We start from the raw sequence: 50,892 nt of genomic DNA, 5'->3' as shown, positions 1-50,892 counted from the left end.
CCGGTTGGGTGGCCGGATGGCCGTGGAATCAGTGGCCGGATGCGCGTGGAATGGGTGGCCGGATCACCGTGGAATCGGTGGTCAGATGCTCATGGAATGGGTGGCCAGATGACCGTGGAATCCGCAGCTCTAGTGCAGTACCTTCATGTGAAAACATTTTTCGTTCCTCGTCCTGAAGCCGTATGACCTAAAAAACAGTCACACCGAAATTGTTTGTAATAATTCAAACATTTTCAGGGTAGTCGGCAAATCCGCACGTGACAACCCCTGATCGACCCAGGACCCTTGATCTAGACGTGTCACTCGTCGAAAACACGCATAAATCACAGGCAATAAAAAACCCCGTAGACGCTGATCTACGGGGTTTGTGTTCGCTTACTTGCTGCCAGAAGCGTCCTGCTCGACCACCATATCCAACACGTAGACCGTCGAAGGCGCATCCGCTGGCGGATTCTTCCATTCGTACTGTTTGACCCGCAGCACAGTGCGCACGCCGTCATGATGCACAAAGCCTTCGATAGGCTGGTACAGCGGATGCCAGGTGTCTTGGGTCGCCAGTTGCAGGCCCGCGTCGTCATAGCGACGCTCGCGCACTTGCAGGCACTGATAACCTGGGATCAAAGGATGGCTGCACTTGACCGTCTTGGCCGCCACTTCCAGAAACTTGACCTCACCCTCGCTACCGTAGCGGGTCTGCGGGGTGGCCTCGCCTTGCAGCTTGAGCACCGAGCCATCCGCTGTCGTCAGTTGCAGCATCGGCGCCACGTTATCGCCGGTGATCACAGCGCGCAGATCACCCTTGAACAGCCGCCCTACTTGGGCATCAAGGTCCATCAGGCTCTTGTCACAGGCCATCAGCGTAGAGGCCAGTGGCTGAACCTTCAGAACTCCGTCCTGATAGTGAAAGCCGCCGAACTGACGATTGCAGCCACCGCTGATGCTCAGGTTCTTGTCACCGAAGGCAACGCGCAACTTGCGCTCGATGCCTTTGTTCATCGCCACAAGAGGCTTGCCCGACGCATCCGTTGCCGAGACCAGGTTCCAGTCGTAAGCGGATAAGGTTGGCTTGGCTACAGCGGCTGAGGTAGTCGGCATCGAAGGTGATTCTTCATGGCTTTTGGAAGGGGCGGCACAGCCTTGGATGAGTGCAGCACACACGGCTACAAGAAGAATTTTTTGTTTCATGGGTCACTCTGTCAGCTTTGATGAGTGCGGGCGTCCTGCGCTGGCAGGATAAGCGCGCGGCTAAAACGGCGTGAGGAGGTCGCTTGAGACCTTACTGAGCATAGACCCAATGCGTGCTTGGCAGACCTCGTACTTGGCCGATAGCAATCGGACATCATTTGTTTGGTTCAGTTTCACGCAGCGTTAGAGGCGCTGCCAAATCCCAGGCAATAAAAAACCCCGTAGACGTTAATCTACGAGGTTTTTAAGAGTGGAGACCGAGGTCGGAATCGAACCGGCTCAGCATCGCCGTCGTCTTCATCCGCTCCCTAATTTGGCCTTCGACACAACGGAAAGAAAGGCAACTATCGACCCAAAGCATTCCTTCACAGAAAGCGGGCATTGGCTAATTACTGCTGCCTGCAACCGACACAAGAGCGGGCACACAGGGCTAATTTTTGATGCCATAACCGCCCATGTTTCTCTAAGAAAATTACGTCCTTGCGTTTTCATAATTTGGCGGTGGCTTCCGTAGGCCAACCGTGTGGCGGGCCTATTCGATGGCTACCGGGCATCTAGATCGATAGGGGCGAAAGCGACAGGCAGTTGCACCTTCACAGCATCCCGTTGTGCCAGGGGGAGCAACATGGCCATGCTCTGATCGAAAGCGTCCAGTATGCGCGGCATAGCGGTCAACGGTTGGTCCAAGGGCTCAAAAAAATTATCCCAATGGATCGGGATCACGATTTTAGCGCCCGTCTGGACAACCGTCTCTTGCCAATATTGAGCGACAAACTCCGGGGTTTGTTTACCTAAAGTTCCGATGCCAAGAAACACCACATCTGCCCTGACATCCTTGAACTTGCCTGGACTGTAATTACCACTGGCGATCACCAAAAGACGGCGGCTGCCATGAGTGATCAGGTATGAAAAGTTTTCGCCAACTTTGAAATCCCCCTCCGGGACAGGGGGGTGCAGCGGATGATCTATGAAGCCTGGTGAGGTGGGATGTGGTGAATGCGGGGTCTCGAAGGCTTTGATTTGAAATTGACCAAACAAAAAAGAATCTCCGTTTTTGATTACCTTGATACGCTCAGGAGGTAATCCGGCACCCAGAACGGCGTTGGCAGTCGATTTTGTACCCAATACGGTAGCGTCTGTTTTGAGAGCCACCAAGCCACTGTCCAGGACATGGTCATAATGCGAGTGCGCGACGAATATCGCTGCAAGCTTAGAAATGCCAGCGCTGCGCAAACTTGCATCGATGCGCTGCTCATTAGGCTGTATAGGCATCAGTAGCACCGAAAAAATACTGGGCCGTGAGAAAAAACCGTCCTCCATGATTGCTGTCTCCCCATCATCGAAGCTCAATGTGCCAGCCCCGAGAAAACGCACCGTCAAGTCCGGAGATCCTTGACCGCCTTGCGGTCTTAGCGAAGAAAAGGGTTGAACCGAGGGTGATGAACATTTCCATGCCCCCCAGAGCGCCCCTGCCAACACTGCAATAACAAATACACAGCCCAACATTTTTTTGCTACGACTCACGCTTCATCTCCCGATATTGAAATGGATAGGCATCGCTCGCCTGCACAGGCGGAACTAAATTTTTGTATCTAAGCCGCCCGCCTGAATAAAACGGGAGGAATTAGGTTACGCTGTAAGCGTCGGCTAATTACACCTCGCGACCTTGGCTTTTAGCTGGCGCTACTCCTTGGATAAAAATCGTTCGGCATTGCCAAAACGTAGCGTTCGATGGTTGTTAGGAAATAGTACACCCGGCCTCAGCATCGTGGATGCAGCCAAAATATACATCACCAGTTCACACCAAAACCGGCTGTATATCTAGCACTATCCAAGTGGCTATTATCGGACTTACCTGCGATTACCGCGTGTTCGTACTTCAAATTCAAGGAAGCCCATTCTGTGACGCTGTAGCGCAAACCTAGCTCAGAGTCATAAGCATAGTATGCTATATCACTGAGTGGCCTTCCCAGCTCACCCGATGCGAAAAATTCAAACTTTCTTCCGACTAGATATCGTTTGAAGTCCCAGCGAGCAGATGTGAAGTAAAACGTATTACTGCCACCGCCTGAGTACCCGAATCGCATACGATTTAGCAGTGCAACAACGGTAAGGTTGCCTAATTGATCGTCCCAGAATTGGTAGCCGGGACCGGTGCCAATTTTTCGCCTAGTTTGTAGGCTCTCGATCTGGTCTTTTTTGTAACTCAAGCCGCCTTCCCAAAACCATCTATCGGTGAGGAAACGAATCACAGAGTACTCGGCACTCCAGTTTGCCGTACTTGCAACCTCATCGTCGTCTTCGCGGACGTGAGCAATCGCACTATGGCGCCAAGGGCCACTGACAAAACTTGTTTTTACTGCCAGGTTAACACTATCCTTCTCTGTCTTAACCTTTTCAGCATGAAGCGCAAGGTCAATATTCCCCTTCCAGATTGCAACCTTGAGGTTGGGTTGGAGTTTCATGATCTGATCGATACTATTAAGGTCGACGAAATTCAAACCAACGCCTACAACAGGCTGCACATTACCTCGCGGACTGGCCCGAATCGATTCAACCGTTCGTTGCAACTGGCCCACTTGCCTTACCATGAGCGGTTGCTTGCTTTCCAAAGTTTGAATCTGGTCCTTACTGATCGTTATATCGCCTCCATAACTCGTACTTAGAACAAGATTTGCGCCCTCCATCAAAATTATGTCTCCGCTGATACGGTCACCATTTTTTAGCATTACATTGTCCGCAGATGCGCATGGTGAAAGAGCGCTCACGTAGACATAGCACGATAACATCACCGCCGCTAATCGCATGACGAACCTACCGCGCTTGGGATACCTACCATACATTACAATTACCGTGCTTTACGTTACGAAGAATCGCCCTCCGTTCGCTCTGCAGCATGACATCGGCATCGCAATTTCAACGCCGTCGTTAGCCGCGAGATCTTAGTGTCCAAACAAAGTTATTTAGCCAAGAGGATATTTATTAAAAGCGCTCACTCTATGTGTCTCAAAGGCAAGCTTATCGACAAAGCGAACAATGCCTGTGCGTTCTTTGATTGCTGCCAAGTTGGTGCCGGCGATGCACAATGGATAGTCATCATCTTATTAAGGTAATCCATATGGAAGCTGTACAGCGATTGGTGAAAACCCAATCTAGACGGGCGCCGTTAAAGCGCCAAGCTAACGCTGCGATAAAATGACCTTGTTTCACGTGTGATTCCCACCTTCTGCATGAATGCCAGATTTAATTGACAGTTGGCATTCGCACTAACGCTAAAGGAAACAAGCTATTTTCTCCATGGCTTGTTTCGCTTCAGGTATCGGAAAGATTGGCCATACGTGAATCATTCCTCGCCCTATATGCAACTGAACCTCACCTCCGAGTGCCAACGTTTTCTCAAAGAAATTGATTGCATCGTGGTGAGCAATATCGCGCGTGCCAGCGAAAATAAGGATCGGAGGTAGATTTTCTGGATTTCCATTAATCGGGCTTACGTAGTCGTGGTCCGTGCCGAGACCTCCCGCATACATCATGCCGGCCGCTCTTAAACCTCTCGCGCAGAGCATTGGATCTGACTTCTCCGTTTTTGATATCAACTCGTTACTCAAAGTGACATCCATCCATGGGCAGATCAATACTAATTTTGTAGGTTGAATACATCCGATGTCTGTCAACGCGTAGCAGAGGGCAACTGCAAGGCCGCCGCCAGCTGAGTCGCCCATTACGTTCATTGCGTGACATCGAGCGTTAAAGCAAGCAAGCTTATATATAGATAACATGCGAAAAATAACGATTTTACATTTGGTCTCTGGTGCAAGAGGGTAAAGCGGCACTATGATAATATAGCCATATCTTTCGACTAACGTTTGAAGGAAGCGCCAGTGCTGAAATGTGATAGGCCAAACGTAAGCACCACCATGAAGATAGAAAATATGTTTGGCGTTTGCTTGGGCATTTTTAGGAGCTAGCCTATAGACTTCGATACCATCAACTATTTGAAGCTCGATAGAGATTTTTTTGTGCATTTTAATAGTTGGTCTTGCAGGACCCTGCTCTCGTGACTTTCGAAAACTCTTGAGCACTTTATCCAAGGAGCCATAAACGGATTTTCGTCTGATCAGCAAAAGATATGCTATAAGTGCGCAACTTCTAAAACTAGGTTTTTGAGGATTAGTTAGTGAGCCCACAGTATCACCCAGTATAAATATAAAAGTTAAATAAGTAATCGTTCAGACCTGCGCTGGTCAACGAGTCAGCATTGGCGAACGGTACATCGCGGAACACTGCCGCCCACTCTCCAATGCCTGCTATTACCGCTTTTCATCGCACTATAGTGAGTTGGCCATCAGGTGATTGGCCACCGCTCGATAGGCGGGCAAGGTAGTCGGATCGAAGTTCGAACTGTTAGCCAGGGGGTGCGAGGCATAACGCACAATGACGATTTTCGCCTTGGGGTCGATATACACGCTTTGTCCGTTGAGCCCACGCGCCGAGTAGACACCATGAGTGTCGTGGGACACCCACCACATGTCGCGATAACTCCAGTTTGGCAGCAGCTCATAGCCCGCCTTGGCGAAGTCTTGCTGGCTGGCGCCCCCGCGAATATCCGCGATCACGCGCTTGGGCACGATCTGCTGGCCATTAAACGTGCCGTCCAGGCGCATCATCTCGCCGAAACGGGCCAAGTCGCGCAACGAGGTGTTGAAACCGCCACCGGCAAGGGCGGTACCCACCTCATCGACGATCAAGTAGGCGTCCTGCTCGGCGCCCAGCTTGCTCCAGATGCGCTCTTGTAGATTGACCGCGACGGATTTACCCGTCGCGCGCTGGATCACCCAGGACAAAACCTCGGTATTGACCGTCTTGTAAGCAAAGGCCTGGCCGTGCTCGCCCTCTTTGCGCAGTTTCATCAGGTATTCGGTCACCGTGGTAGCGCCGGCGTACCCATCCGGCCGCGGTATCATATGGGCGGCTCGTAAGTACTCCCAGATTTCCGCTTTGGGGTCGACGTATTCTTCCGAGTAGCGAACACCGACTGTCATATCCATTACCTGGCGTACCGTGGCATCGCCAAATGCACTGTCCTTCAACTCCAGAACGTAGTGGCTGACCTTCGCCTGTGGGTCGATACTACCTTCCTCGACCAGCATCGCTCCCAAGGTGCCGATAAAAGATTTGGTGACCGACATCGCAATGTGCTGGCCCTGATCAGTCAACGCGCCGAAGTAGCGTTCATAGACCACTTGCCCACGGTGCAGTACCAAGATCCCATCGGTGTAGTTGGCCTTCAGTGACTGTTCCCATGTCATAGTGCGGTCACTGCCCAGTGGAGTGAAGACCAGGGCGTCGATGTCTTTGCGTTCGGCGCGAGGTAACGGGCTGGCTGCTCCCTTTCCACGCGCGACCTGCACGCTTGGCAACAGCTCGCGCAGATGCGAGAACGACCAGCGCGTCTGCGGAAACTGCAGAATGCTGCTGAACCGCACGACCTTTTCCGGCACCGGAGGTGAACCTTGCATCCAGCCTATGACCTGCGGATCGCTGGCGTCCGCGCTGAGTAACTGCGGCTGGACGTCAGCCTGGGTTAGGGCAGATGACAGGGGCGCGCTGCCCTGCAGGGTTGGCAGAGCGTCTGTTTTCACTTGCATGTTTGTCTCCTTCGCACGCTTGATTACTTGGATTGCGTAACAATCGGGTGGTCGGCAGGCCTTTTGCGTTCAGGGCAACCCATTAGACCTAAGGCCGCAAGATCACCCCGCAGCTCTGTACTCAATTGCAGGTCGTGAATGCCTTTGAAGATCTTCGAAAATGTCTCGCCCTTTTTAAAGTTGAGCCGGCCGTCATCGTTGCGGAACATCGAAACGCAAACGCACAGGCTGCCAGCCAAGCGCAAACTCTGGCGAAGTTTCTGGGAGTGAGGTACAACCGTCCAATGCAAATATGAAGAGTAATTGATGCAATGGGCGACTTAATTGACTTGAAGCGAATTCGTCACCTGGTCTTGCTTGGAGAGGAACTACACTTCTCCCGGGCCGCGGAGCGAGCCCATCTTTCGCAGACGGCGTTCAGCCGTAGCATCCAATCGCTGGAAAAAGACCTAAGGGTACGCCTGTTCGATCGGGACACCCGTTCAGTGACGCTGACATGCGCCGGTCACCAGCTCATTGCTCGGGCGCGCGAGATGCTGGCGTGCGCCGACAAGCTGGTCGCGGAGGCCAGCGACATCGCCGGGGGGCTGGGAGGCGAACTCAACTTCGGCGTCGGCATGATGACCGCCAACACCACTCTTCCCAACGTGCTGCTGGCCTTGCGCAAGAACGCGCCCAAGCTGGTGGTGACGCCTGAGGTCAATTACTGGCATCACCTGGCCAACCAACTGGCACAGGAAGACATCGAGTTTGTCGTAGCGAGCGTACGGGTCGAGCAGGGTGTGGACCCACGCTTTGACGTTCGGAGTTTGCCGCCACAACAGGCCTCTATCTTCTGTCGCCACGAGCACCCACTGGCTCGACAGGCCGAGCCGGTGACGTATCAGCAGCTACTCGCCTACCCGTGGGCTGCCGTGACCACGGACGACGTGCACGCCCGGGCGCTATTCGGAATGCCCTCGACGACGCTACTGCCGTGGACGTTGGTGTGCAATGAGCTGAACTGCCTGCGTCAGGCCACGCTGACTAGCGACGCGCTACTGCTCACTTGGCAATCTTGGCTAGTGCCTGATCTGGAGAGTGGGGTGCTGATCGATCTAATCAATAAAATCCAGCCCCCGATCCCCGTACATCTGCGCTATATCCCCGAAACTATCGTATTTCATGCCGGCCGCACGCTGTCACCCATCGCCAGAAAAACCATCGCACTGATTGTCGACGAGGCAGAAAGACGCCTGCCTGTCGTAACTCAGTCAGCGATCAACAATTGAGTAGGGTTGCGGAACACATCCCAAAAGTTGCGGAACACTTCTCAAATCAAAGGCAATAAAAAACCCCGTAGACGTTAATCTACGGGGTTTCCAAGAGTGGAGGCCGAGGTCGGAATCGAACCGGCGTAGGCGGATTTGCAATCCGCTGCATAACCATTTTGCTACTCGGCCTCAAACGATCAATGCCCTGGTTGCTGACATTCACCGCATACAAACTTGAGTGGGCTACGTGAAGCCTGCCTCTACTCTAACTCATTGAATACATTGAAGTTTTTAATGCTTCATTGCGTTCGATGGGCGCCATTATGTACTCATTTGCCTAGGCCTGCAACCCCTTGATTTCAAAAAATATTCTGCCTTGGCATCAGGGGGTTGCGCCTCTGCCCTACTCCTTCACCGTGTGGATTTGGTAGTGCGGGTCGGCCTTGATCTGGGCCTCGGTGAAGGGCAATGGGCGCAGTTTTTTCTCGGAGAAGGCTTGGGTCTGGTCCTTTGAATAGGCGGACGCCGGGTTGCTGGACTCGGAGAATGCCAGGACGCCGACTGCGTTGGGGCCTTTGTCGTCGAAGCTGACGATTTGCAGGTAGCTGGTGCCGCTGACGACTTCGCGTTTGCCGTCGGCGCGGGGCACGGTTTGCATGGCGTTGTAGATACCGAGTTCTTGCGGGCCGCCGTGGATGGGGGTTTGGCCGGAGACTTGGATATCGCCCCAGCGGGTCTGCCCCAGTTTGCTGACCTCAGCGCTGGAGGCCAGCATGGCTGCGCGCAGGGCCTTGGCGACCGGGGCGCGGTCGATGGCGAGGCCGCTAGGGGTGGTCAGGGGATGGGCCGGGTCGAAGGCCACGCGCCAGGCGTCAGGGATTTGCTGCAGGTGCTGCACCAGGTTGATGAAGTGCACCAGGCCGACGCCGCTGTCGAGGTTGGCGCGCTGGTCCCAGTTTTTCAGGCTGGTGCACAGCGGCTGTAGCGTAGCGGCGTCAGCGCCCAGGTGTTTGGCGCAGAACGTCAGCAGGTCGGGCATGACTTGGCCCGCCAGGTACACCTCGTTGTCCATGACCATGTCTTGCAGATCAGTGACGGTGATCGGCTGCTGCTCGAGGGTTTGCAGGCGCTGGAGCGCGAAGCGCGCACGCGGGCCGAGGCCGATGTTGTCCTGGCTGATCACCGGCGAAAAGCCACTTAGCGGCGCCTTGGGGTTGGCCATCCAGGCGGAATCGTTGGAGTGTTGCACGTAGTCGGTGCGTTGCAACTGGGGCAACTGGTCGGCCGGGAAGATACCCGGCTGGGCCGCGCGCGGGTCGATGTCCCACGCGCAGGCACTATGGGCGCCGTCGAGCATGATCATTTGCAGGCCGGCCCGTGGGTCGCTGCATTTTGCCAGCTTGGCGGCGCTGACGTTGGGCACTACCGACAGGTTCATGTACAGGCTTTGGCCCTGGTCATCGGCGGCCAGGGTGTTGACCCAGGGGATGCCTTGCAGGGTATGCACTGAGGTTTGCAGCTCCTTGAGGCTACCGGCGCGATTCATGGCGTACCACTGTTGCAGCACCCGGTCGTTGCCCAGGTTGGCGTCGCGCAGGCTGAAGGCGTAGTGGTTGTCCCAGTCGAGCTTGCCCGGCCATTGCACCACGGGGCCGAACTGCGAACTGTAGACGGTGTGGGTCACGGCCTTGAGGCTGCCATCAGCTTGCTTGACCTGTACCGTTACGGCGGTTTTATCCAGGGGGATGGACTTGCCGTCCAGCAGGTAACGGGTGGCGTCCTTGGGGTCGAGGGTCAGGCGGTACAGGGTGAAGTGTTTGGACGTGTCCACGGTGTGAGTCCACGCCACATGCTGGTTGAAACCGATGTTCACCACGGGCAGCCCTGGCAGTGCGGCGCCCATCACATCCAACTGGCCCGGGATGGTCAGGTGCATCTCGTAAAAACGCATGCCGCCCACCCACGGGAAATGCGGGTTGGCCAGCAGCATGCCACGGCCATTGAATGAGCGGTCACGGCCCACGGCAACGGCATTGCTGCCTCGATCCAGCGTGAAGCGTTGCTGGTTGGCGGCGGCCATGGCAAAGGCTTTGGCACCGGGCTGCACACTCGCGGTGGCCTGCGGCGGCGCTGCCCCGACCAAGGCTTCGGCAAATTGGCCGATGCCCCCTTCCACCAATAGCCTGCGGGTCAACTTCACCAGGTCTTGCACTACCAAGGGCCGTACCCACGCGGCCTGGCACTGTGCGGGTGCGCCCTTATCCTTGAGATAACGGTTGTAGCCGGCCACGTACCCTTCGATGCGCTGTTGCATCTCGGGCGTCTGGGCTTTCCAGAATGCCGCAACGGCCTCGGGTGTATTCAGCCAGTTGAAGAACACATCGCTGGCAAGGTTGTTGCGCTCCTCCAGGGTCGCCTGGTCCGGCCCGAAAAACCTGGCCCGCTCGCCATTGACCGTGACTATTTCATTGGCCAGCAGGCACAGGTTGTCCTGGGCATAGGCGTAACCCATACCCACCCCCAGGCCCCGCTCATCAGAGGCGCGAATATGCGGCACGCCATAACTGGTACGCCGTATATCCGCCGACGTTTGCGTCACTTGCTCGCGTGCCGATACGGCCAGGCTCATGGCGAGTAACAGCCCTGCCGTGCCCACTCTGGACAACCCCTTGGAAATAATCACGCCGACTCCACAGTCAAATTGAACAGCCTCACGAGGGATGGTTACCCCACCGTAAGAACGCACATCGCCCGGCAAAATTTAACCGCACAAGGTTGCCTATCGACGGCGCAGGGGATGTGACAAACCTGATACCGACAAATTTTCTACATCCATCGTTTCATGATTTGCGTCACTCGTTCGTCTTATTACCCAAGAGCACCATCTTTTTCCTGATCAGGCTCTGAAAAGGAGTTTTTGCATGTATAACCCGCAAGTGCCCACGGATGGACATTCAAAGGCCGCAGATACCCACTATGGCAACGACGCACGGGCGTTCGGTAACGCGCCCGAACAGCAGGGCAACCAGCGCATCCGCCATTTGCTCAAGTGTTTCGGTTTGCGCACCAGCCTGATCCGGCTGAAGGTCATCGACGCCCTCCTCACTGCCGCCGACAACCAGCGCACCCTCGGGGTACGCGGCGTGCACAGCCATTTGCTGGAGCTGGGCATACCGTTGTCGTTTCTCAGCGTGCGCGAGGTACTCAAGCGTCTATGCAGCGAGGGCGTGATCACCCTCAACGCTGACAAGAGCTACAGCCTCCATGAAGAGGCTGCCAAGGTACTCGAAGGTCGTGCCTGACTGACGCCCGTCAGAAGTTAGGCTTGACCTTGCGGCGCATGATGCCGTTGATCACGACGACGACCACGGCAATCGCGATGGCCAGGTACTGGAAGGTTTTTTCACTGATCACGCCTGTGTTCTGCAGATAAGACAGGCCGAACATCGCGCCCAGTACAGCCAGGGCAATCAGAAGCGAGTATTTCAAGCGTTGCTTTTGGGTCATGACGAGTTCCTGAACCTGAAGAATGTATCCACTGTGTATCGCCGTGCATGCCAAGCACATACCCAGTCACGGGGATGGCGCGGTTTCGGCAGGGTCTTATGTTACAGGCGATGAAAAGTTTTGGCTTGCCCTCCGCCTGACAGGCCTTGCGAATACCCCTTGGAGAACTGTGAAATGCTGCGACGACTCATCCTGCTGGTTCCACTGATGATCATGCTGAGCCTGGGCGGTTGTTTCTTCTTCCCGCGCGGCGGGGGCTGGCATGATCACCGCTATGAGGGTGGTGGCGGTTACCAGCGCCGCTGATCTGCATCCGGATAACGCTTCGTGCACAACGCGTGCAGCACGCTTGGGGGCTTCACGCGTTACTGCATCGACATTACCTACTCGTCAGGCGGGTTCGGAGCCTCGACGCCGGTTTCCACCACTTAGCCGCCATGCACCCACCGCCGATGCAACCAACGCGCAAACGCATCCAGCGCGAACCCCAGCACCCCGATCACCACTACCATCGCCATCAACTCCGAATACGCGAGCCGATCACGGGTGTCGAGGATGTAATACCCCAGCCCCGCACTGACCCCGAGCATTTCGCAGGGCACCAGCACGATCCACAGGATGCCGATGGCCAGGCGCACGCCGGTCAGCACATGCCCTACCACGCCAGGAATGACCACCCGGCGCAAGGTTTCCCAACGCGTGGCGCTCAAGCTCTTGCTCAACTGTAACCAGCGCGGGTCGAGCTGACGCACGCCCGCTGCGGTGTTGAGCATGATCGGCCAGACAGCGGCAAAGGCCAGCAGGAAATAGATTGGCTGGTCGCCCACGCCCATCAGCATCACCACGATCGGCATCCAGGACAGCGGCGAAATCATCCGCAGAAACTGGAACGCTGGCGTGGTCGCCGCCTCCAGGTTACGCGAACTGCCCACCAGCAGCCCGAGGGGTACGCCTACCAACAACGCGATAAACAGCCCGACGAAAATACGCTTCAGGCTCACGGCGATATGCAGGTACAACTCACCCCGCCCGAGCAATTCCCACAAGCTGCTGGCGGTGGCCGCCAGGGAAAAGCGCGCCGACAGGCCATCGGCCTCGCCGAACACTTTCACGCCCAACCACCACAGCACCAACAAACCCGCCAAGCCACTCAGCCCCAGCCACCAGCCGGGGATTCTGCTGTTGTTCAAACGCCGATCTCCTCGTGCCGCTCATAACCATCCGGCAAACCGAAGGTCTGCATGCCACCCACGGCTTCGATCGCGTTGCGCACGAAGCGGTCGTCCACCAGGTCCTTGGCCACGAAGGCTGGGTCCAGGTCCGTGAGAAACTTTTTGTCGCCTTCGATCAGGGTGTCCTTCAAGCGCCGCACCAGTTCTTCGGTGTAGCTGGGGAACGGGTACGGTTGGAAGTCGATGCGATGCTCGTCCCAGTTGGCGTGCTGGATCGCGCCGTCGGCCACGTAGGAGGCGCGGTCGCTGGCCGCCGGCGCCAGGACTTTGCTCAACACCGGTTCGGCATGGGGCGTGTAACGGTTCGGGCCATCCTTGGACAGCAGCTTCACCGCCTCTTCACGGTTGTTGCGGGTCCACACCTGGGCCTTGACGATGGCGTTCACCACCTTCTGCGACCACTCCGGACGGTTGGCCAGGTCGTGCTCGTGCATGAACACCACGCAGCACGCGTGGTTGCGCCACACGTCACCCGTGAAGCGCTGCACGCGACCGACCTTGAGGTTTTCTGCCAGGGCATTGAACGGTTCGGCGACGATGTAGCCGTCGATGCGTTTGCTGGCCAGGGCCGGAGGCATGTCCGAGGGCGGCAACACGATCAGGTTGACCTCATTGGCGGCAATCGAACTGCCGGTGGCACGAGTGACCGGCGTGAGGCCGTTATCGCGGAACAGTTGCTGCACCACCACGTTATGGATCGAGTACCAGAACGGAATCGCCACCGACTTGCCACCCAGTTGCTTCACGTCGGTAATACCTGGGGATACGGTCAAGCCCGAACCGCCCACATGGTTCCACGCCACGACTTTGGCCGGCACTTTACTGCCGTAGCGCGCCCATACGGTCATTGGCGACAGCAGGTGTATCACGTTGACCTGGCCGGAGATAAACGCCTCGATCACCTGGGCCCAACTGCGCAACAACACTGGCCGCTCGGCCTTGATGCCTTCGGCTTCGAACAGGCCATTGTTGTGGGCCACCAGCAGTGGCGTGGCGTCAGTGATAGGTAGATAGCCAATACGCACCGGCGCGTCGGGCTCGTTGGCGGCACGCGCCTGCAGGCTGCTCAGCAGAGGCAAGGCGCCGGCGGCACTGAGCACGGCGGAGAGTTTGAGAAAGTCACGGCGCGAGTGGGCCAGGTCATCCAGACACATAAGTAAACTCCTGTCGCTCAAGGGGGTTGGGTTGAGGGCGGCTCGCCTGCCGTAAGGTTTTCAAAATTTCGATACGCAGCGCGCCGATGGCCTCGACCTGTTCTTCCCGTGGATGCGGCAAATCGATAGCCCACTCGCCCAACGTCCGCGCCGGGCGGTTACCCAGTAGCAAGATGCGGTCCGACAGCAGCAGCGCTTCGTCGATGTCATGGGTGATCAATACCGCCGCCGAGCCCTGCTCACGATTGACCTTGAGCAACAGGTGCTGCATGTCGGCGCGGGTCACTTCGTCCAGGGCGCCGAAGGGTTCGTCGAGCAGCAACACTTGTGGCTGACGCGCCAGGCAGCGAGCCAATGCCGTGCGCTGGGCCATGCCACCGGACAATTGCGCCGGGAACTGCTGGCGCGCAGGTTCCAGCCCTACCGCTGCAATGGCGTGGTCGACACGCCGGCGGCGCTCTTCACCACTCAAGTGCGGTTGGCGGGCGAAATCCAGACCAAAGGCGACGTTCTTTTCCAGGGTCAACCAAGGCAGCAGGCTCGGGTCTTGAAAGGCCACCACCACGCGCGGATGCGGGCCGCTCAATGGCTCGCCCAATACCTGCACACGGCCAGATTGAGGTACCTGCAAGCCAGCCAGCACCCGCAGCAGGCTGGATTTGCCCACGCCGCTGGGGCCCAGGATCGACACCACTTCACCCGGTTGCAAGTGCAAGTCGAAGCCTTGCAACACCGGCCCGCTGCCGTACCCCAGGCAAATGCCCTGGGCCGTCAATACCGCCTGGCTCATAGACTGGCCTGGCGGTGTAGCTCGGTACGCAGTTGCACCAGGCTGGGCGTTACGATCGGTACAAAGGCCGACTCGCGCCAGCGCCGGGCAAAGCCGCTGCCGTGGGCGGTCAGGTAGGCCTTGCCACCGCTGGCTTGCAGTTCAAGCTGCACAGCGCTGGCGGCGGTTTCGGCCAAGGCGATACGCAGTTTGAACAGCGGTATGGGCTCGGCGGTAAAGCGCCCGGCCAACAGCCCCTTTTCAAGCTCGTTGACCAGATGATCCAGCGTTGCGCGCAGGGCTTCCAGCTCGTCGCGCAACACGGTACGACTGGCGCCCAAATGGTGGGCTACTTCAGCCAGGGAACGCCGTGCCAAACCAATCGACATACCGCACTGCAAGCCTAGAAACGCCGGGCGTACCGCCGGTAAAAACTTGCGCGCATCCTCGTGCAACAACCACTCGCGACTCAGCTCCACGCCTTCCAGGCCCAGCGCTGCGGTGTTGCTCGATTGCAGCCCGAGCAGCTCCAGGTCACGGGAGCGCTGCAACCCGGCCACCGAATCCGGAATGGCCAGGATAAATGGCGCGCCGCCCCCGGCATGCTCGATGGCCGCCGCAGCGACAAAGCCATTCTTGCGCAAGTTGGTCACCCAGTGCAGGCGACCGTTGAGGATCCAACCGTGGTCGTTGGGCTCGGCGCTGATCTGCAACGTCTCGATACCCGACAGGAACTTCATCGCATTCGACAACCCGGTGGCGCCGGCCAACTTGCCGCTGAGCAGGTCTGGCATCAGCTGCTCGCGCAAGCGCTGATTGGGGCTCTGCAGCAGGTACTCGATAAACGAGCGCTGGCCCCAGCACACAAACGCCGCAGCCAGGGAATGGCTGGCCACATTGGCGATGGCCTCGACCGCACCCGCCACATCGCCGCCCAGGCCGCCCAGGTGGGTGGGCACGCCGATTCTCAGAATATTGGCTTCTGCCAGCCGTGGCAGCACTTCCTGTGGATCGCAACTGCCCACGTCCAGGGCCTGCGCTTGAACATCGAGCCAACGGCTCAAGATTGGGTCAAGCATTCATGTCTCTCCTTTTACAGCAGGTGGGCCAACGCCGAATCAGTTGGCCGGTTTTTCCCAACGGTATTGCGCCAGCTCCGGGTTCAGCGGGGTGCGGGCAAACACGTTGGCGAAGTTGCACAGGGTTGCCAGGCTGACACCCAGGATGACTTCCAGCGCGTGGCCGTCGGTGTAGCCAGCGGCGCGGAACGCCTCAAAGCCCGCGTCACTCACATCCCCACGGGTGGCGATCACTTCACGGGTAAACGCGGCAAGTGTCTCATAGCGCGCGTCAGGCAACTCACCCCGGCGGCGCAAGGCCTCGATCACCTCCTCGGGCAACTTGGCTTTGTTGCGGGCAACCGCCGTGTGGCCGGCGACGCAGAAATCACAACCGTGGGTAGTAGCAGCAATCAGTTGCACCACTTCACGGTCGGCCAGGCTCAGCTCGGCCTTGGCATTCAAGCCGGAGACGGTGATGTAGGTTTCCAGCGCAGCCGGTGCGTTGGCCAGTACGCCCAGTAGGTTAGGGATAAAACCCGAGCCTTTCAGCGCGTTTTCCAGAAAGGGCTTGGCGGCTTCCGGTGCGGTTTCAGGCGTGAGCAACGGTACACGGGACATGAAGTGGACTCCTGTTGGGTTTGAATGCCCCAGTCTGTTGGTTCTAAAAAAAGCGCTCAATAGGCTAAAGTAGCGATTACTTGCTCTTGAGTCTTTCCATTAGATGAATTCGTCCGATGTACTTGTCGATTGGTTATTAGATAGCCTCGAACTCAACACCAGCCTGTTTCACGTCGGCCGTTATTGTGGTGACTGGCACGCGAGCACCCATGGCCTGGCGCAGGCGAGCTTCCACTTGATTGTGCAAGGCGAATGCTGGCTGCATATCGACGGTGATCCAACGCCCCAACACCTGAACAATGGTGACGCGGTGTTCCTGCTGCGTGACTTTGCCTTCAGGCTTTCCGGCCAAGCCACGGCGGCCGGCGCCCAGCAGTGCCCACGCCGCTCGATGCTGCCTCTCGATAGCACGGCCACGGACGGCGTAGGACTAGTCTGCGGTTTCTTTCACTTCCAATCCGGATTGTCGACGCTGATCGTCGACACCCTGCCCAGTTGGATCATCCTGCGCGCCGGCGACCCGTCGCTGATGGCTGCACGCAACCTGTTCGAATTGATCCTGCAAGAATGCGCACGCACCCCAGCGCCCTCTTCCGCGCTGCTTGAGCGCCTGTGCCACCTGCTGTTTCTGTATGTGCTGCGCCAGCAAGTGCTCGACAACACCGAGCTTGGCGGCCTTGCGGCGCTGGGCCGGGCACCGGCGTTCGCACATTTGCTGGAGCAATTGATCGCCCGCCCCGCCGAGCCCTGGAGCCTGGAAAGCATGCCGGCCTGTACCGGGTTGTCGCGCTCGGCGTTTTTCAAGCGCTTCAGCGAACTGTGTGGGCAGTCGCCCGGGCAAGTGCTGCTGATGATCCGCATGCGCCACGCCTGTGGGTTGCTCAAGGCGGACCAGACGGTGGCCGAGGTTTCGCTGGCGGCCGGGTATCAATCGGTGGCGGCGTTTACCCGAGCCTTCCATAAAGTCACCGGGCAACAGCCTGGCGCCTATCGCAGGGCGCAAGCCTAGCCTTGCAAGCCGGTGCCGGGCCGACCGCACAACTGCACCAGCCAATCGACGAACACCCTCACCCGCTGCGACAACTGCCGATGAGGCGGGTACAACGCAGTCAGCGCCATCTTCGGCACTGCCACATCTGGGAGCACCTGCACCAGCGTGCCCTCGGCCAGTTGGCGCAGGGCGTGATAACGAGGTGCCTGGATCAGCCCGTAGCCGGCTTCGCACGCAGCGAAGTAACCGGCAGAGCTGTTCACGGCAACCACTTTCGGCAGGTTGATCGGATGCAACTCGCTGCCCAGCAGAAATTCCAGGCCAAAACGTTTACCGCTGGCGCTGGACACGTACTCGACCATTTGGTGACCCGCCAACTGCTCCAGGCAAGTGGGCGTGCCCATGCGTTCAAGGTACGCGGGGCTGGCCAGGGTCAGTTGTTCCATCATCGCCAAGGGGCGTGCAACCAGCGATTCATCCAGGGCCTGACCACCGCGCAACACGCAATCGACGCCTTCGCGAATCAGATCCACTGGCCGGTCATTGAGGCCGATCTCCAACTCGATCTGTGGGTACAACGCGGTAAACGTTGGCAAAGCCGGAATGACAATCAAGCTCCCAATGCCTGAGGGCATATCGATGCTCAATGTGCCCCGGGGATTCTGGCGCCGCGTGGAGAACACCGCCTCGGTTTCCTCAAGATCGGTCAGCAACTGCACGCAACGTTGGTAGTACGCCGCGCCATCCAGGGTCGGGCTGACGTGGCGCGTGGTGCGCTGCAGCAGTTGCACGCCGAGATGGGCCTCCAGTTGCTTGATCAGGATCGTCACGGAGGCGCGTGGCAATTGCAGGCTGTCGGCGGCCTTGGCAAACCCGCCCAATTCAACAATCCGAGTGAACACGCGCATGGCGTTAAAACGATCCAAGAGAATGCTCCCGTGGGAAATTGTTTAGATATTACGAACAGTGATAGCACTTTTAGCGGGTTTATCTGCATTTTTTCAAGGGTAACAATGGGCCCCTCATCACAAGGAGCTTCCCTATGCACACTCGACAACTCGGTAAAAACGGCCCGCATGTGTCTGCCATCGGCCTTGGCTGCATGGGCATGACCGATTTCTACACGCCCGGCACCGATACCACCGAAGCCACCGCAACCTTGCACCGCGCCCTGGAGTTGGGCGTCAACTTTCTCGATACCGCGGACATGTACGGCCCGCACACCAATGAGCAACTGATCGGCAAGGCTATTGCCGGCAAGCGCGACCAGGTCTTCCTGGCCAGTAAATTCGGGATTGTGCGCGACCCTGCCAACCCCGTAGTGCGCGGGGTGAATGGCCGGCCCGAGTATATCCGCAACGCCATCGACGGCACCTTGCAACGCCTGGGGGTGGATACGCTGGACCTGTACTACCAGCACCGTATCGACCCCGACGTGGCCATCGAAGAAACGGTCGGCGCCATGGCCGACCTGGTGAAACAGGGCAAAGTGCGCTATCTGGGCCTGAGCGAGGCGTCCGCCGCTACTCTGGAACGGGCGCATAAGGTCCATCCCATCAGCGCCCTGCAAAGTGAATATTCGCTGTGGAGCCGCGACCAGCAAGACAATGGTTGCCTCGCCGCCTGCCAGCGCCTGGGCATCGCGTTTGTGCCGTACAGCCCGTTGGGCCGAGGTTTTCTCACCGGCGCCTTGAAGAGCCCGGATGATTTCGGCGCCGATGATTACCGACGCTTCAGCCCGCGCTTTCAGGGGGAGAACTTTGCGAAAAACCTGCTGCTGGTAGAACAGGTCAAGAGCCTGGCGGCAGACAAAGGTGTCACGGCCGGGCAACTGGCGCTGGCCTGGGTATTGGCCCAAGGCGATTACATCATCCCGATTCCCGGCACCAAGCGGCGCACCTATCTGCAAGAGAATGTGGAGGCGCTGTCGATTTCTCTCAGCGCTGACGAACTGGCTGCGCTGGATGCGATCTTCCCTGCCGATGCAACCGCAGGCCTGCGTTACCCCAAAGAAGTGCTGGCCATGCTGGATATCTAGCGTTTGCTGGAAACCCTTGTGGGGGCCGTTCTCAGCGGGATTGATCAACGGTCTGCCGACTCTCGTGCAAAGCATGGGAGTCAGACTATTCTCACAACTCCTAGTGTAAAAACCGCCACACAGGAGGTGTGTCATGCACGCGACTGAGCATTCGGTCCGCTTGGAGCAGATCAGTCAGGAACGCTTCATCCAGGCGCCGATCGAGGCGGTTTATGACTATGTGACCCAGCCCGACCGCTGGCACGAGTGGCACCCCACCTCCCTCAGCGCCGACACCGGCACCACCGGCTCATTACCGGTCGGCACGCGTTTTACCGAAATCATCGACCTGCTGGGCATACGCGTCCCCATGAGTTACCGCGTACAAATCGCCCGCCGCCCCAGCGAGTTCAAGACCGTGTTCACCTCCCTGGCGGTTGACGGTTGCATCCATTACTGCTTGCGCGCTCATCAGGGCGGCACCCTGTTCAAACGGGTGCTGACTTACGAGACTGAACTGCAACTGGCGTCTTTGCATGAGCGCATGGTCGCGTTGTCGGCGATTGCGTTGGACCGGCTCAAGCAGCGGCTGGACAATCCGGGGTTCGTATAATTTAGAAACATTACCACGACATCACATTGCAAACATGCCTGCAAAAGCAGGGAGAATGCCCGGCTTATTGCCGCGCCTTCAGTGAGACCCACGATGAAAACCCCATTGCGACTGGCCCTGCTCAGTGCCCTGTTTACCACCACCCTGGCCCAGGCCGCCGAACTGATCCCCATCGATGTACACCGCGACGCCAACTGCGGCTGCTGCAAGAAGTGGATCAGCCACTTGGAGAGCAACGGTTTCAAGGTCAACGACCACGTTGAAGCCGACATGAGCGCGGTGAAACAACGCTTGGGCGTGGCGCCACGCCTTGGCTCCTGCCACACCGCGGTGATCGACGGCAAGTTCGTCGAAGGCCACGTACCCGCCGAGCAGGTCCTGGCTCTGCGCAAGCGCAACGACCTGCTGGGCCTTGCCGCACCGGGCATGCCATTGGGCTCGCCAGGCATGGAAGTAGACGGACGCAGCGAGGCGTATCAAATCATTGGCCTGACCCGCGACGGCGAAGACGTGGTGGTAGCGGACTACCCGGCTCACTGACCGGTGTTGATGGGGTACCTGGGGCTGTTCGGCGCGGCATTTGGCGCCGCGACGTTATTGCCCCTGCAGTCGGAAGCTGTGCTGGTCGGCCTGCTGCTCAGCGGGCATTACAACCTTTGGCTGCTGCTGGGCATCGCCACCCTGGGTAATGTGCTGGGCTCGCTGGTCAATTGGCTGCTGGGGCGCTCGGTCGAGCGCTTCAAAGAGCGACGCTGGTTCCCGGTGAGCGCCAAACAGCTGGACAAGGCTCGCAGCCATTACGCACGCTGGGGGCACTGGACGTTGTTGCTCAGTTGGGTGCCGATCATTGGTGATCCGCTGACGTTGGTGGCTGGCGTGATGCGTGAGCCGTTGTGGCGTTTTCTACTGCTGGTAACCCTGGCGAAAAGCCTGCGCTATGGCGTAATCGCAGCGCTGACGTTGCAGTGGGCGTTAATCCCCCGTTAATCGCGGGCAAAGAGCATCCGGGCATCTGTCTCGGAGCCAAAACCCATGCCTTTTATCCGTACATTATGCGTAGCCGGTTTGTTTTCGGTCAGCGCGGCGCCCGTGTTAGCTGACACCTACGGCCCTGAGTTGCAGGGCTTTGCATACCCCTACCCTTTGAATCATTTTGCCTTCCAATCCCAGGGCAAATCCCTGCAAATGGGCTACATGGACGTCCCCGCCTCCGGCACTCCAAACGGCCGCAGCGTGGTGCTGATGCACGGCAAGAATTTTTGCGGCGCTACCTGGGAGGGTTCGATCAAGGCGCTCAGTGACGCCGGTTACCGCGTCATCGCCCCGGACCAGATTGGTTTTTGCACCTCCAGCAAGCCCGACCACTACCAGTACAGCTTCCAGCAACTGGCGACCAATACCCATCAACTGTTGGAAAAGCTCGGTATTCAAAAGGCCACGGTGATCGGCCATTCCACCGGCGGCATGCTCGCCACACGCTATGCGCTGATGTACCCCCAGCAAACCGAACAGTTGGGGCTGGTGAACCCCATTGGCCTGGAAGACTGGAAAGCCCTCGGCGTGCCCTACCAGAGCGTCGACCAGTGGTACCAGCGCGAGCTGAAACTGAGCGCCGACGGTGTACGCAACTACGAGCGAAACACCTATTACGTTGGGCGCTGGAAACCCGAGTACGAGCGCTGGGTAGACATGCTCGCCGGCCTGAACCAAGGCCCGGGGCATCTTCAGGTTGCCTGGAACTCGGCGCTGATTTACGACATGATCTTCACCCAACCGGTGTACTACGAGTTCAAAGACTTGCAGGTGCCCACCCTGCTGCTGATCGGCACCAGCGACACTACCGCCATCGGCAAAGATGTGGCGCCGGCGGCGGTCAAGGCCAAAATTGGTCATTACGAGGTACTGGGCAAGCAGGTGGCCAAGCTGATTCCCCGCGCCACGTTGGTGGAGTTCCCCGGCCTGGGCCATGCGCCCCAGATGGAAGAGCCGGAACAGTTTCATAAAGCCCTGTTGCACGGGTTGAACGCCCTTTAATTGCCACTTTTCGAGGCCCGCGTGCATGTCGATACAGATCGCAGTGATGGATGATTGGCAAAACGTGGCCAGCGACGTGGCAGATTGGTCGGCGCTGGACAGCGTGGGCAAGGTGCACTTTCTCCACGACTACCCCGCCGATACCGCCACCATGATCGAGCGCTTGAAAGGATTCGAGGTGATTTGCCTCATGCGCGAACGCTCAACCTTTGACAAAGCCCTGCTGCAAGGGCTGCCCCAGCTCAAATTGCTGGTGACCGGCGGCATGCGCAATGCCGCCATTGACCTTCCCGCAGCCAAGGCCCTGGGCATCCAGGTGTGCGGCACCGACAGCTATAAACACGCAGCTCCGGAGCTGACCTGGGCCTTGATCATGGCCTCTACACGCAACCTGCTCGCCGAAGCCAACTCGCTGCGCGGGGGCGGATGGCAGGTCGGCCTGGGCGGCGACCTGCACGGCAAGACATTGGGCGTCCTGGGGCTGGGCAGTATTGGCCAGAAAGTCGCAAGGTTCGCCCAGGTGTTTGGCATGCGGGTGATTGCCTGGAGTGAAAACCTCACACCGGAGCGCGCGGCTGAATCGGGGGTGACCTGGGTCAGCAAGCGCGAGCTGTTTGAGCAGGCGGATATTCTGACCATCCACCTGGTGCTCAGCGAGCGCAGCCGTGGTCTGGTGGATGCGCAAGCGTTGGGCTGGATGAAGCCCACAGCGCGCCTGGTAAATACCGCACGCGGGCCGATTGTGGATGAGCAGGCAATGCTGCAAGCATTGCGCAGCGGACGCCTGGCCGGGGCGGCGCTGGATGTGTTTGCCGAGGAACCGCTGCCGGCTGACCACCCGTTTCGCCGCTTGCCCAATGTGCTCGCAACGCCACACGTGGGGTATGTGAGCGAGCAGAATTACCGGCAGTTCTATCAGCAGATGATCGAAGATATCCAAGCCTGGGCCAAGGGTGTGCCCATTCGCGGGCTCGCCTGACGCACCATTAAAGTGCACCCCCCCCTGTGGCGAGGGAGCTTGCTCCCGCTGGAGTGCGCAGCGCTCCCAAAATTTTGGGGCCGCTACGCGTCCCAGCGGGAGCAAGCTCCCTCGCCACAGGGGCATATCGATAAAAGTTTTTTGTCCTACAAAATCTGCATGAAAACCCAGCAGGCGCTGGGATCTGTCCTAGACTCATGACCGATGGGTCCGTTCCAAAACAAAAACCCCGCAAAAAATCTAAACTTTCGAAACCTGCCGCTGGTCAAGTTTTAGGTAAGGGCGAGCACGCGCGCTTCAGGCCGAATGCCCGCTCATCCAATCTTTTTAAGCCGACGTTGCAACTGGCATACGCCTTGCCAGCTTGTATAGCGCTTGTGTGCCTGGCCGCAGGATGCGGTCACTCGGAGCCGATGGCAGCGGGCCATTAGCCAACCAACAGATGGGAGTGCATTATGATCAGTGCCGCAGTAGATACTCAGGGAGAGCGTTTTAGTCAGCCGGCAGGAGGGCCAAAGTCTTTGGCCGACCTGCCCAACACTGTGCGGCCGGTCGTGAGTCAGAATCCGAATCGAAAGAAAGTCTTGTTTGTCACTTCCGAGTTCGCGGACCTGGTGAAAACCGGCGGCCTGGGCGACGTCTCCGCGGCCCTGCCCCGCGCCATGGCGCACCTGCATGATGTGCGGGTGCTGATTCCGGGTTACCCGCAAGTGATGGAAAGCGATAACCCGATTCATATCGTCGGTGAACTGGGTGGCCATGCCGCGTTGCCACCGTGCAAGATCGGGCGTATGGACCTCAAGGACGGCCTGGTCATCTATGTGCTGATCTGCCCCGAACTGTATGAGCGCGAAGGCACGCCCTACGGCGCCAACAACGGCCGCGACTGGCCGGACAACCATATTCGCTTCGCCCGCCTGGGCTTGGCTGCCGCGGACATTGCCGCCAACCTTGCACAAATCCACTGGTGCCCAGACCTGGTGCACGCCCACGACTGGCCTGCGGGCCTGGCCCCCGCGTATATGCACTGGCGTGGGTCACGTACGCCAACTCTGTTCACCATTCATAACCTGGCCTACCAGGGCGTGGTCAGCCTGGCCTCGACGCCTGAGTTGGGCATTCCGCCCCACGCCCTGCAACAGGAAGGCATGGAGTTCTACGGCAAGATGTCGTTTCTCAAGGCGGGCATGGCGTATTCCAGCCATATCACCACCGTGAGCGCCACTTACGCCCAGGAGATCACCACCCCGGAATTCGGTTGTGGCCTGGATGGCTTCCTCGCCAGCAAGACCCAGCAAGGCCTGCTCAGCGGCATTCCCAACGGCATCGACGAAAGCTGGGAAACCTCCACCGACACGCACCTCACCCACAACTTCAATATCGGCGATTGGGAAGGCAAAGCCATCAACGCCGCCCACGTGCGCGAGCTGTTTGAGCTGCAGCCATCCAGTGGTCCGCTGTTTGCTGTGGTCTCGCGCCTGGTCTACCAGAAAGGCCTGGACCTCACCGAAGCTGTCGCCGGTTTCATCGTCGAAAACGGCGGCCAGATTGCGATCATCGGCCGTGGCGAGCCGGAAGAAGAGCAGGCCATGCGCGAATTGGCACTGCGCTTCCCGGGCCAGGTGGGCGTACGCATTGGCTTCAACGAGACCGATGCGCGCCGCATGTTCGCCGGCAGCGATTTCCTGCTGATGCCGTCACGCTATGAGCCCTGCGGGCTGAGCCAGATGTACGCGCAACGCTTCGGCTCGTTGCCGGTGGCGCGTAACACCGGCGGGCTGGCGGACACCATTGAGGATGGCGTCACCGGGTTCCTGTTCAATGAATCCACGGTGCAAAGCTACGAAGAGGCGCTGCGCCGCGCCTTCAAGGTGTTCGCCTTCCCCGGTCTGCTCAATGCCATGCGCAGCCGTGCCATGACCCAGCCGTTCAACTGGTGCCAGGCCGTGGAACCCTACGCCGAACTCTACGAACAACTGGTGGCCAAGGCCCTGGGGAAATCGAACAAGTAGCGACTGGAACAACTAAGGGAGGTCTTCATAGATGCCGTCAAGGACTCTGGAAACCTGGCCCCACGGCGCAATCATGCTGGACGCGCACCGCACGCGCTTTGCGTTATGGGCGCCAGACGCATTTTATGTCAGCGTTGAATTGGAACAGGGTAAAACCATCGTCATGCTGCCCCAGGCCGGTGGTTGGTTTGAAGTCGAAATCGCGTGCCCTGCCGGCACGCTTTACCGTTTTAACATCGATGGCGAAAACACGGTGCCCGACCCCGCCTCCAGGGCCCAGGCGCTGGACGTGCATGGGTGGAGCCGAGTAGTCGACCCCCTCGCCTATGAATGGCGCCACAGCCAATGGCAGGGTCGCCCGTGGCACACGGCGGTGATCTACGAGCTCCACGTCGGCGCCATGGGCGGCTACGCTGCTGTCGAGAAACACCTGCCCCGCCTGGCCGAACTAGGCGTCACCGCGATTGAATTGATGCCTTTGGCGCAATTTCCCGGCGAACGCAATTGGGGCTATGACGGCGTGCTGCCCTATGCGCCCCACGCCACCTACGGCACTCCCGAGCAACTCAAGCAGCTGATCGACAGTGCCCACGGCCACGGTTTGGCCGTGATCCTCGATGTGGTCTACAACCACTTCGGCCCCGACGGCAATTACCTGGGCCAGTATGCCCAGGGGTTCTTCCAGGAGGACGTGCACACACCCTGGGGCGCCGGCATTGATTTCGAGCGCCGTGAAGTGCGGGATTTCTTCCTCGATAACGCCTTGATGTGGCTGCTCGAATACCGCTTCGACGGCCTGCGCCTGGATGCCGTGCACGCTATCGACAACCCTGGGTTTCTGCAGGAACTGGCACAAAGGGTACGCCAGCAGGTAGACGGCGGGCGCCACGTGTGGCTGATGCTGGAAAACGAACTGAACCAGGCCAGCCTGTTGCAGCACGATTTCGACGCCCAATGGAATGACGACTTTCATAACGTGCTGCACGTGCTGCTCACCGGTGAAACCGACGCCTACTACAGCGACTTTGCCGAGCAGCCTACCGCCAAGCTGGCGCGCTGCCTGGCCGAGGGGTTCATCTACCAGGGCGAGACGACACGCCATGGCCAAGCTCGCGGCGAACCCAGTGCGGATCTGCCCCCCAGCGCCTTCGTCGCGTTCCTGCAGAATCACGACCAGGTCGGCAACCGCGCCCTCGGCGAACGCCTGCACCAGCTGTGTTCGCCCCAGGCACTGAGCGCCGCGACCACCCTACTGTTGCTGTGCCCCATGATCCCGATGTTGTTCATGGGCGACGAGGTGAATGCCGCCGAGCCGTTCCTGTTTTTCACCGACCATCATGGCGAACTGGCCGAGGCGGTGCGTGAGGGGCGGCGCAATGAATTTGCCGACTTCGCGGCGTTTCACGACCCCGAGCAACGCCAGCGCATCCCCGACCCCAACGCGCTGCAAACCTTTTTACAGTCGGTGCCCTCTTTCGTCGAGAACGACCACACCCAGCTCTACCGCCACCTGCTGAGCCTGCGTCACGTGCACGTGGTGCCGCACTTGCCCGGCACCGTCGCCCTGGGCGCGCAGGTGCTGGCTGACCATGCCGTCACCGCGCGCTGGCGCCTGGGCAACGGCCGTGTGCTGCAGATCGACCTGAACCTGAGTGAACAGCCCCTGGATCATCCGGCACCCCACCCGATTATTTTCCAAACGCCTGCCCCGCAAGGTGCGCACTTACCGCCCTTGAGCGCACGCGTTTGCTTATCCCCTGTTGGAGACATTCTTTGAGCGAAGCGAACCTGGAAATTCTCGCCAGCCGCGCGGGCCTGGCCGTCGATTGGATCGATGCCAACTGTCGCCCGCAACATGTAAAGCCTGATGCCCTGCGCGCCGTCCTCAAAGGGCTGGGGCACCCGGCCGACAGCGATGCCGAAATCGACGCGAGCCTGCTGCAACTTGAGCAGGCGCAGCAGGACCGGCACCTGCCGCCCTTGATGACCACCGACAGCGGTGCGGGCCTGGACCTGGCACGCTACTTCGCCCCGGACACCCCGTGTCGCGTCAGCCTGGAAGGCGGCGAAACCCTGGAGCTGCGCCTGGATGGCGAGGCCGTATTGCCCGGCGTGATTGCCCTTGGCTACCACCAGGTGCATATCGACGGGCAAACCTTCACCCTGGCCGTCGCGCCCAGCCACTGCTACAGCGTGGCCGACGCGGTGGACAGCCAACCCGCTCGCGCCTGGGGCCTGAGCGCCCAACTCTATGCCTTGCGCCGCCTGGGCGATGGCGGTTTTGGCGACACCCTGGCCCTGGAGCACCTGGTGCGTTCCGCCGCCGAGCGCGGCGCCGACGCCGTGGCAATCAGCCCGATGCACGCGATGTTCAGCGCCGACACTGAGCGTTTCAGCCCCTATTCACCCTCCAGCCGCCTGTTTCTCAACAGCCTGTATGCTTCGCCGGCGTGCATCCTCGGTGAACGTGAGGTGCGCAACGCCATCGAAGCTGCCGGGTTGGCTGAGGAGTTGCATGCCCTGGAACAGCTCACGCTGATCGACTGGCCGGCCGCCGCCAAAGCCAAGCAACGCCTGCTGCGCACACTGTATGAAGACTTCCGCCACGGCGCGCATCCCCAGCATGCCGACTTTCAAAGCTTCCGCCAGGCCGGCGGCGAAGCCCTGGAAAACCACTGCCGCTTCGAAGCCATACAGGCCCAGCGTGCGGCCGCGGGTGAGGACCTGGACTGGCGCCAATGGCCCGAAGCCTGGCGTACGCCACAGAGCCCGGCCCTGGCGCAGTTCGCTGAGGACAACCGCGACGAAATCGGCTATTTCGCCTTCACCCAATGGCTGATTGCCCGCAGCCTTGAGCGCGCACAACAGGCCGCCCGTGGCAGCGGCATGGGCATCGGCCTGATCGCCGACCTGGCGGTGGGCGCCGACGGCGGCGGCAGCCAGGCCTGGAGTCGGCAGGATGAACTGCTGGCCGACCTCACTGTGGGCGCGCCACCGGACATTCTCAACCGCGCAGGGCAAGGCTGGGGCATCTCTGCCTTTTCCCCTGAGGGCCTCAAGCGCAATGGCTATCGCGCCTTTATCGAAATGCTGCGGGCCAACTTCGCCCATGCCGGCGGCTTGCGCATCGACCATGTGATGGGCCTGCAACGCCTGTGGGTGATCCCTCTGGGCGCGTCCCCCCGTGAAGGTGCCTACTTGTATTACCCGGTGGACGACCTGCTGCGTTTGCTCGCCCTGGAATCGCACCGCCACCAGGCCATCGTCCTCGGTGAAGACCTGGGCACCGTGCCCGAAGGCCTGCGCGAAAAGCTCAGCGCCCGTTCGATCCTGGGCATGCGTGTGCTGCTGTTCGAACAGAACCATGACGGCCAGTTCAAGCCCATCCTCGATTGGCCCGACAACGCCTTGGCCACCACCAGTACCCACGACTTGCCGACCCTCAATGGCTGGTGGCACAGCCGCGATATCGAATGGAATATCCAGCTGGGCCTGATCGATGCGCCCACCGTAGACCAATGGAGCGAACACCGCCTGCGCGAACGCCAGGCACTGCGCCAAGCCTTGAGTCAGGACCCGCAGAACTTCATCGACGAGATCCGCAACGACACCGACCATATGGTCGACGCCAGCGTGCGCTACCTGGGCCATACCCGTGCGCCACTGGTGTTGTTGCCCTTGGAAGATGCATTGGGCATCGAGGAGCAAGCCAACCTGCCGGGCACCCTCGACACCCACCCCAATTGGCGCCGACGCTTGCCCGGCGAAGCCGCCAGCCTGCTCGACAATGACAGCGCCGCGCGTCGCCTCGAACTGCTGGCCGTGGCGCGCAACCAAGCCTATGAGCGTGACCGATGAACGCACTGCCCCTGCGCGCCACCCAGCGCCTGCAATTTCATAAAGATTTTACCCTTGATGACGCGGTGCCACTGGTGCCGTACTTTGCCCAACTGGGCATCAGCCACCTGTATGCTTCACCACTGTTAAGCGCCCGCGCCGGCTCCATGCACGGCTACGATGTGGTCGACCCGACCCGCGTCAACCCGGAACTGGGGGGCGAAGCGGCGTTGCGTCGCCTGGTCGCCGCGCTGCGTGAGCACGACATGGGTTTGATCCTCGATATCGTCTCCAACCATATGGCCGTGGGCGGCGCGGATAACCCTTGGTGGCTGGACCTGCTGGAATGGGGCCGCCTGAGCCCCTATAGCGAGTTCTTCGACATCCAGTGGCACTCCCCCGACCCGCTGCTCAAGGGCCAGTTGCTGATGCCCTTCCTCGGCAGCGATTACGGCGAAGCCTTGCAGAACGGCACGCTGGCGCTCAAGTTCGATGCCGCCCAGGGGAGTTTCTACGTCGAGCATTACGAACACCGTTTTCCGATTTGCCCCAGGGACTACGGCTTGATTCTGGGTAGCGACGAGTTACTCAAATCGCTGGCCGAACGTTTCGCCGCCCTCGCCTATCAGCACGACGCCTACGCCGAGGCCACCGAGCTCAAACAAGCCCTGGCCGAACGCGCCAGCGAGCTGCTACCCGCTATTGAACAACGCCTGACCGCATTCGACAGTCGCCAGCCCGAGGGTTTCGAGCGCCTGCATCACCTGCTCGAACAACAGACCTATCGCCTGGCCAGTTGGCGCACAGCCGCAGACGACATCAACTGGCGGCGTTTTTTCGACGTCAATGAGCTCGGCGGCCTGCGGGTCGAACGCGCGGCGGTGTTCGAAGCCACCCATGGCAAGATTTTCGAGCTGATCAGCGCGGGGCTGGTCGACGGGCTGCGCATCGACCATATCGATGGCCTGGCCGACCCGCGTGGCTATTGCCGCAAATTGCGCCGCCGCGTAGACGCGCTGTCACCCCAACGCCACTTGCCCATCTTTGTTGAAAAGATCCTTGGCGAAGGTGAAACCCTGCGTGAAGACTGGCAGGTGGATGGCACCACCGGCTACGAGTTCATGAACCAGTTGTCATTGCTGCAACACCATCCCGAAGGTTTTGCACCGCTGGCCGAGATGTGGACGCGTCACAGCGAGCGGCCCTCAGCCTTCGGCGAAGAAGCGCGGCTGGCGCGCCAGCAGATCCTCAATGGTTCGTTGGGCGGCGACTTCGAAAGCGTAGCCCAGGCGCTGCTGCAAGTGGCCCGCGATGACGTGATGACCCGCGATCTGACCCTGGGTGCCATCCGCCGGGCCTTGCAGGAACTGATCGTGCATTTCCCGGTGTACCGCACCTATATCAGCGCCAAGGGCCGCAGTGCGGCCGACGACAAGGTGTTCCAGCACGCCATGGAGGGTGCACGCAGTACCCTCAACGAAGGCGACTGGCCGGTGCTCGACCACCTGGAGCAATGGTTGGGTGGCCAGCCCTGGCGCAATCGCCCGGTAGGCCGCGCGCGCAAGATGCTCAAGCATGCCTGCGTGCGCTTCCAGCAACTGACCTCGCCCGCCGCCGCCAAGGCTGTGGAAGACACCGCGTTCTACCGTTCGGCGGTGTTGTTGTCGCGCAACGATGTGGGCTTCAGCACCGAGCAATTCAGTGCGCCGTTGGCAGATTTCCATGCGGCCAATCAACAGCGCCTGAAGACCTTTCCCGGCAACCTGCTGGCCACCGCCACCCACGACCACAAACGCGGCGAAGACACCCGTGCGCGCCTGGCGGTGCTCAGCGAGTGCGCACCCTGGTATGCCGAACAGGTCGAGCATTGGCGCCGCCTGGCCGAGCCCCTGCGCGAGAGCGCAGACAGCCCTTCGGCGGGCGATGAGTTGATTCTCTATCAGGTGCTGCTGGGCAGTTGGCCGCTGGAGCCCAACCCCGATCTGGCGGCGTACCAGCAACGCCTGTGGCAGTGGCAGCAAAAAGCCCTGCGCGAGGCCAAGTTGCAGAGCAGTTGGAGCGCGCCCAACGAAGCTTACGAACAGGCGGTGGAAGCGTTCCTCAAGCGCCTGCTGCTCAGTGAGGCCGGTGCGCCGCTGCGCAGTGCGTTGGACAGTGCTGCGCAGGCCATCGCCCCCGCCGGCGCCCTGAATGGGCTGGCGCAAACCTTGCTTCATCTGACCGTGCCGGGTGTGCCGGATATTTACCAGGGCGATGAGTTCTGGGACTTCAGCCTGGTCGACCCGGACAACCGGCGCCCGGTGGACTTCGCTGCGCGGCAACGTGCATTGCAGGCACCACCGGACATCGGCGAACTGTTGTTCAACTGGCGCGACGGGCGTATCAAACAGGCAGTGATCGCCCAGGTACTGGGCCTGCGTAAAGCCTGCCCCGAGCTGCTGCGCCATGGCAGCTATACGCCTTTGGAAGCGGTGGGCCAGTACGCTGAGCGCGTGGTTGCGTTCTACCGTGAACATCAAGGCAAGCAGTTACTGGTGGTGGTGCCGCGTTGGTCTTATCCGTTGCTTGAAAACGGGATGTTTCCCCAGATCAATGCGCAGGTTTGGAGCGATACGCGGGTGAAATTACCGTTCGCCGCCCCTGCACAGAACTGGAAGGGACTTTTTCAAACGGGCGTAGTCACACCCAACAAGGAGCTGTTGATCAGCGCTGCCCTGGGGGATCTCCCGGTCAATGTCTTTATCAATCCTGATAATCAAGAAAGCTGAAAATTTTCTGTGAGGAGTTTGTGATGAGTAAAGAAGACAAACGCATTCGCGAACTGGCGCATCAGATCTGGGAGTCTGAAGGCAAGCCCGATGGCGCCCACGATCGCCACTGGGAGATGGCGCGCAAGCTGGCGGAAGCCGAAGCGCTGACGCCGAGCAAGCCTAAACCGGCCGCCAAGCCGAAAACCGCGCCCAAGGCTGCGGCAAAGCCCAAACCTGCTGCGCCTGCCGCCGCCAAACCTGCGGCGAAGAAACCCGCCGCCCCGAAGAAGCCCAAACCGCCCGCCCCATGATTTCTCGGGCCTGCAGCACGCATTGCGCGCTGCAGGCCCTTTTCCGTCCAAGCCATGCGCTGAAGCACCGTCAGTACGGCGGCGTTCGGCCCGAAAAAATACCTTTTGCAGGAGCAACTCGATGAGCAAACCCGACAACACCACAGCGACGCCGGTTCATGAGCCGTCGCGGATCCGTGAAGGTTTGCCCTTCCCCCTCGGCGCCACCTGGGATGGCCTGGGTGTGAATTTTGCGCTGTTTTCCGCCAACGCCACCAAGGTGGAGCTGTGCCTGTTTGACGATACCGGCGAGGTCGAACTGGAGCGCATCGAACTGCCCGAATACACCGACGAGATCTTCCACGGCTACCTGCCCGATGCTCACCCCGGGCTGATTTACGGCTACCGCGTATACGGTGCCTATGACCCGGCCAATGGTCATCGCTTCAACCACAACAAGCTGCTGATTGACCCCTACGCCAAGCAACTGGTGGGCGAACTCAAATGGTCCGAAGCGCTGTTTGGCTACACCATCGGCCACCCGGACGACGACCTCAGTTTCGATGAACGCGACAGTGCGCCCTTCGTGCCCAAGTGCAAGGTCATCGACCCGGCGCACACCTGGGGCAACGACCAACCGGTACGAGTGCCGTGGGACCGCACGATCATCTACGAAACCCACCTGCGCGGCATCAGCATGCGCCATCCTTCGGTTGGCGAGTCGGTGCGGGGCACCTGCGCCGGCCTGATGGAAGATGACGTGCTCAAGCATATCCGCCAGTTGGGCATTTCCTCGGTCGAGCTGCTGCCCGTGCACGCCTTCGTCAACGACCAGCATCTGCTGGAAAAAGGCATGACCAACTACTGGGGCTACAACAGCATCGCGTTCTTCGCCCCCGACCCGCGCTACCTGGCCAGCGGCAAGATCGCCGAATTCAAGGAGATGGTCGCGCACCTGCATGAGCAGAAGCTGGAAGTGATTCTGGACGTGGTCTACAACCACACCGCCGAAGGCAACGAGCGCGGCCCGACCCTGTCGATGCGCGGCATCGACAACGCCTCCTACTATCGCCTGATGCCCGACGACAAGCGCTTCTACATCAACGATTCCGGCACCGGCAACACCCTGGATCTGAGCCACCCGTGCGTGCTGCAAATGGTCACCGACTCCCTGCGTTACTGGGCCACCGAGATGCACGTGGACGGCTTCCGCTTCGACCTGGCGACCATCCTCGGGCGCTACCGCGACGGGTTCGATGAGCGCCACAGTTTCCTCGTGGCGTGCCGCCAGGACCCGGTACTGCGCCAGTTGAAACTCATCGCCGAGCCCTGGGACTGTGGCCCCGGCGGCTACCAGGTGGGCAACTTCCCGCCGGGCTGGGTGGAATGGAACGACCGCTTCCGCGACACCGTGCGTGCGTTCTGGAAAGGCGACGACGGCCAACTCGCAGACTTCGCCGGGCGCATGACCGCCTCGGGCGAGATGTTCAATCACCGCGGGCGCAGGCCGTACAGCTCGGTGAACTTCATCACCGCCCACGACGGCTTCACCCTGCACGACCTGGTGTCGTACAACGACAAACACAACGAGGCCAACGACGAGAACAACCAGGACGGCAGCAATAACAACCTGTCCTGGAACCACGGCGTCGAAGGCCCTACCGACGACCCGGAGATCAACGCGCTGCGCCTGCGCCAGATGCGCAACTTCTTCGCCACTTTGCTGCTGGCCCAGGGCACGCCAATGATCGTCGCCGGGGACGAGTTCGCTCGCACTCAGCACGGCAACAACAACGCCTATTGCCAGGACAGCGAGATCGGCTGGGTCAACTGGGACCTGGACGATGACGGCAAGGCCCTGCTCAAGTTCGTCAAGCGCCTGATCAAGCTGCGCCTGGCGTACCCGATCCTGCGGCGTGGGCGCTTCCTGGTGGGCGACTACAACGAAGACATCGGCGTGAAGGACGTCACCTGGCTCGCGCCGGATGGCAACGAAATGACTACCGAGCAATGGGAAGACAGCCAGGGCCGCTGCCTGGGCATGTTGATGGATGGCCGCGCCCAGGAAACCGGGATTCGTCGTGCCGGGGCCGACGCCACGTTGCTGCTGGTGGTCAACGCCCATCACGACCTGGTCAATTTCCGCCTGCCGCCGGTGCCGGAGGGCGAGTTCTGGACGTGCCTGCTCGACACCAACGACCCGGCTGTGCGTGGCCAGGAACGCTTTGATTTCGAGCATGAGTACGCGGTCACCGCTCGCTCGCTGCTGCTGTTTGAACTGCAGCACGAAGGCGAGGTGTGAAATGGCGTTGCACGGTTTCCTTCAGGGCTACCGGGGCTATGCCGACACGCAAGCCCTGGGTAATGCCCTGAGGGCCCTTCAAGAAGAAGGCCTTGATCAACTGCCGTTGCCGGGCAGCGGCCAGACCCTGTCCCGCTTGAGCCAACTGGCCCAGGTGGCCGGGCATGACTTGCGCCTGTGCAAGTTGTTCGAAGGCCATACCGATGCCCTGGCGATCATTGCCGAACTCGACAGCCCCTTGCCGCCGCTGGGCAGCACCTGGGGCATGTGGGCGGCCGAGCCGCCGACTGCCAAGGTGCGTGTGCGTCGCGACGGCCAGCGGCTGCTCGTCGAGGGGCGCAAGGCCTGGTGTTCCGGTGCGGCGGTGGTCAGCCATGGTTTGCTGACGGCCTGGGACGAGGAGGACCGCCAGCAATTGGTGGCCGTGGCGATGGATCAACCGGGCATCAGGGTGACGGATGAGGGGTGGAAGGCGGTGGGCATGGCGGCGACCGGTAGCGTCGACATCCTGTTCAGCGCCGCCAGGGGAATTGCCGTGGGTAGCCCGGGTGACTATCTGTCCCGTCCGGGCTTCTGGCACGGTGGGATCGGCATTGCCGCGTGCTGGTACGGCGCGGCGCAACGCCTGGGTGAAGTGCTGCGCGCCCAATGTGCCAAGCGTGCGGAGCCCCATGCACTGGCCCACCTCGGCGCGGTCGACAGCGCCTTGAACAGCGCCGCCTGCGTGTTACGCGCCAGCGCCGCGCAGATCGACCGCCAGCCTCGCGCCGATGCGCGACAACTGGCGCAACAGACGCGCGCCTGTATCGAGGACACCGTCGAGCAAGTGATCCAGCATGTGGGCCGTGCGGTCGGCGCCGGGCCGTATTGCAAGGATCCGCACTTTGCCCAGTTGATGGCTGATTTACCGGTGTATGTGCGGCAAAGTCATGCCGAACGCGACTTGGCCGCCCTCGGTGAACAGGTCGCCGGCGAGCCCACAGGGAGATGGGCGCTATGAGGCCCAATCCGATTGTTGGCCAGGGCACGCCATTGAGCCACTGGCAAAACAGCGCACGATTGGCCGAGTTGCCGCACATCAGTGTGGCGCAGTTGGTGCCGCCTGGGCATCGAGCGGTGATCATCGCCCCGCATCCGGATGACGAGGTGCTGGGCAGTGGTGGTCTGCTGCAAGGGCTGGCTGCGCTGGATCGCCCTATCCAGTTGATCTCCGTCACCGATGGCAGCGCCAGCCACCCTGGCTCCCGGCGCTGGCCGGTGGAGCGCCTGAGCGTGGTGCGTCCGCAGGAATCGGCCCAGGCCTTGCACCGCCTTGGCTTGCCGCTGCACAGTTTGAAATGGCTGCGCGGCGGGTTTACCGACAGCCATGTGGCCGAGCGCGAAGCCCAGCTTTGCGAGTTTATCCAGCGCCACCTCAAGCCCAACGACGTGGTGTTCGCCACGTGGTGCGAGGATGGGCATTGCGACCATGAGGCCGTGGGCCGCGCCAGTGCCAAGGCAACCAAGGCCGTCGGCGCAGTGTTGTGTGAGCTACCGGTGTGGACCTGGCACTGGGCCACCGCCGAAGACCACAAGGTGCCCTGGCATCGGGCGCGCAAGATCCCGCTGACCGCCGAGCAAGTGGCACGCAAACGCCATGCGATCCACGCCTTCGCCAGCCAGTTGGAGGGCGACCCGCAAATCGGCCTGCCTCCGGTGCTGGCGCCCTATGTGGTGGAGCGCTTGCTGCAGCCTTTTGAGATGGTGTTCGTATGAGTGTGGCAACCCCCTACTTCGACCAGTTGTTTGCGGGTAATGACGACCCTTGGGCTTTTCGTCAGCGCTGGTACGAACAACGCAAGCGCGCCCTGACCTTGGCCATGCTGACGCGGCCGCGCTATGCGTCGATATTCGAGCCGGGTTGTGCCAACGGTGAATTGAGTGCCGAGCTGGCCCCGCGTTGCGACCGCCTGCTGTGTTGCGACACCGCCACCGCTGCGGTGCGTCTGGCACAGGCGCGGCTGGAGCATTTCCCTCATGCCCGCGTGGAGCAGCGTCGCCTGCCAGAACAATGGCCCGGCGGGCAATTCGAACTGATCGTATTGAGTGAGCTTTGTTATTACCTTGATGTCGATGATTTTAATCGTCTGATCGATTGCGCCCTCGCCGCCTTGACCGCTGACGGGCAAATTCTGGCCTGTCATTGGCGAGTGCCCATTGACGGTTGCCCGCAAACAGCCGAACAGGTGCACGCCGTGCTGCAACAGCGTCTGGGTGTAGCACCGTTGGTGCAGTACCAGGACCCGGATTTCCTGCTCGACCTGTGGAGCCTCGATGGCACCTCGGTCGCTCGCCATGAGGGTTTACGATGATCGGTATTCTGATCCCGGCACATAACGAAGAAGCCCTGTTGGATGATTGCCTGAGGGCTGCGCGGATCGCCGCCAACCACCCGGGCTTGCTGGGTGAAGCGGTACAGATTCTGGTAGTACTCGACAGTTGCAGCGATGCCAGCGCGGCGATTGCCCAGGCCCACCAGGTGCATTGCCTGCACGTGCAGGCGCGCAATGTCGGCCACGCCCGCGGCGTGGGTGCACGGTACTTGCTGGAGCAAGGCGCGCGGTGGATTTCCTGCACCGACGCCGACAGCCGTGTCGCCCCTGACTGGTTGGTGGCCCAACTGGCCCAAGGCTGCGACGCGGTGTGCGGCACAGTCACCGTGGACGCCTGGAGCGACGGCTTCGACCCGGCCGCGCAGATTCGCTATCAGCAGGCCTACCAGGCCCGCGATGGGCATCGGCATATCCACGGTGCCAACCTGGGCGTGAGTGCCCGCGCCTACGTAGAGGCCGGTGGGTTTGAACCGCTGGAATGCCATGAGGATGTACAACTGGTACGTGAATTGGAGCGTTGCGGTGCCTCCATTGCCTGGAGCCATGCGCCGCAAGTGGTGACCAGTGCGCGACTGGATTGCCGGGCTGAGGGTGGGTTCGGTGATTACTTGAAGAGCTTGATGCGGGCTGGGTGAAAACAAAATCGCAGGCAAGCCAGCTCCCACAGGGATCCGTGCCAGGCGCAGATATTGTGGGCAACATAGCCCCCTGTGGGAGCTGGCTTGCCTGCGATGACGTCAGCCCAGCAAACATCGCATCAAAGTTGTGCAGATACCCATGCCTGTCTATCCTCCTAACGCCTTGCATGGCATTCCTGGATTGGCATGCTGCGCACTCACCCAGCGGAGCCTGCGGTGAAGACAAGAGCGTCGTCCCGTCAACGGAGCACGACCCGGTATCAACCGACAAGGATGTGACACCCCATGAAGCCTGCCTCCTTAAGCGAAGGCCGTCGCGGCCCCGTGCAAATCTGGAACAGTGCGCCGCAGTTGGCGCAAACCCCCATCATCTCCCTGAACAGCCTGGTACCACCCGGTGCTCGCGTCGTGGTAATCGCACCTCATCCTGGCGATGAAGTGCTGGCGTGCGGCGGTTTGCTGCAACTGCTCAGCACCCGCGAGCATCCGCTGCAATTGATCTCCATCACCGATGGCAGCGCCAGCCATCCCGGCTCTCAAGTATGGCCGGCCAGCCGCTTGAGCGTGGTGCGCCCCCAGGAAAGTGCCGAGGCCCTGCGCCGATTGGGTATGCCCTTGCACAGCCTGAAATGGATTCGTGGCGGGTTTTGTGATGACGCACTGGCCGCCCGTGAACAGCCCATGAGCCAATTCATCGCGCGCTACCTGCAACCTGGCGACTTGGTGTTTACCACCTGGCGCAACGACGGCAATGACGACCATGACGCCGTCGGCCGCGCGAGTGCCAAGGCGTGCAGCCTGGTAGGTGCGCAACTGTATGAACTGCCGATCTGGGCCTGGCATTGGCCGGCCCGGGAAAGCGCGATAATGCCCTGGCAACGTGCACGCAAGGTCCGCCTGGACACCTGGACCGTCGCGCGCAAGCTGCACGCCGCCCATGCCTACGCCAGCCAGTTGGTGGGTGACCCACAAATTGGCTTACCGCCGATGCTCGCGCAGATATTGCTGGAGCGCATGCGCGAGCCCTACGAAATCCTGTTCACCTGAACACCACCCTGTAGGAGCGAGCTTGCTCGCGAAAAACCTCAACGATAACGCTGGTTTCCGGAATCAACGCGGCGCCTGTGAGTCTTTCGCGAGCAAGCTCGCTCCTACAGAGTTTGGACTTTTCCCTACAGACTCAATCTGTCAGACTGATGCGAATAATTATCAACAGATTTTCTATTCGCCACGGAAGGCACTTGGGGAGCCCTACTTTCATGTCTGTGCAACAACGCGGCGGCAACGTTTTTACACCCAGTCTGATGGCAATCACTATCGCGTTAGCAACCTCCAATGCGGCCATTGCCGCCGACGCCGAAGCACCGGCCACCATCGAGCTGGGCGCTACCCAGGTCTCGGGCCAACAGCTTGGCGCAACCACCGAAGGCAGCGAGTCGTACACCACCGGCTCGATGAAGACCGCGACCAAACTGCCGCTGACCCTGCGCGAAACCCCGCAGGCCGTCACCGTAATCACGCGCCAGCGCATGGATGACCAGGCCATGACCAGCATCAACGACGTGGTCAACGCCACGCCGGGGCTGTTCCTCAATTATTCCAACGGCCCTGGGCGACAAGCCTTCACCGCACGCGGTTTCGATATCGACAACCTCATGTATGACGGTATCCCCAGCGGCTACAACGGTGCGTCGGTAGGCGCCCAGCCGAACCTGGCAATGTTCGACCGCGTCGAAGTGGTGCGCGGCGCTACCGGCCTGGTAACCGGCGCAGGCAACCCTTCGGCCGCCATCAACCTGATCCGCAAGCGGCCACTGGATGAGCAGAAAGTTACCCTCACCGGCGCCGTCGGCAGCTGGGACGATTACCGTGGCGAGCTCGACGCCTCCAGCCCGCTCAATGACAGTGGCACCTGGCGCGGCCGCGTCGTCACCTCTTACCGCGATGCCAACAGTTTTATCGACAAGGCCGAGCAGGATCATGGCCTGTTCTATGCCGTCACCGAAGCCGACCTGAGCGAAGACACCACCCTGACCCTCGGTTACTCGAACCAGAAGGACAAGACCAACTACTTCTGGGGCGCTTCGATGGTCGGCCTGGATGGGCGCCACCTGGGCCTGTCGCGCTCCTATAACCCAGGCACCGATTGGGAGAACAAGGACCAGGAAATCAACACCGTGTTCGCTGAGCTGCGCCAGCGCCTGGCCAACGACTGGAGCCTGCAGGTCAACGCCAACTATGCCGAACAGAACGCCTTGTTCTCCGGCTCCTACCAATCGCGCTGGACCAACGACACCCTCGCCCGCACGGTGTACCAGGCCAGCTACGATGAAAACCAGGCCGGGCTCGACGCCTTTGCCAGCGGCCCGTTCGAGGCGTTCGGCCGTACCCATGAACTGGTGGTGGGCGCCAGCAAGCGCATCTACGACATGACCACCCACAACTACAGCCCCTACGACCTCAACTGGCCGATCAATGCGGGCAAGCCGAACTTCACCCGCACCAACAACGTTCGCGAAGTCACCACCCAGGACGGTTTCTACCTGACCAGCCGCCTGAGCCTGGCCGACCCGCTGAAGCTGATCCTCGGCGCTCGCCTGGACTGGTACGACTACGACAACCGTGATGCCGCTGGCGGCTACAAGGTCACCCGCAACCTCACCCGCTACGCCGGCCTGATCTACGATCTGGACGACCAGCATTCGGTTTATGTGAGTTACAGCGACATCTTCACGCCGCAAAAAGACAAGAGCACAGCCGGCACTCCGCTCAAACCCATCGTCGGTAAAAATTATGAGGTTGGCGTCAAAGGCGAATATTTTGGTGGCGCGCTGAATGCCAGCGTGGCGCTGTTCCGCGTCGACCAGGAAAACCGCGCCGTGGCCGTGGTGGTGCCCAACTGCCCGCAGGCGTCCTGTGCCGAGGCCTCGGGCGAAATCCGCAGCCAGGGTATCGACTTCGAACTGCAAGGCGCCTTGACCGAAAACTGGCAGGTCGGCGGCGGCTATACCTATGCGCGCACCCACACCATCAAGGACGACGCCAACCCGCAGAAGGTCAACAAGCAGTTCGATACCGACATCCCGGAGCACCTGTTCAAAGTGACCACACGCTACAACTTCCAGGGCCCGCTGGAAAAACTCCGGGTCGGCGGCAATATCTCCTGGCAGAGCCGCATGTACAACGACATCAAGCTAGCGGATGGCAGCAACTACCGGCTCCAGCAAGGCGGCTACGCCGTCACCGACTTGATGGCGGGCTACCGGGTCAATCAGCACCTGGACTTGCAGCTCAATGCCAACAACATCTTCGATCGCCACTACTACCAGTCCATCTCCAACTCAGTGACTTATGGTGGCGACTCCTATGGCAGCCCCCGCAATATGATGCTGACCGCCAAGTACAGTTTCTGAGCCCCATGCCCACCTCGGCTGCCCGCTCGGGCAGCCGTTCTTAAAGTCCCACGCCCACATGCCGATAACGCGTGGGTAACCGGCAACAATCCTGAATATCTGCTTGACTCCACAGCGGCGCGCCTGTGTGGCACACCGCGTGCTTGCTTGACCTCGACGCCCCCCTCTCATGGAGTAAGAGTGAATGCCCGTTCGTTTTCAAGAGCACTATCGCAAGGCCGACCGCATCATGCTGGCATTGATCTGGCTGATGTGCCTGTTCTCCCTCGGCCTGGCGTTCTGGCACGATACCCTCATGCAGGCCGTGATCGTCGGTGGGGGCACCGGCGTGGTGCTCACGGCGCTGTATCGCGTCATCGGCGGCACCCGCGTGATGCGCTGTGCACTGGGCGCCGGCTTGATGGTGATGGCGGCGTTGCACATCAACCAGGCGCACGGAGTGATCGAATCCCACTTCGGCATTTTCGCGCTGTTGGCGGTGCTGACCTTCTACCGTGACTGGCTGCCGATTTTGGTGGCGGCACTGACCATCGCGGTGCATCACGTGGTGTTCCATGCCTTGCAGCACCAGGGTTTTCCTGTATTTGTGATGGAGCATCACGGCGGCTGGACGATGGTGTTCGTCCACGCCTTCTATGTGGTGATGGAGACCGTCGCCCTGCTCTACCTGGCCTTCCATAGCCAGGCCGAAGCGGTGGAGAGCCAGGAAATGCTGGAGAAGATGCTCGCCGTTACCTCGCAGTTCACGGTGGAAACCGCCCAAGGTGAAGGCAAGGCCCACGTATCCCTCGCCAAGCGGTTCGACCACTTCCTGCAGCAACTCACCCACCTGATCGACGGCGTCGCCCGCGACTCCCATGGCCTGGGCCAGCTCGGCCAGGAACTGGCCAGCGCGAGCGGCACCCTGGAAAAAGGCGCACGGCATCAACTGGCCCAGATCGGCGAAATGACCGGTTCGATGCAGCGCATGGAAGACGCCATGGGCCACATTACGGTGCAGGTCGAACAGGCAGTGGAACATGCAGGCCAGGCCAGCCAGCAGATTGTGCGCGGCCAGGAAAGCGTCGGCCGCGCCCAACATGAAATCAGCCAATTGGCCTCGCGCATCAACGGCACGGAGTCGACCGTGGAATCCCTGGCGGTGCAGGCAGAGCAAATCGGCTCGGTGCTGGAAGTGATCAGCAGCATCGCCAACCAGACCAACCTGCTGGCCCTCAACGCCGCCATCGAGGCCGCCCGCGCCGGCGAGCAAGGCCGTGGCTTTGCCGTGGTGGCCGATGAAGTGCGCAGCCTGGCCCAGCGCACCGCCCTCTCCACCCAGGAAATCAAGAGCATCATCGAGGGCCTGCAACACGGCAGCCGCCAAGCCGTCGAAGCCATGCACGCCAGCCGCGAAGGCGTAGAGCGCTGCGTGGCAGACAGCCAGGTGGCCGTGGACATGCTACGGGCTGTGGGCGAGGACATCGCGCACATCGACCAACTCAACGGCCACATCGTCACCACCACCCGCGAGCAGACCTCGGCAAACCTGGAGATCGTCGAGCGCTTGCAGTCGGTGCAAAGCATCGCCCAGAACACCGCCGACGACGTCGAGACGCTCGCCCGCAGCAGCGAACGCCTGCCACCGATCGCGGTGCGGCTGGATGCGTTGGGGCGCAGATTTCATCCTTGAGCCCAACCCGGAACATGGCGAGTCAGAGAGAACAGGTGGGCAGAGCGCTGGAGTGCATCAAGGTTCCAGATGCGGAGCCATCAAGGCGGCAAACCAATCGATGAACGCGCCAAGGCGACGAGAGCGTTGGCGGCGAGTCGGGTACAGGACTGAAACGCACATGGGGGCCGGCCGATAGGCCGCCATCACCTCCACCAATTCGCCGCTGTCCAATAAATGCTGAACATCGAACAACGGCACCTGAATCAAGCCAAGCCCTGCACAGCATCCTGCGATATAGCTTTCGGCATTATTGACCACCACACGGCTCGGCATCATGACAGCCTGCGCGGTGCCATCGACGCAATATTCCCAGGCCGTTTCCTGCCCGCCTGCGCTCGTGCTGTAGCCGATACAGACATGCCGGTTTTGCAGATCGCAAGGCTGTGTGGGCACCCCGAATTCCGCCAAGTATGCGGGGCTCGCGCAATTGACCAGCAACACCTTGCCCAACGGTTTCACCACCAGGCTGCTGTTCTGCGGGGTGCCAAAACGAATGACACAGTCAACGCCTTCCTGTACCAAATCAATGGCGCGATCGGTGGAGCCCAGGCCGAGTTGGAGCCCAGGGTAGCGGCGGAGAAACTCGGCCAACGCAGGCATCACCAGGCGCCGCGCTATGCGGCTGGGCACGTCCACTTCCAGACGGCCCATGACCTGTTCCTGATGGCTGTTAAACAGTTGGTCGATATCATCGATGTCCAGCAAGACCTGGCGCGCCTTCAGCAGTAACTGGGTGCCATCGGCGGTCAGGGAGACCTTGCGGGTTGTCCGGTGCAGCAGTCGAGTGCCAGCATTGGTCTCCAGCTGTTGAATGGCGGCCGACACGCTTGCGCGTGGCAGCCTCATCAGCCGTGCCGCTTGTATGAAACTGCCAAGCTCTGCGACCTGAACGAAGACGCGGTACTGTTCGATTCTATCCATGGGCTCTCAATGCTCGGGGGGCACGGATCGATCGGCGCTCACCACGTCTGCGCCTGTGCGTTGACCGTTTACTTGGTGGTGTAGCCGCCATTGATCAAAATTGTCTGGCCAGTCACCCACCAGCCGTCACTGACCAGGTTACGGATGAACGGGACCACATCCTCAATATCTGTCAGGCCCGTGCGCGAGAACGGCGACAGCGCGGCAGCCGTCTTGTGGTAACTGACCGCATCCTCACCTTCGGCCGGGTAGAAGAACGGCGTGTCCATCGGCCCCGGCCCTACTGCTGTGACCGAAATACCCCGAACGCCCAGCTCCTTCGCCGCCGCTCGCGTAAATTGCTCTACCGGCGCCTTGCTGCCGGCATATGCAGCGTAGAAGGGCGTGAAAGCGCCCAGCAGTGAAGTGACAATAGTGCAGATCTTGCCATTGTCATTGAGGTGCTTGCCGGCTTCCTTGATAAAAAAGAACGCAGTCTTGGAATTGACGGCCATCATCTCGTCGTACTCCGCCTCCGTGATTTCAGCCATTGGCTTTTTCAGCACCTTGCCCACGGTATTGATCGCGATGTCCGGCCTGCCGACTGCCGCGACGGCATCGTTGAAGAGTTTTTCCATCGCTCCCGCCGTGGTCAGGTCTGCTTGCAAGGCCACAGCCTTCGCGCCTAGCGCCTCAATTGCGGTGACGGTTGCGTTCGCGTCAGCCTGGCTGGAATCGCTGTTGTAGTGCACGACCACAGCCTTGGCGCCATGCTTGGCCAGATCGCGGGCGATCAACCCGCCGAGGTTCTTCGCGCCACCTGCGATCAGTGCAACCTTGCCATTGATTGAATGATTAGGCATGACAACATTCCTTTAATTGGGAGAAGTACGCCGCCATTCTAGAGTGACCCTCGACAAAGATAAGCACACCTTGGCTGGATGCAGTGTCCAGAGATATTGCCTAATCACAAAGGCCCTATCGGTGAATGAAAAGGATGTGAGGTACGCTACACTCCGGCCTTGCACACCGGCCAAGGAAGCCCCCATGAGTACTCGTGGCAGAGACCGACAGATCGACAATATCGAATTCAACGTAAGCGACATTGCCCGCAGCAAAGCCTTCTACGGCGCTGCATTCGGCTGGACTTTCGTGGATTACGGCCCCACCTACAGCGAGTTCAGCGATGGCCGGCTCACGGGTGGTTTCACCACCGGCGAGCCTGTGCGGCCGGGCGGCCCCTTGGTTATCGTGTACGCAGATGACTTGGACAGTGTGCAGCAGCGGCTTCAACAGCTGGGAGCGGTGATAACCCGCCAGACATTTTCGTTTCCTGGTGGCAGCCGGTTCCACTTTACCGACCTGGATGGGTATGAACTGGCGGTGTGGAGCGTTGCGCCGTGATCCAGCGCTTTCGCTGTATCGCTGAAGCTCGACATCTCCAACCGAGAACAGGTTGCGTTGTGTGAGCCTGTTCTGGGTTCAAAGCTGTTGCAGCTTGCGCTGCAAGCGCGTCATGTACCGATTGACGATCAGTTTGTGCGCCGGCCCCACCGGTAGCATGTAAAGGCGCCCGAAGGTGTTGTGGGTGATCACCGATGAAGTGATCGTCAGCACACGATCAGCAATTGAAAGGCAAATCATCACATCCAGGTGCCGGTCACGCTCAGTCAGCACCAGCCTATCCGGCGCGCAGTCCTCTACCAAGAAAAAATCAAGCCGCTCACCCGCTTGCACCGTCACGCGCCGATTGCCGGAGAACCCGCCGATGCGCTTTACGCCAAACCTTGAAGAAATCCCATCCCTGATCCGAAAGGCCAATCGCAACAGCGGCCCTGATTCGGCGGTCATGATGTTCCAGGCATCCAGCGCGCTGATCTCAGCCGACAATGGCACTGACCTGTAATCGTAATAATCGAGTTCGGACGGTGCACCCAATGTGTGACTTCCAGAGCGAGTCGCCAAGATTTTTCCGTCCATGACCAAAACAGGAATTGGCATCATAACGCTTCAAGCGAATGCTGCGCTAAGCTCGACAGGGTCTGTGTAACTCAAGCGGAGTACCCAATATGGAATACGACGAAAAACTGATTGAGGAAGCCGTACTTGCCCTGCTGACCACCTTCAGCTTTGATAACGGCAACTCATGGAAAGGCCACGACTTTCAAATAATGAACCGACTCCACGAGCAAGGTTTTATCAGTAATCCGGTGAACAAAAACAAGTCCATTTGGTTGACGCAGGAAGGCTTGGAACGGGGCAGGCAAATTGCTGATCGGTTGTTTGGCGCGGCACCTGAAGCGCTCGCGGGGCCATAAGCCCAGCCACGGAGTGTTAAACCGCGCTTCATGCGTTTATCCTCAAGACACCCCGACCTGCCAACCCGGAGCCGCCATGGACCTCGCCACCCTCGCCCTCTTCCTGCCCGCCTGCTTCGCCCTGAACATGGCCCCCGGCCCCAATAACCTGCTATCCGTGAGCAACGCTACCCGCTATGGCTACCGCACCTCCTGCCTCGCCGGTCTCGGCCGTCTGCTGGCCTTCGCCGGCATGATCGCCCTCGCGTCCGCTGGCTTGGCGGTGGTACTGCAAACCTCGGAGTTGTTGTTCTACGGGATCAAGATTCTCGGCGCGGCGTATCTGTTTTACCTGGCATATCAGCTATGGCGCGCAGACCCGCAGCAGCAGGTGGACACCGCAACGGGGAAGGTGGGCCTGTGGGCCTTGGCTCGGCAGGAGTTTCTGGTGGCGGCGGGCAACCCCAAAGCGATCCTGATCTTCACCGCCTTCCTCCCGCAATTCGTGGTGCCCGGCCAACCCATCACCGCGCAATTTGCCCTGCTGGGTGTGATGTTCCTGGCCTTGGAATGGGTGGCTATCAGCGCCTACGCCTATATGGGCCTGCATATGCGCCGCTGGTTTGCCGAGCCGAAGGGCAAGCGCCTGTTCAATCGCTGCTGCGCGGGTTTGTTGTCAGCGGCCGCGGCGGTGTTGTTGACTGCGCGTAAGGCATGAGGGAGGTGTGAATGCGCCTGTGAAGATGGCCGCCATCGGTATCCACCTACCTTCAGTACGGCGCTGCACCTGTGGCGAGGGAGCTTGCTCCCGTGACGACCTGGCAGCCGACGCTGACATAACTGATGCCCCGCGATCCAAATGTGGGAGCTGGCTTGCCTGCGATGACGGCCTGGCAGCCGACAAAGATCCCACTGATGCCCAAGTTGCGTAAATACCTAGGCTATCTCAACGGCAAACCATACCTCACCTCCACCAGCGCCACACCGCCCCTCTCAAGATGGCGCTCTGTCCCGGCCTCCTCGACGCACCCCGCCCGGCGATAAAATCGAATCGCCCTTTCATTACCGGCCAAGACCCACAGCGTTAAACGCTCATAGCCTTGCGCCAACAGGTCTTGCAGGCCGGCATTCCACAAGCCCCGCCCGACGCCGGTGTGCCAATGCTCGGCGAGTACGTAGATGGCCATGACCTCACCTGCATTGGCCTGCACGGCGTATTCGTCACGGCTGGCGCCGACGGCTATCCAGCCAACCACCTGCTGGCCCACCTCGGCGACCCATACCGTTGACTCACCCGAGGCAATCGAGCGAACCCAATGGGCTTCGCGTCGAGCCAGCGTTGCTTGCAATCCGCTCAAGAACTGGGCAGGCATCAGGTCACGGTAGGCGTCTTGCCAACTACTGATATGCACCTGGGCAATGGCTCTTGCGTCGGCGGGTAATGCCCTGCGAATCATGGAGATGCTCCTGAAATACGGTTATTCCAGTATGCATGCCCGTCGATGACAGAAAGCCCTGCGCTGAACAGGGCCCAATATCAATGCCAACCCCAATGTAGGAGCGAGCTTGCTCGCGAAGAACTTCAACGATAACGCGGGCTTCCTGAGTGAACGCGGCGCCTGTGGTTTTTTCGCGAGCAAGCTCGCTCCTACAGTTGCAGGGCGATTCCGGCGTCGATGAAGAACGCCGGGCCCCGCGTGAAGGCTCCAGCCAATGTCACCCCTTGGTCAGATCCACCAAAGGCGTCTGCCGCACCTCAGTCTCCCGCCCACCCTGAATCTCGCTGACCTGCTTCAAGGCCTTTTCAACAGCCGCCTTATCCGCCAACAAGCTGTAGCTGATCCGGAACTGCTTATGTTCCTTCGCCCCGATCGTAGGCACCAGGTTCAATGGCCGCTGATAACGACGGTTGTACGAAAAACTCGTCCCCGGCTCCAACCCCGTGACATAGCCCTGCCCTTGGGTATCAGTGTTCTTCCACAGCGAGAACACCGGCAGTGTCTGCGTATTGAAGCCAACCGAAACACCCAGGCTGCCGGCCTTGTTATGCAGCACGGTCAAGGTATCGCCCTTGGCATCGGCATACGGCACCACGTTGTAAACCGTTTCGTCATAGTCCTTGGTCGGTGCGCGATAGGTTTGCCAGTCGGCCAGTTCGCCCTTGGCCTTGTCGTTGAACGGCGACACCTGCTTCACCGGCGCAACGAACCGCGCGCCCTGCTCCAGGAACGGCGTGCTGAAATTACTGTGATACAGCGCCTGGTATTCCTTCGGATAATCGCCATTGTTGGTCAGCGTGTCGTTGAGGGCGAACACCACACTGCCAGGCTCGGTGACCAGTTCGGTCGCAACAGAGAAATCGACCTTCTTGAACGCCTGCTCTTTCAACTCGCCACGCAGGGTGATGGCGTAGGGCGGTTTTTCATCGATATGCAGGGTGACTTTATTCGCAGGAATATTCGCGGCCCGACCGTGCAGGGTCAGCAGTTCGCCGTTGTCGATGCCAGGATGCCCCACCCATTCGTAGCCGCAACGAGTAACCAGCTCATTGAAACCTTCCAACCATCCCAGACCACCGCGGCCATTGAGCTCGATGAAGGAAGGATTAACCACTTCCTTGACCGGCGAATCCCAGCCCATCCGCACATCGCCAACCGACGCCTGCAACACGTTCATGCCACGGGTCGGCACTACCGAGAGCTTCAACGTGCCGTTGTCGATATCCACGATGCTCACACCCTCCTGCCGACCGCCGTGCAAGGTGCGCAGGGTGACGCTGAAGGGCTTGTCGGTTTGGATGCCGAGTTGCTGGCTGGTGATTTGCCAGTTCTGGGCGGCTTTGTCGGTGTCGAGCAGCACGTAATCCCAGGCCATGGCGTGGGAGGCGGCAGAGAATGCGCTGAGGGCAACGAGGAGTTTTAGCGGGGTCATGGCGGTCGCCTTTATTGGAGTTGTTTGCGCTTTATAAACTCGATGAAACGTTTCAGCAAGCTTAAAAGACGCGACAGTGCGGGGAAAGGCCATGAAAAGGCGATGCGCTGCGGGCAGGCTGGAACGAAAACGCGAGTGGGCGGTGTATGAGCTTTGGTCCATCCGTGCCGGTTACAACCTTGCGTTGACTCATTGGCTGCAAACGGCCAATTGCAGACCATAGATAACCTGCTAGGCTTCGGGATGTGGCCAAAAGCCATATCGCTTTTCCTATTTCTGGCGCGACACATGAGACAGAGCAGGGAGTGATGCACAGGCAAGGAGCACAATCAGACACAGCACCGGAAAGCATTACACCACTTTTGCCGTCTATTTATAGTTAGAAACTCACATCTGAGCACGAAAGGAGCGCTGCGAACAAAATTCAAAAACAAGCCAAAGACGAACCAATCAACTGAAATCCAGCCAAAGGATCTCAAAATGAAATCGACGACCGTCTCAGCTACACCCAAAATCAGACTCACTGGAGACACAGGCACAGCGATTGAAGTGGATATTTCAAATCTAAATGCTACCCCTGATCAAAAGATAGCGCTTGAAAAGCTTCTGTCCTCTGGAGATTTAAACTCACTTGACCAATCTGAGCGAGATCTAATAAAGGATCTAAAGGCCTACGTTGGACTTGGAACAATAACGCCTCAATTCTTGGTTAGATTCGATACAACATGGGTAAAAATCGACGAAATTTAACGTAAGCGTGGTGAAATTGAACTATAAGATATTGTTATCAGGCATCGGGAGCATTCAAGCCTTTTTAAGAGCTGAATCAATTTCAGCCAAGGAAGCATTGAATGTTTCCCTTTTCTCCCTTGATATTCTTGCAGCATACAAACTCGAAGAGATAGTCGCCCCGAAGGAGATACTGTCATGCTTAGCCGATTATAGTGAAGTATTTTTAACAAATACACCGAGCGCAGATTTTATTAAGTCCGTCATAAAAAATTACCCACAAAAGCCCCCATCAATACATAGAGATATAAGTGAATCCAATTGCACTGAAGAGCTATTCAAGTATGGAATAATTTTCAACGAAAACACCACGGATTCATTTGCAATCAAGCCGTGTGAAGAGTTGGTGCTCTCACTTTCTTCACGAGATTTATTCAAATCAATATTTTGGGTTCATGCTGCCTTATCCGCGAAACGCGAACTGAGTGAGACGGAAGCTCTCTCGATAAAGCAAGCAGTTAATTACATAAACATAACGGCCGAGTCAATGGCTGATGCAAAATTGAAGTGGTGGCTAAAAATGGCCAATCTAGTGCCGCATAGGGAGCGCATATGAACATTGAAAAAAATGTGGAGGCGGTGCTAAAGCTAATTAACTGGGTAGTAGCCAATCGAGATAATTTTTCCCACAAGTTAGGCAAAACAACTGATGAGCAGCTTATTCTGCTTAAGCCAATTGGTGAGCTCGCTCTTTGCTGCGACCTAATGATCCGAGGAAATTTGCATTCCGTAGCAGCGAGAGAGTTGCTAGAGTGGGCTTGGCTAGAGCTCGACTCTGGCGACTTCCTCAAGTTGGCGCTAATCAGTCGCCCAGGACTAATGATGATTAGCTCTCTTTACGCAACATTTTATCGAAACAACATAAAAAACGAATCCCTAGGGCGATTGATAAAAAACTTCTCAGAGTCAGAGTTCTCAAAATCCATTCAATACCCTTACTGGCGCCGCCTGGATCTAAATAGGGCATTGTGCGACCTGGAAGTGTTTGAAAGCTTAAACTACTCGCCTGATCTTACGTGGTCATATCATCGCCCAGAGCCATGGATCATCGAAAATGATTCAGCCTATGCGCTAACTCACGAAGTTTTCTACATAACAAACTTTGGCGCATCACCTGACTCTCTAACACCAGCAACCACCAGCTACATAAGAACCTGGCTGCCTGCCTGGAAGAGAATTTTTCTTGGTGACAACAACCTTGATATATTTACCGAACTGTTAATGGTTTCCCTATGCATAGGAAAGCCTTACAACGAGCTAGTTAGCTTCAAAATAATTGCTGAATCAATAAGCCCATCAGGGTTCTTGCCTGGCCCGGAAAATGGAGGCAAGAGCCTACTTTCCGGTATCAGGGATGAAGGTAGGTCAATTTTTCTTCAAAACTATCACACTACATTAGTTGGCATAATGGCGTTTAGTCTACTTGAGTCAGCATGCCCCACCAGAGAACTTCTAACCACCGGCTCAACGTGGTCGGATAACATGGGCGTTAGTAACCAAGAAGGTTAGCGGGTTCGAACGATCAATCACCCCAATCTAATCTGTCTCTTATACACATTCTCAGAGACCAAGAGCCCACGGAAAAT

The 50,892-nt window shown here is 59.4% G+C and carries 47 protein-coding genes, 1 tRNA gene and 1 pseudogene; 29 read left to right on the top strand and 20 right to left on the bottom strand.

Annotated elements, in window-relative coordinates; genetic code table 11:
- Nucleotides 1-375 precede the first annotated feature (375 nt).
- From GIW79_RS21335 to GIW79_RS29875, 6 genes and pseudogenes are all read right to left on the bottom strand, one after another.
- The gene (locus tag GIW79_RS21335) at nt 376-1,095 is read right to left on the bottom strand and encodes an META and DUF4377 domain-containing protein (RefSeq protein WP_236456649.1); all 720 of its coding nucleotides are present in this window, start codon (nt 1,093-1,095) and stop codon (nt 376-378) included.
- Nucleotides 1,096-1,728: 633 nt separating this feature from the next.
- A complete protein-coding gene (locus tag GIW79_RS21330; protein ID WP_236477414.1) occupies nt 1,729-2,709 on the bottom strand; it encodes an MBL fold metallo-hydrolase in 981 nt (326 codons plus the stop codon).
- 266 nt (nt 2,710-2,975) lie between these two features.
- Entirely contained in the window at nt 2,976-3,914 is a 939-nt protein-coding gene (locus tag GIW79_RS21325) for a DUF481 domain-containing protein (protein WP_236455158.1), read from the bottom strand.
- 543 nt (nt 3,915-4,457) lie between these two features.
- Nucleotides 4,458-5,210, bottom strand: coding sequence for an alpha/beta hydrolase (locus tag GIW79_RS21320; protein ID WP_236455159.1), 753 nt, complete (start codon nt 5,208-5,210; stop codon nt 4,458-4,460).
- Between the two features lie 303 nt (nt 5,211-5,513).
- On the bottom strand, nt 5,514-6,833 hold the full coding sequence (locus tag GIW79_RS21315; protein WP_236455161.1) for a serine hydrolase domain-containing protein: 1,320 nt from the start codon (nt 6,831-6,833) through the stop codon (nt 5,514-5,516).
- Nucleotides 6,834-6,955: 122 nt separating this feature from the next.
- Nucleotides 6,956-7,033 (bottom strand): annotated as a pseudogene (locus tag GIW79_RS29875) (hypothetical protein); the annotation flags it as partial.
- A 111-nt stretch (nt 7,034-7,144) separates the two neighbouring features.
- Here GIW79_RS29875 and GIW79_RS21310 point away from each other — a divergent pair.
- On the top strand, nt 7,145-8,104 hold the full coding sequence (locus GIW79_RS21310; RefSeq protein WP_236455163.1) for a LysR family transcriptional regulator: 960 nt from the start codon (nt 7,145-7,147) through the stop codon (nt 8,102-8,104).
- Between the two features lie 97 nt (nt 8,105-8,201).
- Here the strand turns inward: GIW79_RS21310 and GIW79_RS21305 are convergent.
- Nucleotides 8,202-8,275: transfer RNA gene (locus GIW79_RS21305), tRNA-Cys, on the bottom strand.
- A 214-nt stretch (nt 8,276-8,489) separates the two neighbouring features.
- A complete protein-coding gene (gene pvdQ / locus GIW79_RS21300; RefSeq protein ID WP_236455165.1) occupies nt 8,490-10,769 on the bottom strand; it encodes a bifunctional acylase PvdQ in 2,280 nt (759 codons plus the stop codon).
- Between the two features lie 238 nt (nt 10,770-11,007).
- Here pvdQ and GIW79_RS21295 point away from each other — a divergent pair, with 238 nt between their 5' ends.
- Nucleotides 11,008-11,388 carry a hypothetical protein gene (locus GIW79_RS21295; RefSeq protein ID WP_034127544.1) on the top strand — a complete coding sequence of 127 codons (381 nt, stop codon included), beginning with the start codon at nt 11,008-11,010 and terminating at the stop codon, nt 11,386-11,388.
- 10 nt (nt 11,389-11,398) lie between these two features.
- Here GIW79_RS21295 and GIW79_RS21290 read toward each other — a convergent pair whose 3' ends face one another.
- Entirely contained in the window at nt 11,399-11,593 is a 195-nt protein-coding gene (locus tag GIW79_RS21290) for a hypothetical protein (protein ID WP_014718591.1), read from the bottom strand.
- Nucleotides 11,594-11,767: 174 nt separating this feature from the next.
- Here GIW79_RS21290 and GIW79_RS29635 point away from each other — a divergent pair, with 174 nt between their 5' ends.
- Complete coding sequence (locus GIW79_RS29635; protein WP_254914091.1) at nt 11,768-11,899, top strand: hypothetical protein; 132 nt, start codon at nt 11,768-11,770, stop codon at nt 11,897-11,899.
- Between the two features lie 122 nt (nt 11,900-12,021).
- Here GIW79_RS29635 and GIW79_RS21285 read toward each other — a convergent pair whose 3' ends face one another.
- The 5 genes from GIW79_RS21285 to GIW79_RS21265 are packed head-to-tail and all read right to left on the bottom strand — an operon-like array spanning nt 12,022 to nt 16,427.
- Complete coding sequence (locus tag GIW79_RS21285) at nt 12,022-12,783, bottom strand: ABC transporter permease (RefSeq protein ID WP_054897391.1); 762 nt, start codon at nt 12,781-12,783, stop codon at nt 12,022-12,024.
- Entirely contained in the window at nt 12,780-13,979 is a 1,200-nt protein-coding gene (locus GIW79_RS21280) for an ABC transporter substrate-binding protein (RefSeq protein WP_034127545.1), read from the bottom strand. The genes GIW79_RS21285 and GIW79_RS21280 overlap by 4 nt, the downstream gene beginning before the upstream one ends.
- Nucleotides 13,966-14,769: an ABC transporter ATP-binding protein gene (locus tag GIW79_RS21275; RefSeq protein WP_057975802.1), complete on the bottom strand. Its 804-nt coding sequence runs from the start codon at nt 14,767-14,769 to the stop codon at nt 13,966-13,968. The genes GIW79_RS21280 and GIW79_RS21275 overlap by 14 nt, the downstream gene beginning before the upstream one ends.
- Nucleotides 14,766-15,827, bottom strand: a complete 1,062-nt coding sequence (locus GIW79_RS21270) for an acyl-CoA dehydrogenase family protein (protein ID WP_089041776.1) — start codon at nt 15,825-15,827, stop codon at nt 14,766-14,768. Before GIW79_RS21270 ends, GIW79_RS21275 begins: the two co-directional genes overlap by 4 nt.
- Before the next feature lie 39 nt (nt 15,828-15,866).
- Nucleotides 15,867-16,427 (bottom strand): carboxymuconolactone decarboxylase family protein, encoded by a 561-nt coding sequence (locus GIW79_RS21265; protein WP_054897387.1) that lies wholly within the window; start codon nt 16,425-16,427, stop codon nt 15,867-15,869.
- Between the two features lie 103 nt (nt 16,428-16,530).
- Between GIW79_RS21265 and GIW79_RS21260 the strand changes: the two genes are divergently transcribed.
- On the top strand, nt 16,531-17,436 hold the full coding sequence (locus tag GIW79_RS21260) for an AraC family transcriptional regulator (RefSeq protein WP_236455169.1): 906 nt from the start codon (nt 16,531-16,533) through the stop codon (nt 17,434-17,436).
- On the opposite strand, the gene GIW79_RS21255 is transcribed toward GIW79_RS21260, so the two are convergent.
- Nucleotides 17,433-18,344, bottom strand: coding sequence for a LysR family transcriptional regulator (locus GIW79_RS21255; protein ID WP_236455171.1), 912 nt, complete (start codon nt 18,342-18,344; stop codon nt 17,433-17,435). The two genes, GIW79_RS21260 and GIW79_RS21255, sit on opposite strands and share 4 nt — an antisense overlap.
- Before the next feature lie 116 nt (nt 18,345-18,460).
- Between GIW79_RS21255 and GIW79_RS21250 the strand changes: the two genes are divergently transcribed.
- The 19 genes from GIW79_RS21250 to GIW79_RS29695 all read left to right on the top strand — a co-directional run bounded on the left by GIW79_RS21250 (nt 18,461) and on the right by GIW79_RS29695 (nt 42,347).
- The gene (locus tag GIW79_RS21250; RefSeq protein WP_054897384.1) at nt 18,461-19,456 is read left to right on the top strand and encodes an aldo/keto reductase; all 996 of its coding nucleotides are present in this window, start codon (nt 18,461-18,463) and stop codon (nt 19,454-19,456) included.
- Between the two features lie 133 nt (nt 19,457-19,589).
- A complete protein-coding gene (locus GIW79_RS21245) occupies nt 19,590-20,048 on the top strand; it encodes an SRPBCC family protein (protein WP_054897383.1) in 459 nt (152 codons plus the stop codon).
- Between the two features lie 93 nt (nt 20,049-20,141).
- A complete protein-coding gene (locus GIW79_RS21240) occupies nt 20,142-20,588 on the top strand; it encodes a DUF411 domain-containing protein (protein ID WP_034127552.1) in 447 nt (148 codons plus the stop codon).
- Nucleotides 20,589-20,591: 3 nt separating this feature from the next.
- Nucleotides 20,592-21,035 carry a YqaA family protein gene (locus GIW79_RS21235; protein ID WP_236455172.1) on the top strand — a complete coding sequence of 148 codons (444 nt, stop codon included), beginning with the start codon at nt 20,592-20,594 and terminating at the stop codon, nt 21,033-21,035.
- 45 nt (nt 21,036-21,080) lie between these two features.
- Complete coding sequence (locus GIW79_RS21230; RefSeq protein ID WP_236455173.1) at nt 21,081-22,082, top strand: alpha/beta fold hydrolase; 1,002 nt, start codon at nt 21,081-21,083, stop codon at nt 22,080-22,082.
- A gap of 25 nt (nt 22,083-22,107) precedes the next feature.
- On the top strand, nt 22,108-23,061 hold the full coding sequence (locus GIW79_RS21225; RefSeq protein WP_181124260.1) for a D-2-hydroxyacid dehydrogenase family protein: 954 nt from the start codon (nt 22,108-22,110) through the stop codon (nt 23,059-23,061).
- 455 nt (nt 23,062-23,516) lie between these two features.
- Nucleotides 23,517-25,073 carry a glycogen synthase GlgA gene (gene glgA / locus GIW79_RS21220; RefSeq protein WP_073521523.1) on the top strand — a complete coding sequence of 519 codons (1,557 nt, stop codon included), beginning with the start codon at nt 23,517-23,519 and terminating at the stop codon, nt 25,071-25,073.
- Nucleotides 25,074-25,104: 31 nt separating this feature from the next.
- Nucleotides 25,105-26,850, top strand: a complete 1,746-nt coding sequence (gene treZ, locus GIW79_RS21215; RefSeq protein WP_236455174.1) for a malto-oligosyltrehalose trehalohydrolase — start codon at nt 25,105-25,107, stop codon at nt 26,848-26,850.
- Complete coding sequence (malQ, locus tag GIW79_RS21210; RefSeq protein WP_236455175.1) at nt 26,847-28,931, top strand: 4-alpha-glucanotransferase; 2,085 nt, start codon at nt 26,847-26,849, stop codon at nt 28,929-28,931. Before treZ ends, malQ begins: the two co-directional genes overlap by 4 nt.
- Complete coding sequence (locus GIW79_RS21205; protein ID WP_236477413.1) at nt 28,928-31,678, top strand: malto-oligosyltrehalose synthase; 2,751 nt, start codon at nt 28,928-28,930, stop codon at nt 31,676-31,678. The genes malQ and GIW79_RS21205 overlap by 4 nt, the downstream gene beginning before the upstream one ends.
- Before the next feature lie 23 nt (nt 31,679-31,701).
- Complete coding sequence (locus GIW79_RS21200; RefSeq protein WP_003191595.1) at nt 31,702-31,971, top strand: DUF2934 domain-containing protein; 270 nt, start codon at nt 31,702-31,704, stop codon at nt 31,969-31,971.
- Between the two features lie 121 nt (nt 31,972-32,092).
- A complete protein-coding gene (gene glgX, locus GIW79_RS21195; RefSeq protein WP_054897376.1) occupies nt 32,093-34,252 on the top strand; it encodes a glycogen debranching protein GlgX in 2,160 nt (719 codons plus the stop codon).
- A 1-nt stretch (nt 34,253) separates the two neighbouring features.
- Complete coding sequence (locus GIW79_RS21190; protein WP_236455913.1) at nt 34,254-35,252, top strand: acyl-CoA dehydrogenase family protein; 999 nt, start codon at nt 34,254-34,256, stop codon at nt 35,250-35,252.
- The gene (locus GIW79_RS21185; protein WP_197900197.1) at nt 35,249-36,007 is read left to right on the top strand and encodes a PIG-L deacetylase family protein; all 759 of its coding nucleotides are present in this window, start codon (nt 35,249-35,251) and stop codon (nt 36,005-36,007) included. The genes GIW79_RS21190 and GIW79_RS21185 overlap by 4 nt, the downstream gene beginning before the upstream one ends.
- Nucleotides 36,004-36,603: an SAM-dependent methyltransferase gene (locus GIW79_RS21180; RefSeq protein ID WP_072434635.1), complete on the top strand. Its 600-nt coding sequence runs from the start codon at nt 36,004-36,006 to the stop codon at nt 36,601-36,603. Before GIW79_RS21185 ends, GIW79_RS21180 begins: the two co-directional genes overlap by 4 nt.
- Nucleotides 36,600-37,259: a glycosyltransferase gene (locus GIW79_RS21175; RefSeq protein WP_072446404.1), complete on the top strand. Its 660-nt coding sequence runs from the start codon at nt 36,600-36,602 to the stop codon at nt 37,257-37,259. Before GIW79_RS21180 ends, GIW79_RS21175 begins: the two co-directional genes overlap by 4 nt.
- 288 nt (nt 37,260-37,547) lie before the next feature.
- The gene (locus GIW79_RS21170; protein ID WP_236455894.1) at nt 37,548-38,309 is read left to right on the top strand and encodes a PIG-L deacetylase family protein; all 762 of its coding nucleotides are present in this window, start codon (nt 37,548-37,550) and stop codon (nt 38,307-38,309) included.
- A gap of 212 nt (nt 38,310-38,521) precedes the next feature.
- Nucleotides 38,522-40,675: a TonB-dependent siderophore receptor gene (locus GIW79_RS21165; protein WP_236455892.1), complete on the top strand. Its 2,154-nt coding sequence runs from the start codon at nt 38,522-38,524 to the stop codon at nt 40,673-40,675.
- 184 nt (nt 40,676-40,859) lie between these two features.
- Entirely contained in the window at nt 40,860-42,347 is a 1,488-nt protein-coding gene (locus GIW79_RS29695; protein WP_236455890.1) for a methyl-accepting chemotaxis protein, read from the top strand.
- A gap of 57 nt (nt 42,348-42,404) precedes the next feature.
- On the opposite strand, the gene GIW79_RS21155 is transcribed toward GIW79_RS29695, so the two are convergent.
- Nucleotides 42,405-43,310 carry a LysR family transcriptional regulator gene (locus GIW79_RS21155; RefSeq protein WP_096142906.1) on the bottom strand — a complete coding sequence of 302 codons (906 nt, stop codon included), beginning with the start codon at nt 43,308-43,310 and terminating at the stop codon, nt 42,405-42,407.
- 68 nt (nt 43,311-43,378) lie between these two features.
- On the bottom strand, nt 43,379-44,152 hold the full coding sequence (locus GIW79_RS21150) for an SDR family oxidoreductase (RefSeq protein WP_057975786.1): 774 nt from the start codon (nt 44,150-44,152) through the stop codon (nt 43,379-43,381).
- Between the two features lie 184 nt (nt 44,153-44,336).
- Here GIW79_RS21150 and GIW79_RS21145 point away from each other — a divergent pair, with 184 nt between their 5' ends.
- On the top strand, nt 44,337-44,693 hold the full coding sequence (locus tag GIW79_RS21145; RefSeq protein ID WP_034127570.1) for a VOC family protein: 357 nt from the start codon (nt 44,337-44,339) through the stop codon (nt 44,691-44,693).
- 78 nt (nt 44,694-44,771) lie between these two features.
- Here GIW79_RS21145 and GIW79_RS21140 read toward each other — a convergent pair whose 3' ends face one another.
- Nucleotides 44,772-45,293 (bottom strand): DUF2867 domain-containing protein, encoded by a 522-nt coding sequence (locus GIW79_RS21140; protein WP_052199971.1) that lies wholly within the window; start codon nt 45,291-45,293, stop codon nt 44,772-44,774.
- 65 nt (nt 45,294-45,358) lie between these two features.
- On the opposite strand from GIW79_RS21140, the gene GIW79_RS21135 reads away from it, so the two are divergent.
- Both GIW79_RS21135 and GIW79_RS21130 read left to right on the top strand, forming a co-directional pair.
- Nucleotides 45,359-45,607, top strand: a complete 249-nt coding sequence (locus GIW79_RS21135) for a DUF6429 family protein (RefSeq protein WP_003191615.1) — start codon at nt 45,359-45,361, stop codon at nt 45,605-45,607.
- A 76-nt stretch (nt 45,608-45,683) separates the two neighbouring features.
- Nucleotides 45,684-46,304 (top strand): LysE family translocator, encoded by a 621-nt coding sequence (locus tag GIW79_RS21130; protein ID WP_200647769.1) that lies wholly within the window; start codon nt 45,684-45,686, stop codon nt 46,302-46,304.
- A 223-nt stretch (nt 46,305-46,527) separates the two neighbouring features.
- Here the strand turns inward: GIW79_RS21130 and GIW79_RS21125 are convergent, their stop codons facing one another.
- Complete coding sequence (locus GIW79_RS21125; RefSeq protein WP_197900190.1) at nt 46,528-47,043, bottom strand: GNAT family N-acetyltransferase; 516 nt, start codon at nt 47,041-47,043, stop codon at nt 46,528-46,530.
- Nucleotides 47,044-47,302: 259 nt separating this feature from the next.
- Nucleotides 47,303-48,517, bottom strand: a complete 1,215-nt coding sequence (locus GIW79_RS21120) for an aldose 1-epimerase family protein (protein ID WP_236477412.1) — start codon at nt 48,515-48,517, stop codon at nt 47,303-47,305.
- Between the two features lie 480 nt (nt 48,518-48,997).
- Between GIW79_RS21120 and GIW79_RS21115 the strand changes: the two genes are divergently transcribed.
- Genes GIW79_RS21115 through GIW79_RS21105 form a run of 3 tightly spaced genes read left to right on the top strand, consistent with a single transcriptional unit; the run spans nt 48,998 to nt 50,815 of the window.
- Nucleotides 48,998-49,267 (top strand): hypothetical protein, encoded by a 270-nt coding sequence (locus tag GIW79_RS21115; protein ID WP_072446388.1) that lies wholly within the window; start codon nt 48,998-49,000, stop codon nt 49,265-49,267.
- Nucleotides 49,268-49,277: 10 nt separating this feature from the next.
- The gene (locus GIW79_RS21110) at nt 49,278-49,862 is read left to right on the top strand and encodes a hypothetical protein (RefSeq protein WP_186527542.1); all 585 of its coding nucleotides are present in this window, start codon (nt 49,278-49,280) and stop codon (nt 49,860-49,862) included.
- Complete coding sequence (locus GIW79_RS21105) at nt 49,859-50,815, top strand: DUF6895 family protein (protein WP_072446384.1); 957 nt, start codon at nt 49,859-49,861, stop codon at nt 50,813-50,815. The genes GIW79_RS21110 and GIW79_RS21105 overlap by 4 nt, the downstream gene beginning before the upstream one ends.
- Nucleotides 50,816-50,892 lie beyond the last annotated feature (77 nt).

Origin of the sequence: Pseudomonas sp. PA-7-1E (assembly GCF_021605325.1) — a bacterium.
Lineage (GTDB): Bacteria > Pseudomonadota > Gammaproteobacteria > Pseudomonadales > Pseudomonadaceae > Aquipseudomonas > Aquipseudomonas fluorescens_BV.
This window is presented reverse-complemented; position numbering and strand designations above follow the sequence as displayed.

What these genes read in the sequence shown, in the direction of transcription:
- GIW79_RS29635 (WP_254914091.1), top strand. Translation starts at nt 11,768, where the DNA reads ATGCTGCGACGACTCATCCTGCTGGTTCCACTGATGATCATGCTGAGC.
- GIW79_RS21130 (WP_200647769.1), top strand. Translation starts at nt 45,684, where the DNA reads ATGGACCTCGCCACCCTCGCCCTCTTCCTGCCCGCCTGCTTCGCCCTG.
- GIW79_RS21280 (WP_034127545.1), bottom strand. Translation starts at nt 13,979, where the DNA reads ATGTGTCTGGATGACCTGGCCCACTCGCGCCGTGACTTTCTCAAACTC.
- GIW79_RS21120 (WP_236477412.1), bottom strand. Translation starts at nt 48,517, where the DNA reads ATGACCCCGCTAAAACTCCTCGTTGCCCTCAGCGCATTCTCTGCCGCC.
- GIW79_RS21320 (WP_236455159.1), bottom strand. Translation starts at nt 5,210, where the DNA reads ATGCACAAAAAAATCTCTATCGAGCTTCAAATAGTTGATGGTATCGAA.
- GIW79_RS21240 (WP_034127552.1), top strand. Translation starts at nt 20,142, where the DNA reads ATGAAAACCCCATTGCGACTGGCCCTGCTCAGTGCCCTGTTTACCACC.
- treZ (WP_236455174.1), top strand. Translation starts at nt 25,105, where the DNA reads ATGCCGTCAAGGACTCTGGAAACCTGGCCCCACGGCGCAATCATGCTG.
- GIW79_RS21175 (WP_072446404.1), top strand. Translation starts at nt 36,600, where the DNA reads ATGATCGGTATTCTGATCCCGGCACATAACGAAGAAGCCCTGTTGGAT.
- GIW79_RS21185 (WP_197900197.1), top strand. Translation starts at nt 35,249, where the DNA reads ATGAGGCCCAATCCGATTGTTGGCCAGGGCACGCCATTGAGCCACTGG.
- GIW79_RS21290 (WP_014718591.1), bottom strand. Translation starts at nt 11,593, where the DNA reads ATGACCCAAAAGCAACGCTTGAAATACTCGCTTCTGATTGCCCTGGCT.
- GIW79_RS21225 (WP_181124260.1), top strand. Translation starts at nt 22,108, where the DNA reads ATGTCGATACAGATCGCAGTGATGGATGATTGGCAAAACGTGGCCAGC.
- GIW79_RS29695 (WP_236455890.1), top strand. Translation starts at nt 40,860, where the DNA reads ATGCCCGTTCGTTTTCAAGAGCACTATCGCAAGGCCGACCGCATCATG.
- GIW79_RS21315 (WP_236455161.1), bottom strand. Translation starts at nt 6,833, where the DNA reads ATGCAAGTGAAAACAGACGCTCTGCCAACCCTGCAGGGCAGCGCGCCC.
- GIW79_RS21145 (WP_034127570.1), top strand. Translation starts at nt 44,337, where the DNA reads ATGAGTACTCGTGGCAGAGACCGACAGATCGACAATATCGAATTCAAC.
- GIW79_RS21200 (WP_003191595.1), top strand. Translation starts at nt 31,702, where the DNA reads ATGAGTAAAGAAGACAAACGCATTCGCGAACTGGCGCATCAGATCTGG.
- GIW79_RS21190 (WP_236455913.1), top strand. Translation starts at nt 34,254, where the DNA reads ATGGCGTTGCACGGTTTCCTTCAGGGCTACCGGGGCTATGCCGACACG.
- GIW79_RS21205 (WP_236477413.1), top strand. Translation starts at nt 28,928, where the DNA reads ATGAACGCACTGCCCCTGCGCGCCACCCAGCGCCTGCAATTTCATAAA.
- GIW79_RS21105 (WP_072446384.1), top strand. Translation starts at nt 49,859, where the DNA reads ATGAACATTGAAAAAAATGTGGAGGCGGTGCTAAAGCTAATTAACTGG.
- GIW79_RS21310 (WP_236455163.1), top strand. Translation starts at nt 7,145, where the DNA reads ATGGGCGACTTAATTGACTTGAAGCGAATTCGTCACCTGGTCTTGCTT.
- GIW79_RS21245 (WP_054897383.1), top strand. Translation starts at nt 19,590, where the DNA reads ATGCACGCGACTGAGCATTCGGTCCGCTTGGAGCAGATCAGTCAGGAA.
- GIW79_RS21125 (WP_197900190.1), bottom strand. Translation starts at nt 47,043, where the DNA reads ATGATTCGCAGGGCATTACCCGCCGACGCAAGAGCCATTGCCCAGGTG.
- GIW79_RS21155 (WP_096142906.1), bottom strand. Translation starts at nt 43,310, where the DNA reads ATGGATAGAATCGAACAGTACCGCGTCTTCGTTCAGGTCGCAGAGCTT.
- GIW79_RS21165 (WP_236455892.1), top strand. Translation starts at nt 38,522, where the DNA reads ATGTCTGTGCAACAACGCGGCGGCAACGTTTTTACACCCAGTCTGATG.
- GIW79_RS21250 (WP_054897384.1), top strand. Translation starts at nt 18,461, where the DNA reads ATGCACACTCGACAACTCGGTAAAAACGGCCCGCATGTGTCTGCCATC.
- GIW79_RS21115 (WP_072446388.1), top strand. Translation starts at nt 48,998, where the DNA reads ATGAAATCGACGACCGTCTCAGCTACACCCAAAATCAGACTCACTGGA.
- GIW79_RS21180 (WP_072434635.1), top strand. Translation starts at nt 36,004, where the DNA reads ATGAGTGTGGCAACCCCCTACTTCGACCAGTTGTTTGCGGGTAATGAC.
- GIW79_RS21170 (WP_236455894.1), top strand. Translation starts at nt 37,548, where the DNA reads ATGAAGCCTGCCTCCTTAAGCGAAGGCCGTCGCGGCCCCGTGCAAATC.
- glgX (WP_054897376.1), top strand. Translation starts at nt 32,093, where the DNA reads ATGAGCAAACCCGACAACACCACAGCGACGCCGGTTCATGAGCCGTCG.
- GIW79_RS21260 (WP_236455169.1), top strand. Translation starts at nt 16,531, where the DNA reads ATGAATTCGTCCGATGTACTTGTCGATTGGTTATTAGATAGCCTCGAA.
- GIW79_RS21275 (WP_057975802.1), bottom strand. Translation starts at nt 14,769, where the DNA reads ATGAGCCAGGCGGTATTGACGGCCCAGGGCATTTGCCTGGGGTACGGC.
- GIW79_RS21140 (WP_052199971.1), bottom strand. Translation starts at nt 45,293, where the DNA reads ATGATGCCAATTCCTGTTTTGGTCATGGACGGAAAAATCTTGGCGACT.
- GIW79_RS21335 (WP_236456649.1), bottom strand. Translation starts at nt 1,095, where the DNA reads ATGCCGACTACCTCAGCCGCTGTAGCCAAGCCAACCTTATCCGCTTAC.
- GIW79_RS21270 (WP_089041776.1), bottom strand. Translation starts at nt 15,827, where the DNA reads ATGCTTGACCCAATCTTGAGCCGTTGGCTCGATGTTCAAGCGCAGGCC.
- GIW79_RS21265 (WP_054897387.1), bottom strand. Translation starts at nt 16,427, where the DNA reads ATGTCCCGTGTACCGTTGCTCACGCCTGAAACCGCACCGGAAGCCGCC.
- glgA (WP_073521523.1), top strand. Translation starts at nt 23,517, where the DNA reads ATGATCAGTGCCGCAGTAGATACTCAGGGAGAGCGTTTTAGTCAGCCG.
- GIW79_RS21325 (WP_236455158.1), bottom strand. Translation starts at nt 3,914, where the DNA reads ATGCTAAAAAATGGTGACCGTATCAGCGGAGACATAATTTTGATGGAG.
- GIW79_RS21150 (WP_057975786.1), bottom strand. Translation starts at nt 44,152, where the DNA reads ATGCCTAATCATTCAATCAATGGCAAGGTTGCACTGATCGCAGGTGGC.
- GIW79_RS21135 (WP_003191615.1), top strand. Translation starts at nt 45,359, where the DNA reads ATGGAATACGACGAAAAACTGATTGAGGAAGCCGTACTTGCCCTGCTG.
- GIW79_RS21230 (WP_236455173.1), top strand. Translation starts at nt 21,081, where the DNA reads ATGCCTTTTATCCGTACATTATGCGTAGCCGGTTTGTTTTCGGTCAGC.
- GIW79_RS21295 (WP_034127544.1), top strand. Translation starts at nt 11,008, where the DNA reads ATGTATAACCCGCAAGTGCCCACGGATGGACATTCAAAGGCCGCAGAT.